This window comes from Rhodococcoides sp. S146-33, assembly GCF_059489205.1.
This window is the reverse complement of sequence record NZ_JCAJWY010000001.1, coordinates 57,672-114,785: the sequence shown is the minus strand read 5'-3', so window position 1 is coordinate 114,785 and position 57,114 is coordinate 57,672. Positions and strand designations below refer to the sequence as shown.

Here is a 57,114-nt window from a genome sequence, read left to right as displayed (position 1 = left end):
CCACGACTCTATGTAAATGTGGCACCCCATCGCCAGTTCCCGATGCCTTAGGCTGCAGCAAATGACCGATTCTGTACCGCTTCGCCATGCTCGAACGGTGGTGGAGGGCCCTCCTCCGGCCACCGGCTCCGCGATTCTGCGCCGCACCGTACGGCGGCATCGCGCACGCTTGATCGGCTCGTCGATGCTGTTCGGGGTACATCAACTGTGCGAAACGATGGTCCCGGTCGCCATCGGGCTTATCGTCTCGCGGGCCATCGACACCGGCGACGTCACGGCGATGATCGTCTCGCTGATCGGGCTGGCGGCCCTGTTCGTCACGCTGTCGTACGCGTGGCGCATCGGTGCTCGCATCATCGTCGTCGCGATCGAGCGGGAGGCGTACCTGGTGCGTATCGAGGTTGCCGGACGCGTTCTCGATCCCCGCGGATTGCGGACCGAGCTGTCGTCGGGGGAGCTGCTGACGGTATCGACCTCGGATGCCGAGAAGGAGTCGTGGATCCTCGATCTGATTGCCCGGGTCTTCGCATCGGCCGTGGCGGTGGTGGCGTCGGCGGTGGCCCTGCTGATCATCGACATTCCCCTGGGCCTGGCCGTCGTGATCGGTACTCCGGTGATTCTGATTGCGCTCCAGCGTCTCGCCCCGCTACTCACTCGTGCGGCTACCGCGCAGCAAGCCGAGATCGCCGGGGTATCGGGAATGGCCACCGACCTGGTCAGTGGCGTGCGGCCGCTGCGCGGTATCGGTGCCGAGGACGCGGCAACGCAGCGGTTCGTGACGTCGAGCCGAACAGCATTGGCTGCGACGCTAAAACTGGCCCGCGCCAACAACGTCTATCAAGGCCTCGCGGCGGCGGTCAACGCGCTGCTCGCCGTCGGAATTGCTGGGACTGCAGGCTGGTTCGCGTTGCAGGGCCGGATTTCGGTCGGTGAGTTGATCACCGTCATCGGCTTGTCGCAATTCGTCATCGAACCTCTCACCGGGTTGTCGAGGATTCCCGGTGTGGTGGCCATGGTGCGTGGATCGGCCGATCGGCTCGCCCTCGTACTCGGCGCGGAACACGTTCTACCGCAGTCGGAGTCCGCGATTCCGGTAGGGACCGAACTGACCGTCGACGACGTCCGGTTCCGATCGCTCGACGGCCTCGCCTTCCGGGCCGCGCCGGGTGAATTGCTCGGTGTGGTGGCCTATCGGCCACAGGATGGCGAAGCGATCGCCGCACTACTGTCCGGCCAAGTCTCCGAGTCCGACTACACCGGAACGGTCCGCATCGGCGGCATAACGGCCGGGCAGATAGATCTCCGACGCGCCCGCGAGACCGTTCTCGTCGAGCCGCACCTGACCGACCTCTTCGCCGGTACCGTCCGAAGCAACGTCACCGCCGGGCGTGAGCGGCCCGAGGCCGAACTCGCCCGAGTGCTGCAGGCATCCGCAGCCACCGACGTCGTGGAACTGCACGAAGCCGGACTCGACCACGCCGTCACCGACCGTGGCGCGAGCCTGTCCGGCGGGCAACGTCAACGGGTCGCCCTGGCTCGGGCGCTGTCGGTCGATGCGCCGGTGCTGGTGCTGCACGACCCGACGACGGCCGTCGACGCCGTCACCGAACATGCCATCGCTCGCGGTATCGCCGAACTCCGGCACACCGAAAGTGCCTCGCAGACAACCATCCTCATCACCACCAGCCCTGCGCTGCTGTCGGTGACCCATCGCGTTCTCGTCGTCGACGGCGGACGCGTCGTCGCCGAGGGAACGCACCACGATCTCGCGTCAACGGACACGCAGTACAAGAACACGGTGCTTCGATGACCACCCCCGAACTACTTCCGATCGCCACCGGAGCACGGTCCGGGAAGTGGCTGCTGGAACAGCTGCGGTTGCGAAAAGCACGAACAGCGGTGACGCTGCTCCTCGGCGCGATTGCTGCGGGAATGTCGCTGGTGCCGGTCTACGTGCTCGGTGTGCTGGTCGACCGTGTCCGGGACGGAGCCGACACGTCGACGATCGTCGGTGTCGTCGTGGTGATAGCGGTGGCTGCGGTGATCGGCGGAATCGTCACCGGATTCAGCGGCTATCTCATCAGCACCCTCGGCGAGGGAATCCTGGCCTCGCTGCGCGAAGCCGTCGTTCGTCGCGCCCTGCATCTGCCGGTGGCCACGTTGGAGCGAGTAGGCAAGGGAGACTTGCTCTCCCGAGTGGGCGACGACGTCGCCGTGATGGCGAAGTCGATCGGTGAAGTGATCCCGCAGCTCGTCGGGGCATTCCTGCTCGTATGCCTGAGCATGATCACGATGCTCGGAATCGACTGGCGTCTCGGCCTCGCCGGACTGGTGGCGTTGCCGATGTACGTGCTGGCGCTACGGTGGTATCTGCCGCGGTCGGCTCCGCTGTATGCGGCCGAACGCGTCGCGATGGGCGAGCGTGCGCAGTCGTTCGTCAGCAGTATGCAGGGCGCAAAAACGGTGCGCGCGTACGGACTCGAGTCTGCTCATCTGAGCGACATCGACCGGTCGTCGGCCAAGGCCCGAGACATCGGCCTCGATGTCTTCCGACTCTTCACCCGGTTCGGCTCGCGCAGCAACCGTGCCGAATGCGTAGGACTGTCGGTGATCCTGCTGGCCGGGTTCCTGCTCGTACGAGGCGATTACGTCACCGTCGGTGAGACGACGGCCGCGGCCTTGCTGTTCCATCGCCTGTTCAATCCGATCGGCACGTTGCTGTTCACGTTCGACGACATCCAGTCTGCCGGTGCATCGTTGGCCCGCCTGGTCGGTGTCGTCGATATTCCTGACGAACGGCCGGTGGGCGACGGTTCCAAGCCCGCCGATTCCACGCTGGAAGTCGTCGATCTACGGCACGCGTACGAGGAGGGCCACGAGGTGTTGCACGGAGTGAACCTGCGCGTCGATGCGGGCGAGACCGTCGCGCTCGTCGGGTCCACCGGTGCCGGCAAATCGACCATCGCGGCCATCGCGGCCGGTTCGATCGCGTCGACGTCCGGCACGGTCCGCGTCGGCGGCGCAACCCTGGACGCACTGGGCAGTGAGGGCTTGCGCCGACACGTTGCAATCGTCAGTCAGGAAGTGCACGTCTTCGCCGGCCGGTTGATCGACGACGTGCGGTTGGCCGCGCCGGACGCCGGACGCGCCGACGTCGAAGCAGCGTTGCGGACCGTCGGAGCATGGGGGTGGGTCGAGGCACTCGACGACGGACTCGATACCGCCGTCGGCGAGGGTGGGCACCAGTTGACCGCGGCACAATCGCAGCAATTGGCCTTGGCGCGTGTGGTTCTCGCCGACCCGGCCGTCGCGGTGTTGGACGAGGCGACCGCGGAGGCCGGCAGTTCCGGTGCGCGCGAACTCGAAGCTGCTGCCGACGCCGCGACGAAGGGACGCAGCACGTTGATCGTCGCGCATCGTCTGACGCAGGCCGCTGCGGCCGACCGCGTGGTGGTGTTGGAGCACGGAAAAATCCTGGAGCAGGGTCCGCACGAGGAGCTCGTCGCGGCCGGTGGACGCTACGCACAGTTGTGGGAGGCGTGGCAGGGCCGCTGAATGGTTTAGCAATTTGCCTATAGCTATTAGTTTTGGATACGGTGTCCTCGACAGATCGAGGAGGCCGGCATGGCACGCGCAGGATTGACCACGCAACGCATCGTGGCGGCAGGAGCGGATCTGGCCGACGAGGTCGGCTTCGATCGCGTGACTGCCAGCGAGTTGGCGCGACGTTTCGGCGTCAAGGTGGCGAGCCTGTATTCGCATCTGAAGAACTCGCACGAGTTGAACGTCGGCATCGCGCTGCTGGCGTTGGAGGAACTGGCCGACAGGGTGTCGGAGGCTCTCGCGGGCCGAGCGGGCAAGGACGCGTTGGTGGCAGTAGCGAACGCGTATCTCGACTACTCGCGGGAGTATCCGGGACGCTATGCCGCGACGCAGTTTCCGCTCGATCACGAGACCGCTCTTGCGAGTGCGGGAGTGCGTCACTCGGCGATGATGAAGGCGATCCTGCGAGGGTACAACCTGAGCGAGGCAGACCAAGTTCACGCTGTTCGATTGTTGGGCAGTGTCTTTCACGGTTACGCAACCCTCGACGCATCCGGCTCGTTCAGTCACAGCGCGCCGGATTCGCAGGAGTCCTGGGTTCGCATTCTCGACGGAATCGATGCTCTCTTGGAGCAGTGGAGGCAGTGACGATGAAACCGATCTCCGAACGCGACATCAGGTCGTCGTTCGTCAATTCGTCCAAGGGCGATGCCAAGCGGGTCACCCTTCCCGAGACTTTCGACGCGGTGCCGTGGGACGATCTCGACTTCTTCGGTTGGGTGGACCCGAAACTCGCAGGCAGAAGCTACATCGTCGTTCCTTCTGGCGACGATCTGCGCGGAATCGCGTTGCGCTTCAAGCCCGGAGGGCCGCGCACGGCGCAGATGTGCAGCATCTGTCTCACCACACACGCCAACGGCGGGGTCTCGTTGATGGCTGCTGCGAAAGCCGGAGAATCCGGCAGGCGTGGAAATACCGTGGGTACCTACATCTGCTCGGACCTTGCGTGCTCGCTCTATGCGCGTAAGAAGAAGACCCCTGCGCTGGGCCGGCAGTTCAAGGAGGACTTCGATGTCGAGACACGTACCGCAGCAGTGGAAGACAACATCGGTGCGTTTCTCGCTCGCATTCTCGGTTGATCAACTGTCGGTGTGAATCCGCATTCCGGTGTCCTCGGCATCGAGGTCGTCCCGCAGCACGAACTGTCGGTCGTAGTCGCCGCCGTTCTGGGTGCGGTAGGGGATAGGATCCTCGGTGTGCAGACCCTTCACTCGCTGGAGTAGTTCTGATTCTGCTGCAGCGTAATCGGTTTCGGTCATCCGGTCGGCGCTCGCCACGAGCACCGGTGGCAATACGGACATGCCGGTATAGAACAAGATTCCGTGTTGAATCGGGTACAGCATCTCGTCCAGGTCGCCGTTGATGCCGCGTGGGGAGACGGTGTGTTCGCTGCCGCCCATGCTGACGACGACCATCGCGCGCTTTTCGGCGAGCATGCCATCGCCGTAGCGCCGGGTGCTGCTGCCGTCGGCTGTCCTGATGCCGTACCCGAAACCCTCCACGAATACTCGATCCACCCAGCCCTTCATGATCGCGGGCATCGAGAACCACCACAGCGGAAACTGCAGAACGACGGCGTCGGCGCGCAGTAGCTTCTGTTGCTCCGCGGCGATCTCTGGGGCGAGGGTGCCGGTTGCGAGGGCTGTGCTCGACGCTGCTGCTACATGGAATCGTCTGTGCGAGTCGTGGGCATAATCCTCAGCGGTGACCACCGGATTCCACTGCATTGCATACAGATCCGACTGCTCAACGGTATGGCTATCGGCGCGTAGTTGCTTCAGTGCTGCGTCTCGCAAAGAGCCGTTCAGTGAGCGGGCGTCTGGATGGGCATAGACCCACAGGATGTTCATGCACTCGATCCTGGGCTACGTCGCTCTTCGGAACCAGTGGCATGAAAGACAACATGTGAAAGAATTCGGCCATGCCCGTCGCTGCGCTCCCTCGTGCGCGTTTTGCGTAGCTGGAGATACGCAAAACACGCACGACCCGTGTCTAACTACGTCGCCTCGACCGTTGCGGCCGTAGCGCCATGAAAAGCCAAGCCGCTGCAGCGACAATGGCGATTCCCCAGCCCGCGATGCCGGCGCAGGGCAATTTCAGCCGTGGAACGGCAAGAACGCCGAAGATCACCAGGGTCGTGAATATCGGCGAAAGTACGCGCTGGTTCTGCATCGGTCGAGGGTATTTGCTGCGCTCCCTCGTGCGCGTTTTGCATAGCTGGAGATACGCAAAACGCGCACGACGAAATCGCACGTGACAGGATTCGGCCATGACGCATCGCATTGCCGTCTACGTGCGCGACGGCCTCCTCGCCATGGAGTTGGGCATCGTGCATCGCCTGTTCGGGCAGGCGGTCTCCGACGCGGGCGAGGCGCTGTACGAGGTGATCACCTGCACCGACGTGCCCGGCCATGTTCGCACCGACTCCGACGTTCGCATACTCGTCGAACGCGGACTCGACGCCGTGGCCGAGGCCGATACCGTAATCGTTCCTGCCTCCGACTCCGATTACGAGACCGACTTTGCTGCCGTCTCGCCCCTATTCCGCGTGGTGAAGAATCAGCGACTGGCGTCGATCTGCACAGGTGCGTTCGTTCTCGCCGCGGCGGGAGTTCTCGACGGCAAACGCGCTACCACGCACTGGAAGTCGGCATCCCGGTTCGCAGAGCTCTATCCCCAAGTATTACTCGATCCCAACGTGCTCTATACCGAGGACGGCAACATTCTGACGGCGGCCGGGGAAGCGTCGGGAATCGATCTGTGTCTGCACATGATTCGTCAGGACTTCGGTTCGGCGGTGGCCAATCGGGTGGCTCGAGGAACCGTCGTGCCACCCCACCGCCGCGGTGGTCAGGCGCAGTACATCGACACCCCGGTACCGCGGACGCACGGCACATCGACGGCGGACGCGCAGGAGTGGGCGCTGAGCAATTTGGGTGCGCCACTCTCGGTGGAGGACCTGGCGCGACGGCAGTCGATGAGTGTTCGGACTTTCTCGCGCCGCTTCATGGCCGAAGTCGGAATCCCCCCGGCTCGGTGGATTGTTGCGCAGCGGGTGCAGCGAGCGCGAGAGTTGCTCGAGAACACAGACCTGACCATCGAACGCATCGCGCACGACACTGGATTCGGCACCGCCACATCTTTGAGAAACCAGCTTGCTGCGGAGCTAGGTGTTTCACCCAGTGCATACCGGGCGACGTTCAGAGTGGGCGGTTGACCCGCCTACCATAAGCCACCGACAGATTTCGGTTGGCGAATGCTTATGCAGGGCAATAGTTTTCGATTCGACTATCGTTGCATATCGAACGCATGTTCGATACGCTTGATCCCATGACCACGGAGATCTGGCAACTGAGCGAAAGCGAACTCCTCGCCGACGCCGCCGCGGTCTCCCACCAGATCCAGTTGTTCGAAGCTCGGCGGATCGCCCTCGTCGCCGAGATCGACACCCGAGTATCCCGTGAGAAACTCGGTTTCCCAGGACCCGCCGGCTGGCTCACCTCCACCACCCTGCTGTCCCCCAGCAAAGCGAACAAGATTCTCGCCCTCGCCCGCGGACTGAAGAACTTCCCCGACATCGCCGACGCCGTCAACGCAGGCGTCATGACCGTCGACCATGCCGCGCTGATCCTCACCTTCGCGGAAACCCCACCGAAGGACCTCCCGGAAGAGGGTCGCGACATGGCCCGCACCGCGATGATCACGGCGGCGACCGGGCCCGGCGCACGCACCGGCCGCATCCGCGAAGCGATCACCAAGCTCGAGGACGAGTTCGGCGGGAAGACGCCACCACCCGAGGACACCGACCGCAACGAACTGTTCGCTTCGAAGACCTTGAACGGACGTCTGGTGGCGAAGATGGATTTCGACGCTGTCACCGGAGAAAAACTGCTCACCGCACTCTCACCGTTGACCGAACCCCAACCCGCCGCCGACGGCACCCCAGACGATCGCAGCCCCGCCAGGCGACGCGCCGACGCCTTCGGGCACATCCTCGACCAATACCTCGCCTCCAGGGATCGCCCCATCGAAGGCGGCGAACGACCGCACCTGAACCTGCACATCCGGTTGCAGGACCTCACCGACCTCGAGAGCCGCGGCGACGAAGACGACATCACCGACGACGAAACCCCCGGCGCAGCAACCGAATCCGACACAGTCGATCCGGTCGACATCAACACCGGACACGCGATCGACCCCGATGCAGCAGACGGGTCGGATGCACCCCCGGCCGCTGATCGTGGCGCATACAGGGACCTGTTCGGCAACGGTACGTCTGTCGGGTGGCTGCCGTGGATGGGACCACTGTCCCGCAACACGTCCCGCCAGCTCGCCTGCGACTGCGTCCTTACCGCCATCGTCATGGACGAGAACGGCTCACCGATCAACCTCGCGCGCACCGCCCGCACGATCACCGCCAAACAACGCAAAGCCCTCACCGCCCGCGATCACGGCTGCGCGTTCCCCGGCTGCGGGAAACCCGCCGCCTGGACAGAGGGGCATCATATTTGGCATTGGACCGAGGCGGCCCGACCGACATGAACAATCTGGTTCTGCTGTGCGGATTCCACCACCGCCTCATCCACCACAGCGACTGGGAAGTCTTCATCGGTACCGACAACCACCCGTGGTTCATCCCACCGGCCACCGTCGACCCCTGCCGAAAACCGAGACAATCCCACGCCCGAGCCGGCCCCCACATCGCCTGAGCACACATAAGACAATCCAGCCCCGCACCGAAAACACGGTGCGGGGCTGGAAGAGGTTGTCCACCAGAATGGTCAGCGCTACCAAAGGATGGACTGCGCTGCCAGCGCGTCATCCGGACTGGATCTCGCAGCAGCCCGAGCCGACGTGCGGTCTACGGCCGCCAATTCGCCAGACCGTAGTTGACGAGATCGACCATGGGGCTTCCGGCGGCGTACACGAGGCGCGTCGGGTCGAGACCGTCCTTCTCCGTTCCGCTCAGCACACCGACGGCATAGGGGTTGGCAGTGTGCTGCCACAGCGGGCCGCCGGACCAACCCGGGCCGAGGTCTGCGCGCAACGCGAATTCGAGCTCGCGGCCAGGACTGTCGTCGTCGATGTCGCGAATGCCCATGTCCAACTCGACTGCCGGTCGCTCACCGTAGCTGCCCGGATACCCCGACGAGACGTAACGCTTGTTGTAGTACTGATCTTCGCTGCCGAACGACGCCGTACCCATCCACCCGAGCGCGGAGCCCAAGGGCTTGAACAACTTGCAGATCGCGTAATCGTGACCGGTCACATTGCCGTTCGTGTTGTAGCCGCGGTACGTCTGGACGTACGAACTTCCGTAGGGACGGTTGCCGTTTCGAAAGGCGGGGACGAACTCCATGGTCCACGAGCTCGCGCCCCACGGTGCGACGTGGCCCGCCGTCAGGAGCAGGTTGGGCCCCACCAGGACGCCGCTACCTCGCTTGCCTGCGCTGGTGAACACGATCCCAACCGTGCACATCGGGTAGAGGAGTGGATTCGGTTCCTCGTGCACCAGTGGTTCGAGGAACGTGTCGCCCCCTACGGAGAATGTCTGCACAACAGTGGGATCGGAGTGAGTTGCCCACGTCGGGCAGTACGGCTCGGTAGACGACGGCTGGGCCGCTGCCGGTGCATCAGCGGGGTCGAGTTCGACCTGGTGTTGTCCGGGAAGTACGTGTAGTAGATCCAGGACATCGTCGGGAATGCCGCTGCGATCGAGCAGGTATCCAGTGGAGCGGATGGTACTGGTCATGGTGATCCTCCGAAAGATGTGACACGGGCATGGGTGTGAGAGTGCCTATCGAAAGAAGTCAGGACTGCGGTGCCTGCACCAGACCCGCACCGACATCGAGGGGGTCGAAACCCGACGCGAGCGGGTCGCAGGTGGCGTCGCCGATGATCTTGGCCTGGAGTACGAGAGGACTCAGTTGCCCTTGTGCCGCGAGCTTTTCTGCCCACAGAGCTGCCACGCCCGCGACGTGCGGGGTGGCCATACTGGTTCCGCTCATGGTGGTGGTGCCGCCGCCGAGACCGGCGCTCTCGATTCCGACACCCGGAGCGGAAACCGTTGCCCGAGTGTTCGAGAACGGCGCGACGACGAATCCGTCCACGCTGCTGTCGAGTGCACCGACGGCGATGATGCCGGCGGCGGCGGCCGGTGGTGAGACATTGATTTCGTACGGTGGGTTGGCATGCCGACCGCTTTCGTTGCCTGTGGCGGCCACGACGAGTGGTTGTCCGAGACCGGCGTTGAGGAACTCGGAGAGCTTCTCGAAAAGTCTGACGTTGGCTGTGTAAGCCTGCAGGCCTACCGATGTGGCGACTTCGGTGCGGTAGCCGCGCTGTTGAACAAGATATTTCACGTAGCCAGGGAAGTCGATGCCCAGGGACATGGAGATGATGTGTGCTCCGTTGTCGCGAGCCCAGATCATGGCTTGGGTGAGGATATCGCTACCACCGCCGTCGGCTCCGAGAACCTTGCCGATCAACGCGCGGTTCACACCGCTGGCAACGCCGATTCGCTTCGAGTTCAGATTCCGTCCGAAGATCGTTCCAGCGCAATGTGTTCCGTGGCCGTGCTTGTCGATGACGCTACCGTCGCCGGTGAAGTCCCGGGTGATGAGCTCCACGCCGGAAAAGGCCGGATGAGTCGAGTCGATACCGGTGTCGAGCACGGCCACGGTGATCCCGGACCCTGTGTACGGCGAAGTCGTTGCGCCGACAGCATCGACTCCCCACGTCGTGACGCCGACACCCTCTCGGTCGAGCGATGGCGTCGGCACGGGCTCTATCAGTTTCATCGGCAGTGACGGGCAGAAACCGACGACGGTGGGGTCGTTCGCGATCGTGCGCATCGTCGACTTGCTGACCTTGCTGTCGATGTCGATCGTGATGCCTGCGGTTGCTCCTGCCGACATCGCCACCGGTCCGGCGTCGAGATCTCGCATGGCCGGCCGCGCTGGAGCGCGGAGGATTATCATCCGCTCCTCCGTGAACGGGTCTGTCAGTGTGGTGGACATATCCACTCCTCGGTGATGGGCCTTCGGGTGTGTACGACCATCAGGAGCGTTCGGCCACATCGTTGATACATCACTCGATGATGTTGCTCACCAGGCATTTCCGTAACACAGTGCGGCGAGACTCAGGTCCGACGAATCCGGAGTACAACCGCGTAGCGTCGCCAGTGCATCGCCTGGGGCCTCGCCGCCCGCCATTCTTCGGTGTAGGGCAGGGAAGAATTCAGCGGCACGCTCGTCGTTGATGTTCGCCGGGGCAGCGACAACGCAGCGTGCACCGGCATGCAACCAGGCACGCGCCATTCCGAGCGCATCGAATTCACCGGCTGCGCGTCCCATTTCGCAGGCGGAGACGACCACGAGCGACGGTACGGACGCGAGCTGAGTGACATCGTGGCCGAACCACGGGCCGTCGCTCAGGGCAATCGACGAGAACAGAGGATGTTCGCGCGAATAGCCCCCATGTGCGCTGACGTGGAGGATGTTCGACGCTTCGGCGAGATCGGCTGCATTGACAGTGGTGGCGTCGTCGCCGGTGACGATCCGTGACCGGCCGGCCCAGGCCTGCGCAACGTCTTCGGCCTCCCGTTCACCGTGTGCTGTGCCCGGCCCGCACACCACCCCTACAGGTGCCCGAGCACCGGGCTCCGAGGAACTTCCGATCCACCACTGCACCGAGACCGCAACCGACAGAGAACGAGAGGCAAGGCTGGGGAGTAGGCCCCACGGAATACCGCCGAGAACACCGGGCACCGTCAACAGAATTCGACGAGGCATGGAGTCGGCCAGGACAGGTGCGACCAACAGTCGATCCAGAGCAGCCAAGCGCCTCGTCAACGACCTCTCGACGGAGGTGCGGAGCCGGGAGCCACGACGCGCAGCGACCACATCGAGATCTGCTGGGAGACCGGACAGTTCCCGCGCGATGTCGGTCCACGATCCGAGATCGAACGTGGCCGGGTTGCCTGAGCAGATCACCATGGCGACTATCCTGTCGCCGAGCCACGAATACGTGATCAGCGCGGCACCCGACTCCGTCAGTGAATGCTGGGCATCGGCGATACCGGGCCGTGACGAGTGGGTCGCCGAGGAGGACGATCCACGCCAGGCGAGATCTCGGACCTGTTCCCGGAGTTCGACACGACGCCGGTGGGCCTCGGCGTCGTCGGAGTCACGGAGCGAACGGATTTCGGCAAGCGCTCGCACCACCTCGTTGTCGCGGGGCGCGCGCACCGGGTTCCAGGCGGCTGCTGCTCCGCGAGCTCGTTCGGACCAGTCGAATATCAGTTCCGGATCCTGCGTCTCCCACGCCGCGTTCAGCCCTTGCAGGACCACGTCGGTGGCCACTCTCTGCGTTGCCACCTGCATTCCGAGATTGCCGAAGTGCGTTTGCCATTCGACGAATTCGTCCATGGCTCGTGCCGCATGGGTCAGGGCGTCGTTGGGTCGTCCGTGTCCACGCTCGAGTGCCGACCGAACACGGGCAGCGAGGAGGCGGGTCGATACCGGTGCATCGGTGTGGACTTCTATGTCGGCGGCGTACCGTTCGGCCCTGTCGATGTCGGAGTTCAGAAAGCACAGTGCCACATGCAATTTCAGTTCGGTCGAGTGTGCCGTCAAGTGGAGCGCGTCGAGGCGATCCAGCAAGTCGAAGATATTGTCGGGAACGCCGTTCGGGAGGCCGCCGTGCAGCCGAATTCGAGCGGCAACGGCATCTGCTCGCACGGCCGAGCCGTCACTTCCGTGTTCGCGAAAGTGTTGTGCTGCGGCGGCTGCGAGAGTCGCAGCGCGGTCGGTGTCCTCGTCGACGAGAATGCGAGCGAGCAGAAGTTCCGCCTCGGCGCGGGTGTGCCACTCCGTGGATTCTTCGACGAGTGTCAGTACTTGTTCCAGAGTGTCGACGGCGTCGCCGATCATTCCTGCGGCTTCGAGAACCTCGGCGCGATCCAGGTCGCAGATTGCTCTGTGCGCGGACGAGAGATGGCGCAACGTCTCGCGGGCCGTGTTCATTCGATCGAGCGCGCCCGCGAGGTCGCCGGCCAGTAGATCGACGTAGCCACGATTGTGTGCCACCTTGGCCTGTTCGACGACATCGCCGACACGAGCGAACGACTGCGTCGCTGCATCGAGGTCGAGGGCGGCCTCAGGCAGCTGTCGACGTCGTAGGTACAGGTAGCCGCGATTGATCAGCACTCTGCCGCAGGCCGCAGGGTGATCACCCAATGCGCTGACGGCAGTGCCGAACAGCGGCAGCGCGGCGTCGTCGTTGCCTGCCCGAACCTCGAGTGCCCCCAGGCGACCGACCAGGATCGCCCGTCCGATCGGGCCGAGCCGCACTGCCCCTGATTCATCGTCACGCAGGGCGGAACGGCAGACGTCGAAACCTCCTGTCAGATCGCCCGTTTCGCTCATCACCCACGCGGTTGCCGACATGACCTCGGCACGCATCCGACCGTTGGGAAGTTGCTCGCGCGCCTGTGCCAGCAGCTGCCGGGCCTCGTCGTGGCGTCCGGCGCTGATGAGCGACTGCGCTCGCCCCACCAAGTCTTGTGGAGAGTTCACCGTGGGGTGCTTGGTCTCGATCGGATCGATCTGGCGTGGAGCGCGTCGTTCTCGGCGGTGATCGCTGCTCGGACGCGGTCGGTCGCCTCTCGGGCGGCGGCGATGCGGTCGTCACCGTTTCGAGCGGAGACGGAACCGATGAGTGCTGCCGCGATTCGGCCGGCGACGATCGGAGCGGCGAACGACGTGCCACTCCACACGCCGAACCCGCCGAGGAAGTCGTCGGGATCCAGCGTTTCGCGTGCCTGTGCGGATCCGTCTGCCCGTCGTCGTGCCAACGGTGTGGCTCCGGCGTCGAATTCCGGCATCGTGCTGACCACTGCTGCGCCGCACACCCAGGTGTTCACCCAGTGACCCGTGTTGCTGAACAAGGCTTGGGTGCCGTTGGGATTGTGCGCGCCCACCGAGACCACGGGCGCCCACGATTGTTCGTCCGGATCGAGGGAGAACGCTGCGGGGTAGCAGGGCCTGTTCGTTGCGTCGTTTCCGGCCGAGGCCACCACGACGACACCCGTTCGGCGAAGTGCGGCAAGGACATCGCGAATGGAAGACGTGAAGCCGGGTTTTTCCTCGTGATAGAAGCCGAGTGACAGATTGAGCACGTCGACGTGGTTCGCATCGTCTGCTCGAACGTACTCGAGCAGTGCGCTCAGAGCCGCGAGAACGTCTGCCTCGTAGACGATTCCGTCAGCGTGGAGCACCCTGGCGGTGAGGATGTCCGCGTCGGGTGCCTCCTGATGGACGAGTCCGGTGATGAACGTGCCGTGACCGACGACCGGATCCATCTGTCCGTCCAGCGGACCCAACAGATCCGGGTGGACCTCCGGGTCGGTGGCGGGATCGTCGATTCCGATGATCGGGTTCTGATCCACACCTTTGGCGACGAAACCGAGCCAATCGTGTGTACCGCAGCCGGTGTCGAGGATCGCGACGCGCACTCGCCGACCGTCGATTCGATCGTCCGGATGTCGCACCGGTGCCGGGCCGACATAGGCGACGGGCATCCGGCCGCCGGCTCCAGGGACCGCATAGATTCCGGCGGGTGATCCGCCGGACATGAAGGGAGACATGAACGGAGACATGAACGGGCTCATGAACGGTGACATGAACGGCGACATGAATGGGGCCAGCGAAGTTCCGATCGCCAGAACGTGTTCGAGCTGCACGTCGACAGGGGTGTCGTCGGATCGGGTGGCTCGGAACGTACGAACGAACGCCGCAGCGTCGACGATCGGTGCCACCGAATCCCCGGTTGCCACGAGAAACACGCGTTCGACGATCCGCTCGGACTCGGCGTCCTCGTCGTAGACATCCGGGTATCGAACCGAGATCGGCAGTCGGTCGTCGCGCGAGCGTCTGTCGAGCAGCCAGCCGAAATGTCCGGCCACTTCCGCGAGAGCATCTGCGGGATCGCGGTTTTCGGTAGCGCGGTAGGACACCAGAACGGTATCGCGCACATACAGCGTCGGACTCTGTGAACCGATGTCTTCCGGATTGCCCGGCATGCCGACCGCCACCCGAGGAATCCGCTTCCAGCTCTCCACCGGTTCGTCATTCGCCATTGTCGTCGGCCTTTCTACCACTGTCGATGAGGTGTCTGTATCAGCTGTGTTCTGTCGGAAAACGAAAACCGCAGCCGCCAGGGGCTTTCGCGGATGCCGGAGAACTCGAATCGGCCATCGTCGTCGACCTGCGTCGTGCGGTCACCGGCGTCGGCGACGAGGGTGACGAACGTCCCCTCCGGGATAGCGGCGTCGTCGATCGTCAGCCAGCCGTCGATTCGTCCGGTCGTCGACGAGTCCGGGGCCACGCGCACCAGCAGTGCGATGGTGCCCAGCTCGAACTCGAGGGTCTTGGTGTCCAAGGATGCTCGGACACCGACCAGGTCGTCGGACATCACCAGGTGCATTTCTGCCCATTCGGACTCCAGCCGAGCCGCGGCGACAAACGCAACCAGATCGTCGGCGAGCCCCAGCGGCGGGGGATCGGCGTCCTGCCACATTCGGCCGAGCCGTTCGAGAAGCGCGGAATCGGCCGACGGAGAGCTGCTGTCTTCAGGCACCGGTCACTCCCTGCTGTTCGAGGTCGGCTCGCAAGGTGTCGAGGCACCGGCGGCGGATCACACCGACACTGCCCACCGCGAGTCCCAGGTCTGCGGCGAGCGACTTGTAGTCGGTCAGCTCGAGGCTTGCCGCAACACGGGCCAGCCGTTGGCATCTGGCCGACAATCTGCTCACCGCGAGCCACAGCACCTGGGTATCGGAGGCCTGTAGGGCTTCGATTTCGGCAGAGGAACCTGCTTCGGGCTCGGGTACTCGGGCTGGGTCGAGCGTTACGGAACGTCGGTCGCGGCCCACCACGCGCCACGATTCACGACGCGCGGAGACCACAAGCCAGTGGCCGACGGCTCGGCTGTCACGCACCGAATCGGGACAACGGACGAGGGTGAGCCAGACCGTCTGCAGGACGTCTCGTGCTTGTTCTTCGTCGGTTCCCGCTGCGCGGACAACCTGCCAGAGGACCGGCGTGAGGAGTCGAACCAATTGCTCGAACTGCGCGCCATCGCCTCGATCGCGCCAGTTCCCGAACAAATTGCCTGCGGTGGCCCACAGCATGCGATCAGCGGAACTGTCGACCGGCAACGAGGAATCGATCGACTCGTCCGTCAGGTCGTTGTGTTCGGCGCTCGGTTCGGTCAGGGCAGCGCTGCAGTCCATGGGACCCCCGACCCTGGCTTCGATTACGGTCACACTGCACAGGAGTGCGTTGGTGCTCTATTGATACACCTGTCCGCGGACGAGCGCTTGCTTTCGGTCATCTCGAGAAGTGTTGTGAGAGAGGCAAATTAGAGACGCTAACTGCGGACGTGTCGAACGACGAAAGGCGCCCCACCGAATTATCGATGGGGCGACCTTCGTATGGATCCTGGCGCTGCGTGTCAGTCCTTGTTCTTCTCCGCGATGAACAGCTTCTCGATGCGCTCTGCTTCGTCTTTCTTGGCGTCGGCTTCCTCGGAACGCTCTGCTGCTTCGGCCAATTCGGCCTCGGACGGCGCTGCGGCCAGCTTCTCCTGCTTGTCGACCTGAGCCTGCTGGGCCTTCTTGCGATCCTCGGCTGACTTTGCCGCTGCGGCGGCCTGCTCGTCGGCCTTCTTCTTCTTGGCGGCGGCTTCGCGCTCAGCTTCCTGAGCCGCCTCACGCTTGCGCTGCTCCGCTTCCTGGCGTGCGTCACGGGCTGCTTCCTGGGCAGCGGCGTCCGCGGCTCGGCGGTCCTTCTCGGCCGTCTCGCGGGCAACCTTCAACTCGTCGTCCGCAGCGGCCTTCTTGGCACGGGCTTCGGCGTCCAGTCGAGCTGCTTCGGCGCGGTTCTCGGTGCTGTCGACCAATGTCTCGCCGCGATCGGCAAGGCTTTTGTCGCCCAACAGGTTTCCGACCGCTCGGTCCAATGATCCGAGTGTGTGCTCGTACACCAGACGGGCCGGCGATTCCGCGTTCATCTTCTCCACGACGTTGGTCTCGATGAGCTGCAACGGAATTCGAGCGATCTTGTACTGGATGCGAAGAATGGTCATCGGTATGGCTAGGACACTCATAAAGCGAAACTCCTGTTTTGCAGTAGTGGTTCAGGCTTGATTGCGGAGCTCTTCGGCCTTCCTGCGATCGGCCTCGGCCTGACGAAGTGCCTCCTGGTGCTTCTGCGCAGCCACCATCTCGTCGGAGTCCGCCGCAGCCTGTTCGATGCGTCGGTCCTCGTCGGCTTCGATCTGCTCGGCAGTGGCATCGACCTCCGCTGCTGCGCGCTCCTGTGCCACGGTCTCGCGCTTGTTCTGCTCGGCTGCAGTCACCTGTGTCTCGCGTACGCGATCAGCGTTGGCCTCGGTCACCGCCGCGTTCTTCTCTGCGGCTTCACGCCGGCTCTCGGCGGCGGTACGCACGTCGGCCAACTCCTCGCCGGCTTCGGAGGCCTGAGCCTCCGCTACCCGCTCGGTGGCCTGCGCTTCCTTGCGTTCGCGGGCTTGCGCGGCCTGCAACTGACCTTCTGCAGTCAACGAATCGTTGCCGGTCACCGCGCCCACGACCTCTTTGGCTTTGCCCTTGATTCCGTCGAGCAATCCCTTGCGTGCTTCGCCCGCTACGTTCTCGTCAGTCATGTCACTGCAGGTACCCACTGGCTGTACGAGTAACCCCGTGTCGACCACGAACGATACGATCGCCGACGGACGTATCAGCAGTGAGGAGACCTATGCCTATCGCCAAGATCAACGGCATCGACATCAATTACCAGGTCAAAGGCAGTGGCGACCTGGTGGTTCTCGTTATGGGTACCGGTAGCCCGGGCCGCGTGTGGGAGCTGCATCAGGTGCCCGCTCTCACAGCAGCGGGGTACCGGGTGTGCACGTTCGACAATCGCGGCATCGCGCCGTCGTCGGAGAGCGCTCACGGCATCACTATCGAGGCGATGGTCGCCGACACCGCCGGCTTGATCGAACTCGTCCGCAACGGGGACGAGAAGGCCTTCGTCGTCGGAACGTCCATGGGTTCACGCGTCGCGCAGGAATTGGCCTTGGCCCGGCCTGACCTGGTGCGCAAGGCCGTGTTCCTCGCCGGCCACGCCCGAGTCGACGAGTTCCAGAAGACCCTCGCGCAGGGCGAGCGAGCGTTGTACGACAAGCGCGTCGAGCTCCCCGGCACGTATTCGGCTGCGGTCACGGCAGTGATGAATCTGTCGCCCGCGACGTTGCGCGACGGGCGCAGTGCGCGCGATTGGCTCGATCTGTTCGAGTTCTCGGCGTCGTCACCTTCGGCCGGAGTGCGCGCCCAGCTGGGGATGGAGGACGATTTCGATCGCACCTCGGCCTACCGCGGTGTCTCCGTGCCGTGCCTGTCGGTCGGGTTCGCCGACGATCGGATGATTCCCGCCTACCTGGGCAAGGAGCTGGCGGACGCCATTCCAGGTGCCCGGTACGTCGAAATCGAAGATGCCGGCCACTACGGATATCTCGAGCGCCCCGAAGCAGTCAATGCGGAACTGCTCGGCTTTCTGAAGGCCTGACGGCACCGGGCAGACACCCGCGTTGCTAGGGTCGTGGTGCACTTCACGGTGCATCACGTACCAATCAAACGTTTGCGACGAGTGAGGCGAGATGAGTACCAACCCGTTCGATGACGAAGACGGACGCTTCTTCGTGCTGGTCAACGACGAAGACCAGCATTCGCTGTGGCCGACGTTCTCCGAGGTCCCCCAGGGATGGCGTGTCGTCTTCGGTGAAGACACCCGCGCCGCTTGCCTGGAGTACGTCGAGAAGAACTGGACCGACATGCGTCCGCGTAGCCTGCGTGAGGCCATGGAAGCCGACGCTGCTGCACGCGCCTCTGCCGAGGGAACCCCCAGCGCCGAGGCCTGAGCTCCGCTCTACGAAGTACCCGTGCCGCGCCGCCGACGAACAGTCGGTCGGCGCGGTACTTCTATGCGACGAAGCGTCGGACGCAGCACTTCCTCGGTACGCGCCAGGATGCGCGGTCGGCGGAGCGTGCGGGCACCCCACTCACCGAGGGTGACGCCTGCCGCCAGGCCACAGCCGACGCCGAACGCTGCGAACAGAGAGCTGATTCCCAGCAGTAGTTGGTCGTTCAGGATCGCGTACAGACCGCGATACAGAGACAGGCCCGGCAGCAACGGCGTGATGCCCGCAACGGCGACGATCAACGGCGGAATGAGCGCACGACGGGCCAGCAGACCACCGGCGAATCCGACGACGACAGCAGCGATGGCCGAGGCGATGATCGGACCCACGTTGAGCGTCTGCGACAGCAGGTAGACGAGGGATCCCGCGAAACCGCCCATGAAGGCAGCCGTCAGCGCACGTTGCTCGGCGTAGCAGGCAAGTGCATAGAACAGCGACGCTGCCGCGCCTGCGATCACCTTCGTGGGGACCTGCAGGATGTCCGGCGGTGCCAAGTTGCTGATCTGGGGTAGATCGCTGCCGATCAACGCTGCAATCCGCAGGGAGGTCGCGACGCCGGCAATGATGCCGCCGGTCATCATCAACACCTCGAAGAACCTCGCCGACGCGGTGATCGGGGCACCGGTGATCGCGTCTTGCACCGAGCCGACGAGCGAGAGACCCGACAGCAGCACGACCACACCGGCCGCGATGACCTGTGACGGCGAAATATCGATGTTGAGCTGGTCCTGGAAGTTGTACAGCGTGATCGCCGGTGTCGCCGCCACGAAGCCGCCGACCACCTGCTGAAAGAAGAAGGGCAGACCGGCGCGGTTGAGAACGCGTCCGATGCGGTCGATCACCATGGTCGTGAGGAAGCTGACCACAGCGACCAGAGCGCCACCGCCCAGCAACACACTGATGGCCGCAGCCATGCCGGCCCACGCCAGGGTCGCGATCCACCGGTTGTAGGGGTGCGGGGCCTTGGTGATCTCGTCGAGTCGCTCCAGCGCGGCACTCGGCGGCACCATCTTGACGCGCACAGCGCGGATCAGACGGTCGACTTCGGCCAGCCGCGTGAAGTCCATCGAGCGGTAGTGCACGATGCGCATCGTCGACGCCGGAGGCCGCGTCGGGCCACGATGGGCGCTCAGAGTGATCGAGTTGTACGTGACGTCGACATCGCAGCGCGCGAGGCCGTACGTCGCCGCGATGAACTGCACCTGCGTCGCCGTGTCCACCGCCGAAGTACCCGAGGCCAACAACACCTCGCCGACGCGAACCGCGAGGTCCAGCACCTCGGCGACCGACGCATCGTCGGTCAGATCGATAGGGCGTAGAGGTGACGGTGCTGCAGTCGGCGTATCGATGGTGGCCCGACGCTCACCGGTGAGACGGCTCAACGAAGCCGTCAGGTCTTGCAGGAAAGTCATGTCCGTCTTTACACGTTGCTGGGGTGATCCACCGACAAGGTACCTGTTGACACTGAGCGTCCGATGAACGGATATGATTGCGTCGCTTCACTGCCTCCTTAGCTCAGCGGTAGAGCACTCGCCTTGTAAGCGAGCGGTCAACGGTTCAATCCCGTTAGGAGGCTCCACTAAAAAGGAGTTTGAGCTGGCCTTTTGCGCTATCTCTAATGAGATTCATTTCCGATTAGGCAAGCTCGGTGTCACAGAATGTCACAAGTACTTCAAAACCCGCCGGAACAGCGCCTGGTGAGTCCGCCTGCTACTTGGTGGACGGTTGCGGACGAGCGCCGGTCAACGCGCATCGCCGGATGGCTCGTCGCGACGCCGGACGAGTGACTGCAAAGTGTCGGCCGCGCCCAGTAGCGCTTGGTTCTGGGAGTGGACATAGGTGCGCATCGTGAAGGCGTTGTCCGAATGCCCCAGCCATGCCGAGATCACGGCAATAGGCACACCTTGAAGGTGCAGCAGAGTCCCGCACGTGTGGCGCGCGTCGTGGAGGCGTATGTCGGACACTTTGCTGTTGGTGCATAGCCTGCGCCAATAGTCGCTGACCGTATCGGGATGAAAAGGTCGCCCTACAGCGTCGGACACAACGTAGGTGCCGGGGCCGACGTAGGTCGGACTCTTTCGTTCCACACCCTGCAAGCGGTGTGCAGTTTCGAGTGCGGTTTTGAGGGCTGGTGTGAGGGGAAGCGTGCGCTTGGACTTTTCTGTTTTCGGGGGGCCCTCTACGACGCGTCCATTGACCGAGACTCGCGTGTTGTTGATTGTCAGGCTGCCGGCGTGAAGATCGACATCGTTCCACCGAAGCCCGCACAACTCACCGCGTCTGAGGCCGCTCAGGGCAAGCAGCCAGGCGTGGCCGTTCCGATCGCACGTCGATGCCTCCAGGAGGCGTTGCACTTCGTCCTCCGTGAATGTCTGCATCTCGACGTGCACACGGGGCGCGCGGTCGACGAGCGCGGCAACGTCTCGTACCAATCGCCCTTCTCGCATCAGCCCGGAGAGGACCGCGCTTACAAGGTTGAGCATCGGATTGATCGAAGTGGCCTTCCACGGACGTCGCAGTTGGCCATCGGGTTTGACCGAGCTGCCGGCCAACAGGTCGTTCACTAGAGCGTCCAAGTGACCTTTGGTTAACTTCTGCACCGCTAGCCCGCCGTAAGTATCGCGCAGCGGTTGAAGGGCATGGGTGTACGCGGCTTTTGTGGACTCTCGTACGCGTCGTCCGGCAAGCCACTCACCGCAAGCCTCTTCGACCGTGGTGGTCGAGGAGGGAACGAATGTCCCCTTCGAGACTTCCTCGAGAATCTTGGACAGGGCTGCGCGAGCGTCCTTCTCCGTAAGAAATCGACGACGCAACTGCGTTCGCTTCGATGCCCGGGTGCCGTTGGCGTCGGCAACACCAGCGTCGACAGTCATTTGATACCGCAACTCGGTACTGCCTGTTGACCGATTGGTGACGTAGATCTTCTTGATCTGTGGCGGCAGTTGCTGCCTAGCCATCCTCTTCGTCCTGTGTGTTCATGCCCAGTTCGGTCATCCGTCGAAACAGCTCTTCCGAGCGCCGTCGTGCATCTTCGTATAGGTACTGCATCGACTCGATATGTTCGGCGGATTCGTTCTTGGACAATCCGTTTCGCAGTTGTACCCGGGCGCGACGCATGGCCTTGAGTGCGTCAAGCCATTCGCGAGTGATTCCGACACGATCGTTTCTCGGGTCGAAGGTGTCTCGGACCCACATGTCGAGAGGAGCTTCTGATTCCTCTTCAGTCCATTCTGAGCTCGGTCGCATGAGTCCGGCCTCGCCGCTGAACCAGCGGAGGGCGTCGTGAGATTCTTGCGGCAGCCCAGGGAGTACTTCGACCTTCCCTTTGGGAAGGTCAGGGAAGACCAACTGTGCAGGTGAGACTCCCAGTGCCGCAGCTAATACAAGCAGTTCCGAGACGTCAAGGCTCTTCTTTCGGCCGGTCTCCAAGTCTGCAACCACCGACCGGGAAATTCCCCACCCGAAGTCGACAGTTCTGTCGGCGAGCTTTGCAGCGGACAGTGCGGAGTGGTCTTTACCCCGGAGTCGGCGAACTTCCGAGGCGACCCGGGCAACGATTGCTTCCGCCCAAGGCTGCGTCATAAGTACGCAGTCTAACTGAAAATCCGTCCGTCTTGTGGGTGGGGTACGTAGTTGCTACTCTGTGGTGGAACCACATGGACTGATCCAACAAGTCCCCAAAGGTGTGGCTCTACTACACAATCAGTGGAGGTGCTGAAGATGCCCAGACGGTTGCTGTCTGTCCCGGAGGCTATGGCTTGCACGGGACTTGGACGATCCAACTTCTTCAACAAGATCGCGTCCGGAGAAATCCGGAGCGTGAAGGTCGGCAAGCGCCGGCTGATCCCGGATACGGCCATCGATGAGTACATCGAAGGTCTCGAGGCTCAATCCGACGCCAGTTCAGGCGTCGCGTGAGGCCCAGAGCCAATTATCCCTCAGGAAACTGAAACGCCCCCGGAAAATCTCAGTGTTACCAGCACTGAGGCCGAGGGCGTCGAAACCACCACCCGTGAGGAAGGAGCTTCGCCACCGATCATAGAGCGTCTTGCTAAGTCTTTCAAGACATTTCGCTGAGTCACCGTTCCCCGTCCTCGATTCCGGTCAGGAGCAGAACGGGCGATGACGCATGCTTCGACCGGCGACATCGCGGTTGAGTTCTTCTGCTCGCGCCTTACGAGCCTTGGCTACGGAAGTTTCTAGCAAGGCCTGATGTGTCGCAGCAGCGTCGTTTTCTGGCAGAGCCCGACGTAATACCAGCCTGCCGCCGGCCTGTGCACCCTTTGTAACTCCTCGGAGACCGGCCTCGAGGCACCACCAGCTCGACTGATCATCGAACCGGTGGCGATACCGATTAGCCGCGCGCCCACCGAGGCGCGGGGCTATCGGGCGTGGAGCGGACAACGTGGGTGCGGAAATTGGCTCAGGGGCCATGGGGGGTCCGGAGGGAATGAACGAAGTCCCTTGTCTTTCATCCGTCACCACTATGGAGAGGTACCAGTTGAGCTCTCTACCCATCTGCAATGCTGACACCAACGAGTTGCCTTTCATGGCGAACCATCATTCGGACCTCGATCGTTCAGTCCGTGCTGCTCTCTTGCTCTTACCCGTTGTGCACGTCGATTCCCCGAAGATCAGACCAGAGCAACACATTTGGCTGCTCGGACGCCATCGCAGAAGTTCGCCGGTGCAGGCCGATCCCGCTAGCAGTGCGGCGGCGGAGTTCTCCGCGACTGCCGTACCTGAATTACCCGCAAAGAGTGCCTCGGATGACTTGCCGGCGACGGGCGTCATACATCCTGCGGTGGTTACACCTCAATTGCCCACAAAGGATACGAGTCGCGCTTGGGATGTGTTGGTAGTAAATGCTTCTCGTGCCCCTACGGCGCGCCTTTCGCCTATGGCAAGCGAATCACGCCTCGTGCCCCTTACCTGCAATACATCCAACACTTCTACAGGGTGCGACTCATCCGCCGGGTCCAAGGCGTGCATGACATCCCATTTCCGCTATACCCCCAGTTCGTCCCATTCATCCATGGAAAGTGAGACCCACGATGCCCGCTGACATCTTTGCGTTCTGCAACCAGAAGGGTGGGGTGGGCAAGACCACCACCGTCTTTCACCTCGCCTACGCCGTTGCCCAAGTGGGGAAGCGAGCACTCGTTATCGACGTGGATCCGCAAGGCAACGCCAGCACAGTCCTGACCAAGACCGAGCTCGAGAGCGACGATGTCGGTGTTGCCGACGTACTCGCCGAGTCGTCGAACGCAACCATCGCCGATGCTGTCGTCCCCACCATCTGGCCTGGCGTAGACCTGGTACCCACGTCGCCGGGAAACGAGTCCCTGGCCTACGTCCGCGATCAATTGGTCGTCGCCGGTGCCGGCCGAGAACGGCGGCTTCGCGACGCAATCGACGTCGTACGAGGCGTGTACGACGTGATCCTCATCGATTGCCCACCTAGCCTCGATCTGCTGACTATCAACGCCCTTGTTGCAGCGCGCGCCGCCGTCGTCGTGACTCAGTCCGCGCTGTTCTCAGCCAATGGACTCGCGCGATTGCTGCGCACCATCGATGCAGTCAAGCGCAGCTACAACCCGGACCTCGCCATGCTCGGTGCGGTCGTCAACCTCCACGAGATCGCGACGATCAGCGGCCGAGAACAATTGATCGAGATCGCCGCAAACATCAACGTTCTCGGCGATGCCGTTCCCAAGCGGGTTGTCATCAAAGACTCGATGGAGGCCCAAACCAGCCTGGTCGACTGGGGGACAACACAATCTCGCAGCCTGTCGACGATCTATCGCGACACTCTTGCGCTTCTCACGAAGGGGCACCTGTGATGGCCCGGCCCGAACGTATGAAGAGCGCACTCGCCGGATCGAGCCCGGTCGATCCGCCGGAAAACTCGCGGCAGCCCCACGACACTGTTTCGTCGGCCGAGACCGGTGCGCAACCGTCACCGGACAACGCAAAACAGAAGCGTTCGTACTACCTCTACCAGTCCACCGTCGACGATCTTCTCAACGCAGCCGAAGCGCTGTCCGCAACGCCCGGCGCGCCGCGGGGCCCGTCGGATCTCGTCAATGCGGCAATCGACGACTACTTGGAGTTGTTGCGCAACAGATTCAACGACGGTGCGCCGTTCCCGCAACGAACGGGCCCCCTCGCACGAGGACCGAGAATCCGATGAGCCGATCACACTCCACGGCAACCCCGTTGACAACGAAGCCGTCAGACGTCGTTGCGCTCCATCCAGCGATCTTGCAGTGGGCCCTCGCAACGGCCGTTGCGCTGACAGTAGGCATTGCCGGGGCGTCCTTCTGGCTCAGTTTCGCTGTGTTGCGTGATCTCGCGGTGATGGCTGGGATAGGTCCCGGCGAGGCGTGGGTGATTCCAGTCGTGTTGGACGGCGCAATTGTCTCGACAACAGTGACAGTCATTGCGCTGTCGAATCACACGGACAACCGCACGATCAAGGGCCGTCGCTTCGTCGTCACGATCTTGCGTGTTGCCGCATCGGCGTCGATTGCGGGTAACTCGTACCACGCAGTGTTGAGTGCGACCTTGCTTCCAGCCGTAGTCTCGGCGGGTATTGCCACCATTGCACCTATTGCGCTCCTTGCGATGACCGAAGTGCTGGCCGTCATACTTCGTGCGCCCCGCGGAGCCGTCAGAGTGGAATTCGCTCCAGGTGCTGCCACAGCGGAGCCGGACTGGACAGACACCGAGTTCAGCCACGAAGGCCCCAGCCCGAGCCGGGATGACTCAGAGGGCGAAGACGGCACGCGGGGAGAACACGTCGAGACGGCGGACTCGCCTCGACTGCAAGTCGACGACCTCACACCGGAAGTTGCGGAAACAGCGCGGCTCCGACACGCCCACCGCGAATGGTCGTGGGCACGAATCGGTAGAGAAACGGATGGCTCCGTTGCATCGACCGCGATGCGCCGATATCGGAAGTGGGAAGAAGTCACCGCAGGGATCGTCGATGGCCACCAGGACGGGCAATCCAGGTTTGATGAAAAGCCAGCCAGCGAGCGTGACCGCATGTCCGCAGGATAGAAGTGCTACCGCGACATCGAGCCTGGTTGCTTTCCGTCGCTCCCGCGCAATCACCCCAGGCTGTTGATGGCTCTGAGGTGGTCGCGCCCGGATGGCTCAGTCTTCGTCGAGGCGCGCGCTGCCCTGGGACCACCTCCGGCGGTCTCCGGATTGAGCTCCGCTGCGCTCCGCACAGCAGAAAGAACAATTTCCTTCGCACATCTGGCTCCGATCGAGCATGCAACACCCTGACCCGTCTTACCGAACCTGACTCCGCGTTGCTCCGGCCCGATGGGCTCCGAAAACTTTTCAAAGCGCCTGCGGCTGAAAACTTTGCGGATCAGGGCCAGGACGCCGGTCCAGTGCGCCGCCTTCTCTCCTTCGAGCCAGATGACGGCGAAAGAAATTGGCAGAGCGAAAGGGCCGGGGGAGCCGGTTCCGCAACAGAAAGAGAGCCTGACATGCCGCAGAATACTTCCAGCACAGGACGACGGACCACCGCCGCACACAACGCCCGGACCACCGGAATTGTCACCCACACAACCGTCCTGGTCTCCGGACCCCAACAGGCCACTATCACCGCTACCTCCGCAGCCACCGACGAAGCGCAGATGATCGTCGCACTAGGTCACGTCATGATGACCTTCCGCAGCGCCGAAACAGTATCCGCAATCATCACCGGATTTGCCACCGTCCGGGCCGCACTCGCCGGAGCCGATGGACAAGCCCCCCACCCCGCGCAACCAGGCGCAGAATTCGGGGCCGCCGCAATCTCTGTCCTGTGGCTCGATAGCCCCGAACACACCGCAGTGCCGCACCACCGCTACAGCTCCGAACAACGTCGCACCATCCACTGGGTAGACCTGCACATGGGACCTGTGACTTGGCGGATCACCGACCGCATCGGGTACGACACATTGATGGCCGAACTCCGACGCGTTCACCGTGCTGCCGTCGGAGTATTTCTCGACGGCAGCCGCTACCGCCGCGACCCCGCCAAACTCCTCGATGTCTTCGACGACGTCTAGTACCACACGTTCGGCCCCAACCCCGGGGCCGAACGTCGTTTATCCACAGGCTAACTCGACACGACAGTTGTCCACACCCTCGCTCGATTGGTCTCTGCAGCGAACGCTTTGTTACGGACCTCGTGTGACGCTTGATTAGAAGCAGCTGGCCGGCACGAGCGACAAGGAACCAACGATGATCACATGGACAGTCACCACACACCCTGAGGACAACCCGGAAATTCTGACCGCAACAGGAGCAGAACCCAATCTCCAGGTTGCGAAACGCGCCGCAGCCGATGCCGTCCGTATCGCCCTCCTCGACGCGCGCGAGCACGCATCGTCCGACAACGGCAGCCCGCCGTCCTACCTCGTCACACTCGACGGAACCTGTGCCCTCATCGTCGGACTCGGAAGCTGCAGGCCCGAGAACTACAACGCCGTCCTCGACAGCCTTGAGCAATTCGACGGCTCTGCGCCACCGAACCTTCTGTACATCTGATCCACATTTCTGCCATGACGATCACCTCGGCAGGACCGAGCAAAGCGCCACCGGAATGCCGAATCCAGTTCTCCCGCAGCTGACCCCGCAAAAAGAAACCGAGGCGAACAGATGACCCCGTTGAGATCAGTCGAACCCGCCGACGACGATCACGCTGATCTGACGGACCATCCGGAGATGGCGCCGGAAGCACTGGCGATCTGCGCAATGATGTGGTCGCAGGACACCGACGAGGCCACCCGCATCGCAGCGACATTGCAGGCTAACGATTTCCATGATCCCGTCTATCGCGAGCTGTACGACATCGTGCAGGAGCTGATCATCGACAACCTCCCACACGACCCCGCGAGTGTTCTGGGCGTCCTCGTCCGGTCGGGTGCCAGCGGACACCGCGGTGCACGGCTGCGTCGAACACTGACCGACGTCACCGCAGCGAACGCATGCGGAGCATCGGCAACCGACTACGCCGGCATGGTCCTGTCGGAAAGTTACCGACGTAGTTTTTTCGACGCTGGGATCAGAATTCAGCAGCTCGCCGAGGAAGCGCCCGAAGAACTTCTGTTCGACCAGCTCGTCGAAATTGGAAGGGCGCAACGTGAAGCGACGAACCGCCTGAACGCCTTCCGCAGCGGCAGCACATTATGACGTCGCGGGAAGAGACAGAGTCGGGCGATGAGCGGCGTCGAGCTGCCCTCGCTTCTGCCCGGTTCGCCGTCACCGATGTCGCGCATCTCGATACAGACGAAGTCGAGGGCCTCGCTGTCGGGCGTGAGATAGATGAAGCGCTGGCCGCCGGCAACACACTGACCGAAGTTGCGCGGTCCATCGGTTACACCGAGGCCGTCGCCTCAGACCTTCTGGGCAAGTTCCGAGAGCTCCGCGAGAGTCTCGCGGCGCGCAACCAAATTCCTCTGTTCTGAGCAACATTCAACGCGCACCTCGCATTGCCGCCATGACCCGAAAAGGCCAACACCATGAACTTCATCCGCATCGATACCGACCGAGGGACCCTCTACGGGCCGTCCTTCGCCGGGACGCTGACGCACTTTTTCGGGCAGAATCAGCACGTCGAATGGGAATGCCACCAGCTGACCGCCGGATACTCCGGTGGGCGGTGCACCGTGTCGACCGCGATCCGTGTGCATCACCGCGGACAGTGGATTGTCGCAGCCAGGTCCTTCGGCTCCTGCACCGTCGATACGATCCCCGAGAACGCATTGCGCTTCGGATCGAGTTTCGCTACCGCACCGTTCGATGCACCCAAGTTGCCTTGCTGGGTGTACGAGTGGGCGTATGACCTGCTGGTCTGAATTCACGGTATTGATCGAGCGGTACAGATCGAACGCAAACTTGCTCCAGCGCTACGGCGTTGACGCGGAGCGCTTCCGTGCACTGAGCAACGTTCGGCCCACGCCACAAGCCCGCCACGTGACGAAACTTCGAAAATATTGTTAGAAAGTGCTGCGCAGCGCGCCGCACTCCGAACCCACCACCGAAAGGAACCCGGCCCGTGCCAACACAAGCCTGGATCACCCTCATAGTCGGCGTCTTCGCCGTCGTCGGAGTCGCCGGAACCGTCAACCAACGCACGCGAGCGGACAACCGCTCCCAATCCTGGCAATGAATCACCTGGTGCCTCGAGCGCACCGTCAGCGGCAACCCTGACGAAGTTGCGCTCGGCTGGACAGTGTTCGGCACCGTTGCCGCAACTCCCCTCATCGCCAAGACCGACCGTCGCACACCCGAGCAATTGCCGACCGAGATATTGCGCCCAGCAGCGACGACCTAGCGGAAACCGACGACAACAGCGACAGCGGACCTACAACACCCCGCGAGGAGCGCCCATGACCACCACCGAACCCCGCCGGGCCTGGACTCCCGAGCAACGCCGGAAGGTCCGCGCGGCAGCCGCAGGAGCCTCGATCAAGCTCCGCGAGTACTACAACGATCCAGTTCCGCAGTGGCTACGCGACGTTGCCGCAGGCACAGACCTTAATCCGCCGACTGACTGACCACCCCACCAACCCGACAAGGCCCGCCCCCAACCAAGGGACGGGCCTTTGTCATGTCGCGCACGTCGGGAATCGATGCCGTCGACTATGCAGAACGAGTTGCCGCCAGGCGGGCGGCAGGCAAATGGAACTCCACTGCGCTCCGTCCTGCCACAGCCCGGGCAGCAGAGAGAACATGAAGCCGCCGCTCGCGTGGACGCAAGCGGCTCGCCGCCTGTCAGTGTGCGGCGTCGTACGCCTCTTCGATGTCGGCCGGGATGCGGCCGCGTTCGCTGATCTCGTAGCCCTGATCGAACGCCCACTGCCGAATCGCCCGCGTCTGCTCCGGATCACGCTTGACCGATCCGCCGGCCGATGTCGCGGCCGACGCGGCAGCGGGGGAGGGCTTACGCTTGCGCCCACCGACCCGCGTCCCATGCTCGATGTAGTAGTCGAGCTTTCTGTGAAACTCGGTGGCGTTCTTCGCTTTCAAGTCGATCGAGTACTCGACGCCGTTGATCGCGAACTCGATCGTCTCGCCGGACTCGTCGTCGATGACAGACCCGTCGATATCGTCCACCAATTGGGTTGTCACTCGTTTGGCCACAGCCGCAGAACCTTTCATCGACACATTCGCAATGCGCAACCGCATTCGTCTCCACGAGGATAACCAGCGTCGGTATCCGAATTCTTCATCGACACGAAAACGCGCCCAGCAGGACACCCACGACTTCATCGTGGCCTCGCTCAACACCAGCCACCGCGAGGCGATCGACCGATACACGAGAACGGCCGCCGCTCGAGACCGAGCTGGCCGAGCGGCGCGCCGAAGCGAAAACTCTGCGCGCGGATCTCGCCGCCGAACGCGCTGCAGATCAGGACGACAACCGAGTAACACAGCGACACTCGCCCAGCAGCGCACCGACGCCACCAAACGCGAGGCCGAGCTGCGCCGCGACTACACCGAACGCATCGACGAGCAGAAGACGATCGCCGCCGACCTCCGCGAGGAGATCTCGCTGTAACACGCCGACCTCGATCGACTCCGCGGCCTCGAGGACGACCGCCGGCACAACTGTAAGGCCGAGCCAGGGGGCCGTTCATGTGGAGATGGACCGGTGTGGGGGAGGACGGAGGGGGGTGCCGGCAAGCAGTGGGGGAGGGAGAACAGTGTCGACAACGCAAGGTCAGGCGACTGTCTCCGACATCGGTCCGTTGCTCCGGTTGTGCCGGACTGTGACTACGAGGGCGGGAACGGACCATCCGGCGAGAACGAGAACTATGAGAAGGATGATGGACCACCCGGGCCTGTAGTCCCACGCGAGTGCTGCTGCACGCCATGCACCGAGTAGTACGAGAAGGAATCCGGCTCCGCGCCACGTGACCGCGGACTTGGATGGCTTGTTTACGAACTGTCCGTATAGAACCGGGAGACGATGGCCGACATTGAGCTTCGATATTTCTCCGGTGGCACGAAATATCAGAACAACTCCGGCGACCAGAAGTGCGGTAGTTACGACGATCGAGAACATTTCTCACTCCACCTTTCACTGACGATAGTGACATCGACGATAACGGGCAGAACCGCACAGGGGTGCAGTCCTGCCCGACTCGCCGACACGGCCTCTCCCAGGCCGACACTATTTTCGACCGTTACGCGTTGATAAACACGCAAGCGTACGGTGACCACTCATCGAAGGTGAGGTCACTCTTGGTCCTCGTGCAGGCGGTGCTGCCGTCCTTCAGCGTGAGGTTGACCTGGTGGGTGAGGGAATATGTGAGGCCAGGGGCCGCGATAGCACATCCGGGTTGATTGAACACTCGGGTGATCGGGGTGTTGAACCCCGGTCGGTAGTACTGGAATTCATACGCCCGCTCGCAGATGTTGTTCACAGGCAGAATATCGTTGGCACCGATCTCCATTCGTGCCCTTATGTAGTTGACGAACTGCCCCTCTCCCTTCACCTCAATGCAATTCAGTTGTGCGAACCCGCCCGGTGACAACGTGCACCCACTGGCATCCCGTGCCTGCGCATCGCCTCGCGGTGGTGTCGGATAGACCTCGTCCGGGATGTTGTCATAGACGACCGTTCCCGGTTGCGGATCCGTCTCGGCAGGTTGAGCGACCGCAGTTCCCAGGCTCACCGACCACACGCTTAGTACCGCAGCGGCACAGACCAATACCTTCTTCAGCCTCATCGGATCACGAACTCACCGATGACGTCGATGCCGTTGTCTGCGTAGACCGGCACAGTTCGCGACCCGGTCGTGTGTACCGACGATCCGTCATCTGTCGAGGTCGTGGGAAGTGCCGCCACCTCGCTTTGCGTCAACTCAGGGGAGGAGAGGTCGGACTTGGCGACGAAGCCGCGTTCGCCGTTCGTCGCGAATGCCGCAACGAGATCCGGCAGTTCCGCTTCGGTCTCGATACCTTCCGCGGACCCTGTGCTACGCCCGTCCGGCGTGGTACCGGCGGTTACTTCGGTGTCGGGTGCAGCAGATCGGGCGGCCGCGCCGATGTTCACCGGGCTGGTGGGAAAGGTGGCGACGGAGTTGTATCCGGTCCCGTTGAACAGCCTGACCAGGCCGTGGCTGTTGTACGAACCGGGACCGCAATCAGGGTCGCCCGTGGCCACCGAGTAGTTGACCGTGGTGTAGCCGTTGTAGAGGTAGTCGGTTGCATCGCAGAGAACACCCGACTTGAACAGGCGAGCATTGATGCCAACCGAGTTCACCGGGATCTGCTGCCCGAACGGGGTCCACACAGCAGATGAGGCGAAAAGATACGGGGTGGTGATAACGCTCGACTGATGTAGGTAGTTGATCGAGTTGGCGCTCGCTGGGCCGATCCATCCCGAGACGGTTTCCGCCGACGCGGGCGGAGCTGTCAACAGTCCTACTGCTACTGCGCCAGCGGCCACCACGCTTGCCTTCTTTACCAAACTGCGCATGCTTTACCTCTTGGGTTGTCCGACTTTCGCCGGTGTTGATTGTGGAGTTAAAGCGTCGCATAAGAGGCTCTAAATTTCTCGGTATACCGGGCGGTCGTTTTGCTTTTTCTCAGCTAGTGAATCGAGGAGCTCGCCGGTTTCGGCGGCGGTGTTCTAGTTGAAACCTTGCTTCCGGTCTTTCGACCTTGCTCGTCCAGTCGTCCAGTCGTCGAGTCGTTCACTCGAATGACTGTTGCCAGAACTGCATCGCTGGGTCGTGCGTCCAACTGGATATGGACGACGACGAGCGCGCAGCCATCCGAGCGGAAGGCCGCGACACCAATGATCCCGCCGTCAATATGCGCGCGAGCAGTTCAAACGCACCCTGCGCCTGTGCCGGCACCTCGCCTGGACCTTCGCCGCGACCGACCTCGACGGCCACGCCGTTTCCCGCTGACCGGCCTCACCAGCACATGCAACAACTCGAACGGGTGTTCGATGTATGGGCGGTAGTTCACACCGGCACGGCGAAAGGTCCATCCACATGGCCACCGTCGACGCGATCGAAGACCTCACCGGACTCGACAAAGCCACCCAGCTCGACGTCCTCCGCCGCCGGATGGCCACCGTCCCCGGGCCGCCGCGACCACGCACCCGCCGACCTGTCCAATATCGCCCCGCCCGATCGGGTCGAACCCCTCGATCGGGTCACGCCCGTCGACGACGACCCGGAACCGCTCGTCGCTGCTGTACGCGGCAAAACCCTTCTGACCATGCCTGTGTGCCGCCGCTCGCCGCTCTGCTCCCACGCCGAGCTCTGGCCCCCGGAACCGCCAACACCGTCGCCGGTGCCGGATCGGTACTCATCGCCCTCATCGCCGAAGCGTCCGCAGCCGGCCATCACGTCGCCCTCATCGGCCAACCGAGGTTGAGCCTCCTCGCCGTCCACGAACACGGCGTCGACCTCGCAAAGATTCACCTCGTGGATCCAGGATCGACAGACCCGCTCGACGCCGCCTCGATCTGCCTCGACGGCCTCGATCTGGTCGTGACCACCGTCCACGGCCGCGACGTACCACCCACGCGCGCATGAGCTTTGCTCGCGCGCAATCGTCGGCTTATCCGGACTAAGCGGGGTTAGCAAGTCGACGTGTCTGAGCTAGCCAGTCACATGCTCTCGACGGACCGTACCCTCAATCTATGTACCGGCCACTGCTCCGACGGACAGTCGAACTATCCGTTGTCTGCGTGACATTTCTGCTCGTGGTTACCGGATGCGGGTCCGCCTTCGGTGGCGGGGACGGCGTCGAGACATTCACACCCGACGAGGCCACCGTCGAAGACAAGGCCGACTGCCTGCTCCCCGAAATACAGACCCCGCTCGCGGCTGCGGTCCAATGGCCCCAGACGGACGAACCGTTGACAATCCCCCCTGGATACCCGCCGGATGACTTCGAGCCTGTCGCGGTAGTCCGTTGCGAACGCGGGGAAAACCTGAACGGGCAACTGACCATCGACGCAGTGCAGCTGCACGGTCAGGTTCGCGACGTCTACGACACATTCAGAATCCCCTCTCAGAGACACAGTGGCAGTGGGTCCGACTCCAGCTGCGCTATCGACTATCAACCCCCGATAGGGCTCTGGCTCGTAGACCAGGCAGGTAAAGCGATCCGGCCCCAATGGCCAACCATCCGATGTGGATACGAGCAAGCCCCCTTGGGCAAGCTCGATCTACTGCACGAAGTGGGGCGAGAACAGCACATCATCGACGGACTCGCCGCCGACGACCCCGGAACATGTCCACGAACAGCGCCAACCTTCTTCGTCACCAACGAAGTCGACCCACAGGACGAGCGCCGGCAGTATCGAGAAGCCTCAGAACTGGCGACCCCGATCGACGATGTCGGCAGATTGCAAGTCTGCAGCCTCGCCGATGGCGATGTGCCCATGGAGTCACGAGACCGCCTCACGCTCGAACAAAGTAGAACTCTGATGCGAACAGTCTTGCAACTGCCGCTGGCACCACCATGCCAACAAGCCGCCCAACGCTATGCAGTCATCCTGCTACTGCGCCCCGACGGCTCCGGGGGTTCGGAAATGAAGGTAGAACTCGACGGCTGCAAACGCCTCTACCTCGGCCAATACAGCGCCACCACAGACAGTCTCATCGCCGCCATCGAGCAGCACATCGAGTAGCGGGGAGGCCGCCCCGGATCTTCACTACACCGACGGACGAAGCGGTCAACCACCCCTTTCGCAGCATAGATACGGGTGCTCTCACAGGGTTGCTGTAGTAAATTCCTTCATGCACGTTCTCGCGCGAATTGCGGCCTCACTCAACGGATCCACGATGGCACCTTCGCGGGGCCAGGGGGTGAACGATTGCGCTTCTGCGTTGATCGAGATGATGGATTCCGCGAATCCGTCGGCCGGAACCTGCACGGACACCGCCCCACCTTCTGAATCGGGACTGTTCGTACCCACTTCCCAAACACCCTCGTGCGTCAACCCATCCGCAGTGGAGAACTGCATGGCGATCACGTAATAGCGCATATACGCCCTCGTCTCACCCTGGGGTGCCACCTCTTCTGCCAACGACATCAAATATTGAACTGGACCAACCGAGGGCCGACTGACAATTAGCTCGCTCAGACTCGGTGCAACCGAAGAGCATGCAACGCCCTCGTCTTTGCCCGGACTGACGACGAACGCGATGATCAGCGCCGGCACCGCAAGAGCGATAGCGATCACGATTGCTATCGGCCACAGCTGGGCAGTTCGCGTTCTACCCATAGGGCGTGACTTCCTCTCTCTGTCTCTTGACAACCCCGAACGCTGCAGCATCTCCCTCGAGCTGCCGCGCCCCTCACTCCGGCGCGCGACCACGAAGGCCCGCAAGGACTGATGTCTCGCGCTTTCCCTTCACTCGCCTAGGAGACGGCGGTGAGCCAGCGTGCGAGAGCGGTCACGATCTCGGCCGGGCGATCTTCGGGGAGGAAGTGGGTTCCGGCTCCGACGCTTGCGAACGTCATGCTTTGGCCGTGGGCGGAGCACCATGCGAGCTCGGTGGGGCCGATGATGGCACCAGGCGTTCCGTGTATGAGGAGCGTGGGCAGAGCGGGGTCGCGGAAGACTTGGAGGTTCTCGTGGATCACACGGGCGACGTCAGACGGGTTGCCCGCGATGGGGATCTCGCGCACCCACTGCAGAATCGGCGCACGAGATGCAGGGTCTGGGAAGGGTGTCCGGTAACGATCGTGATCCTCTCGGCTCAGGCTGCCGACGATGCCAGAGGGGAGAACGACTTCGACGAAAAAGTTCTCCTCCAGGACCGCCTGTTCTCCGAAACCCTCGGCTCTCAATCGCGAGAACATCTCCCGATCCGGCCCGGGGAGATCCGACCAGCTGTCAATCGGGTGGATGTGTGCTTCGAGGATTGCGACCCCGCGGACCCGATCGGGTCGTGATCGAGCAAGGGCAAGTGCCAGGACGCCTCCCCAGTCGTGACCGACGAGTGTGAGCTCCTTGACGGCGAGCACGTCGAGAAAAGTCTCGAGGTAGGCGAGGTGATCGACCAGACGATAGCCTCGATCGGACGCACCGGAGGCTCCCATGCCGATCAGGTCGACCGCGGTCGTTCGGTAGCCGTGTGCTGCGACGGCGGGCGCGATGTTGCGCCATAGGTAGGACGAGGTGGGATTGCCGTGCAGGAAGAGTACGAGTGGGCCGGAGCCCGTATCGGTGAAGCTGATCGTGCTGCCGAGAACGGGCAGAGTTCGTGGCTGCACCAGGGCGTTCCCTCGACCTGAACCGGCGAACTGCCGCGGACCGCTAGTGGGCGTGGGCTTGGAGTGCTTTGCGGGCTTTGCGTTCGACGAACAACGGGACGAAGTCGCGGATGGAGTTGCCCTCGAAACGGGCGTGCTCGGCGGCGATGGTGTCGTCGATGACCGAGCGAGGCACGTCGGGGAAGAGCGCTCCGAGGCGATCGCGGACGGCGTCGATGTGCTCGTGTTCGGTGGTGGTGGTCATCGTTTCAACAATCCGCTCTGCTCGGGGTGAGGTCAACTGGGGTACTGCGCTCGAGGTCGTGTCGTCGGTGCCTACCCCGGGATATCGGGAAACCGAGCGTGGAGGGCGTCGAGTTGGCGGTGCAGCTCGTAGAGGACCTTGCGCTGCGACCGGGCTTCTTCGTTGTGCCAGAGTCGGGCGGTGCCTTGGCCGATACGCCCGGCTGTGTGGGCGAGTTGTTCGGCTTCGTCGACGAGCGCCGAGACGGCGTCGATCTCGACGGTCAGCATCGCAGCGAAGACCTGCGCCTGCGCATGATCGGAGGTGTCGGGCTCTCTCCCTGAGGCGGTCGTCGACGTCGGCTTCCCGCCGTGTGCGTTCATCTTCCGGTCACCGGGCCGCGGTGAGTGCCCCGCCTCAGGTGAATGTGTGATGAACTGCGCCGATCCGGTGGCGGTGCCTGCTGCGCGTGTGCTGGTCATTGCCCGACCCGTGGGCGGCCGACGGATGTCGCGCTGTGTTCGAGGCGACGACGGCATACGTGCACTAGCGCGTCCATGGTTCGGGTGTCGAGGTCGACGGGGCGCGGGGGGTCGGCCAGCAGGTGCCGCAGCCTGCGGAAATACGTCTCCGGCGGTATCCCGAAGGCAATCATGATGTCCTCGGCGTCGCCGCCCCCGTACGGCATCCACTGGAGGGCGAATGTGAGCATCCGATCGCGCTCGTGGGGGGTGTCGGGTGTCGGCGGCATGACTGCAGTATCACCCGGCTGACGGACCCTCGCAGTATCTGCAAGCATCCATAGGGCGACGAGAAGGTGAACACTGAACAAACGCCCTGAATAACTCGAACATTGGCTTGGTGAGCTGGTGGAGTGTCTGGATGCGGCTCGAACCCTCGCTCCCCGGCGTGAATCCCTGGAGCGTGGGATCGAACCATGGTGGTTTCGATCGGTCCGCACTCGGGGCATCCATACCGATGACGACATCGACGAAATCTTCGACATCGGCGCGAAATGCGGGCGCAGCACCGGTCGCCGCGTACGTGCGCGAGCAGGTCAGTGCTATTCGAGAAGGAGATGCTGCGCTGCGGCGCGGCGAGGATCCGATCCATGCCATGCGCGTTGCGATCCGGCGACTCCGCAGCACCCTGCGGGTGTTCGCCGACGCCTTCGACCCGGGAGTCGCCACCGGTCTGGACGAGGAACTGTCCTGGTACGCCGGGATCCTCGGCCATGTCCGCGACCACGAAGTGCAGCGTGCCCGCTTCGCCAAGGCGGTGGCCGAACTACCCGACGAGTGGGTGCTCGGTCCCGTGGCGGCTGACATCGAGACCACCCTTGCTGCTGAACAGCGCAGCTACCGAGCCGACGTCGACACCGTTCTCATCGGTGATCGGTATGCCGCCTTGACCAGCGCCCTCGACACCCTCGACACCGCGGTGCGGTCACTCTCACGCAGGGACGTGACGTCACTGTCGAACAAGGCCGGCAAGAAGGCCCGCACGCGCTTGAGGTCCGCAATCGCGGGCGACGCTGGTGATGACGAGGCACTGCACCGAGCCCGAAAGGCGTTCAAGCGGGCCCGGTACGCTACGGAGCTGGCGACACCGGTGCTCGGTCAGAAGCACGCGAAAAAGACGGTCCGGCGCTTCAAGAACGTGCAGGAAGTGCTCGGCGAACATCAGGACAGCTTGGTCGCCGCGGGTTTTCTTCGCCGCCTCGGAGCTGCCGCGGGAACCCGACCCGCAGAGAACGGTTTCACGTACGGACTGCTGTTCGCCCACGAGCAGCAGGCGGCCGGAGCCGCGCGACGTCGAGCCCGCACACTGAAGCTTTGAGGTACTCGCCGAGCCATAGATTGTGGTTCGGGTCGTACGGTGTGCTGGTGGGTCTCGGTCTCGACGGTCGCGGGCTTGTCTCTGACTCGACGACGGCCGTGACTGCTGCCCTCGATGGTCGTAGCGAAACGTACTGCACCACAAGGGCTCGCACCGAGGAGAGCTGATGTGACCCGACGGAGATGGTTGATCGTGCTGCCTGTGGTGGCAGTTCTGGTTGCGGGTTTGTCTGTCTACTTCTGGCCTGAGCCCTCCCCGAAGGCGGCGATTGCGACGGTGCCGTCCTGTGTCGATGACCGTGAGGTGTCGAGCGGTGTGTTGTCGGGGGCAACGTTGAGCATTCCGCAGAGTCCCGAATTCGGTTCCAGACCAGCTGGCTTCACGGTCACGTCGGTGATGACATGCGCGAATCCTGGCGAACAGTTGGTGGAGGTGCCGTTCTACGCTGTGCGCCAGTTGACCTATTCCGGTGACGGCATCGATGAGGTGGCGGAAGCTTTCGCGGCCACGTCGTATCGGTGTCGGGTGTCGATCCTCTACTCGTGTTCGGGTGATTACCTCCCCCCACCGGTGGTGTGGCTGGTCGACGCGTCCGGAGCCGGATACCGGACACCATTTCCGAAGAATCATTGCGGTAGACCCGACACCGAAGCCTTCGACCTACTTCGCCGGATGGTGCCGCGAACAGATGACCTGGTCGCCGTGTCCTAAACGAATTGAAGCAGCGCACCAGTCTCCGGCCCGAGTAGAAACTGCTGGAGATCCGTCAAGGCATGGCAGGGATTCCGAGCGATATCGTGGCGTGGGGACCTGCCGTTCGGTCGAGGCTGCGAGCTTCGCCGCTGCCGCGGTCAGGCTGGTGTGGAGGCCTTCGGCCTCGCCGGTCCAGCCGTTGTTTCGTGCTTCGTCGAAACGATCTCGGAGATTGGCGATGATTGCGGTCAGCCTCGTTCGAGCGGTCGGGTCGACCTGCTCGCTGGGGTCCGTCGACGCGATCCCGAGTGCGCGATTCGCAGCGAAGCGAAATTTGCTGCCGCACCGTTCGATGCACCTGCGTTGCCGCGCTGGGTGTGCGAGTGGGCGCATGACCTGAGGACCTGACACGCACCCACAGCTCGACCGTTGCGCGGCAAGAGCGAATCAGGACGAGCGCTTTGATGCTGACGTGGTACGGACCCGTGAACACGCATGGAGCAACATCCGGACCACGCCACAAGCGCGCTACGTGACGAAACTTCGACGAGCTGTAAGAAAGTGCTGCGCAACGCGCCGCCGACGGCAGCAACGACGAGTGCAACCACGATCGACGAAATAATTACATAGATGCGAAGCGGGCCCCCGGCGATAACTCCCGTTGCCCGCATTGGAGCGAACCGCCAACCTGTCCCGCACATCCCAGCGCGCCGCAGCGCTTTCACGACGATCAAGTCGATGGCAACAAGCGCGATCACGAACGTTCACCTCCTACCGCAAGCCGAAATCAACACCAATCCAACGACATAACCACGTCGCCGTAACTATGTTTAGTGGGCGTGCGCTCTCGTTGCGTTCTCGAATCACAGTGTGTTGCAAGGAGCTAAGAACCTTCGATGTGTGCGGGCGTGAAGCTTGCGGAGCTAGCCCGCTCGTTTGTCAGGCGATCCTGCGCCCGCCCTCTCCATCCGCCGCCGCGTCTCCATCTATCGATGGCGCTACTGCCGCAGTTGATGATGAATCCTTACGGCTTTCGAAACTCTCCTCCGTGCTACCCGTGTCATCCTCTAAAGCTGGACCAACATCGGGCCTGGCGGTCGCATGTGACACCATCGCCGTTTTGACTAATCGCGTTGCTTCCGGCACTGAAAGATCAACCAAGGCAGCGATACTGGCGTATGTTTCGCCGCGCTTCTTGAGCTCGGCCAGTGCTCTTGCGCGTGTCTCATACGCCGCATCGAGTTTGGTTTTCGCGTCCCGCCGCAACCGCTCGATCCTTTTGGTCATGTCGTCGTTGATCTTTTGTTCGTCGCGGGTGGCATCGAAATATGAAATCAAATCCTGTTCCTGATTCTTCAAGTGCAACTGTGCGTCCGACAGTCGCTGCGCATTCGCCCGTCGAGCCCGTTCCCGAGCACTGACCGGTCCACCGTTTGAGGGAGTCATACCCGACAGGATACCGCCGACAGGCTGGCTCCGGAAGAGTCGTGAGCACGCGGAGTCGCATCGATTGAGTTGTCCTGCTTGTTCTTTCGTCCCTCCTAGTCCATGCAAGTTCTGATTCGTCCGAAATCTAGATACTGTTGACTTCAGATTTCCTGTATCCCTTTGTAAATCGCAAGACCGAACGCCACACACCTCTTGCACTATTAGTGTCCATGGGCGGAATCTGCGTACTATCGCGACTGTGCCGCGCGATTCAGAAGCAGAATGCGAGCGAGATCGGCCCGTGAGATCTCGTCTCTCACCGCCTCGTCAGCGGCGGTGCCCGCGATGATGACCGTACATGCGCTGCACGCAGGGGACGGCTACACCTACCTCACCCGCGAGGTCGCCAGCGCCGACATACGCCTCGAACGCGGCCAAGACCTCACCGACTACTACGCCGCTGAGGGCACCGAACCCGGCATCTGGGGAGGACGGGCCTCGGCCGAGCTCGGGGTGTCCGGATACGTCCGCGAGGACCAGATGAAGGCGCTGTTCGGTGAAGGCCTGCACCCCGAAGCCCAGGCGTTGATCGAGGCCGCTGTCCTCGACGGTACGAAGGCGAACGCGGCGATCGAGAGCATGCGGCTCGGCCGCAAGTTCGCGAGCTTCCGCAACGAGGTGCCGCTGCTGAAACGCATCCGCGCCGAGATCGACAACGACCGCGCCGCCGGCGGAAAACCGCTCACCGCCGACCAGTGCCAGCAGATCCGCTACCGCGTCGGCGCCGACGAATTCCACCGCGAAGTCGGCCGATCACCGGCCAGCGAAGCAGAGCTCGTCCGCTACATCGCCTCGCAGCAACGCCGCGAACGCCAACCCGTCGCCGGCTACGACTGTGTGTTCACTCCACAGAAATCAGTGTCCGTTCTCTGGGGCCTGGGCGACGACGACACCCGTGTCGCGATCGAGCGCGCACACAGGGCCGCGGTCAGCGATGCCATCGGCTGGGTCGAGGACAACGCCTCCTACACCCGCGTCGGCAAAGCCGGTGTCGCACAGATCGAATCGACCGGCCTGATGTACACCCGGTTCGATCACCGCGACAACCGCAACGGCGACCCGAACCTGCACACCCACGTCGCGATCTCCACCAAAGTGCAAGGCGTCGACGGCAAATGGCGCAGCCTCGACGGCCGCGTGCTGCACAAGCTCGCCGTCGCCGCATCCGAGCGCTACAACACCCTCATCGAGGAGTACGTCACCCGCGAACTCGGCACCGTGTTCGCCGACCGACCCGGCACCGGAATCAACAAACGCGCCGTCCGCGAAATCGAGGGCATCCCCACCGCACTGCTCAGCGAGTTTTCCCGCCGCGACGCCATCGAGTCACGGCTGGAAAGACTAGTCTCGAACTACCGCAAGACCCACGGCAAAGACCCCTCGACCGCGATGCAGATGCGCCTCGCCGACCAAGCGACCCTGGAAACCCGCAACAAGAAAGCACCCCCGAAATCGCTCGGTGCCCAACGCGCGGAATGGCGCGAGCGCGCGCTCGACGTCGTTGGCCGCCGCGCCCTGAACTCCGCCTTGAAGACGAGCACCGGGAACACGATCACCGTCACCGATGCCGCTGCGATCGACCACCGCGAGATCGCCCGCACCGCAGTCGCACGTATCGCACAGCAGCGCTCGAGTTGGAATCGCTGGCACATCCAAGCCGAAGTCCAACGACAACTGCGGCCGCTGGTGTTCGCGACCGCGGCCGAGCGTGACGCGGTCGCCGAGAAGGTCACCGAAGCCGCTCTCGGCGCGGAGTCGATCCGATTGACTCGCCAGGTCGACGCGGCCCCGGCAGCGTTGCAGCGCAGCGACGGTGCGTCGATCCTGACCGTGCACGGCAACGAGACCTACACCAGCGCAGCGATCCTCGCCGCCGAACACCGCCTTGTCGGTGCCGCCCACACCCCGACCGCGGTGATGGCACCTGCCCACGCCTACACCGCCGCCCTCGCCGCGCACACCCAACGGCTAGGCTGGCACCTCGGCGCGGACAAGAAAGCACTCGTCGAGCACTTCCTGTTCTCCGGTGCCCTCCTGGCTGCCGGTGTCGGTCCGGCTGGCACCGGCAAGACCACCGCCATGCGCGTCGTCGTCGACGCCTGGCGCAGCACCGGATACGACGTGATCGCCCTCGGACCGTCCGCGAAAGCCGCCGGCGTTCTCGGCGACGAACTCGGTGTCACCGGCCGCACGATCGCCGACGTTCTCACCCGCTACGAGAACGAACTCGACACCGGCATCACCCCGGGGTCGATGGTCCTCGTCGACGAAGCTGGCATGGCCTCGACGCACGCTCTGGACCGGCTGACATACATCGCCGCCGAGCGCGGCGCAGTGGTTCGGTTGCTCGGTGATCCGCAGCAGCTCGCCGCCGTCGATACCGGCGGTGCGCTGCGCTTGGTCGCCGGGTCGAGCGCGGCACCGGAACTGGTCGACGTCCATCGCTTCCGCGACAAGGAAGAAGCCCAGATCTCGCTGCGACTGCGCGACGGTGACACCTCCGTCGCGGCCTGGTACGCCGCGAAAGACCGCGTGCAGCACGGCATGGCGGATGACCTCGCCGAGAAAGTTTTCACCGCGTGGGCGAAGACCTCGGACACCGAGACGACGTCGCTGATGATCGCCAGCAGCAACCATGCCGTCCGCGACCTCAACGACCGTGCCCGCGCAGAGCGACTCGCCAAGGGACTGGTCAAGAAGGGCGGAAACGACCTCTCCGACGGACTGCGCGCCAGCGCGGGGGACCGCATCGTCACCCGCCGCAACGACACCAGCCTGCGGGTCACCGGCACGAGGGGGGAACGAGTGCGCAACGGCGACCTGTGGACGGTCAAGACCGCACACCGCGACGGCTCTCTGACTGTGCGCCACCTCGAACACGGCGGGCGCATCCGCCTGCCGGCCGAGTACGTCAAAGAGCATTGCGAGCTCGGCTACGCCGCCACCATCCACCGCTCCCAAGGCATGACCGTCGATCAGGTCCATGTCCTCGTCGACGACACCATGAACCGGCAAGCCCTCTACGTCGCCCTCACCCGAGGACGTGACGGACACCAGCTGTACGTGCCGATCGACCGCATCGTCGACCCGCACCTGATCCACGTGCATCCGGACAAGAAGATTGCCGATGAAGTCGTGCGGACCATCATCGGCCGAGACGGCTCGGACGTCTCGGCGACCGAGCAGCAACGCGACGCCGCCGTCGCGCACCGCAAGCTCGACTACAACGTCGGCGGATACGAGTACGCGGGCGAACTAATCGACGCGCACCGCATCGAAGCGATCGTCCGCGAGAACATGGGTCCGGAACTGGCGAACACGATGATCGCCGAAGCCGAATGGGACACCTTCGTCCACCTGTACCGCCGCGCCGAGCAGCTCGGCCTCGACGCCGCCCCCACACTCGCCGCCGCCCGCTCGCAGCGTGAACTCACCAGCGCCGACTCCGTCTCCGCCGTGATGCACTGGCGACTCGAAAAGCGCATCGAGAACGGCGCAGAAGAGATGCATGCCTGGGCGCAAAGCATCGAACCGACGCTGCGAACCCAGTTCGGTGAGCACGCCGAGACGATCCTCGGCGACGAAGGGGCCTGGCCCGACCTCGCCGCGCACCTGCGCAATGCCGAACGCGCCGGCAAAGACCCCCACGCGGCGATCGTGGAACTGCGCCGTGGTGTCACCGACCCCGACCCGAGTGCAGCGGATCTGCTCGACGACGCCGAACGACGCTGGCCCCTCGGCCGACAAGCACGCGACCACAGTGCCCCGAGTTGGGTCCTGCCGCCGATGCAGGACCGGGAGGGAATCGACCCCGAACTCGTCGCCTGGAGCCGCCGCCGATACACCGAGATCGCCGAACGCACCCGCGAGCTCGGACAGCACGCCGTCGACGAACAACCCGCCTGGACCCGCCACCTCGGCGAGGTTCCCGACTCCGGCGGTGCCCGACTGCGCTGGCAGATCACCGCCGGGCAAGTCGGGGCCTACCGAGAACAATTCGGCATCGACACCGACCGCACCCTAATAGGCGACCGACCCGAACACGGCGAAGCGGCCCGTGCGTGGGATCAGGTCAACGCCCGCATCAAGACAGTCACCGCACCCGCGTCGGTGCCCGCACACGCAGGCCCAGGACAGCAGTCGGCACCGGCTCCACAACCTGCGAAGCCCGATCCGATCATCGACACGGACAGGGCGCGACGAGAGGCCTCAGAGCAACGCTCGGCAGAGCAACGCCGCCTCGCCGAGCAACGCAAAGCCGAACGCCGTGAACAACTGCGCCAGCAACAGGCCCGCCGATCCGGGCCGACCCGTGGACCACGTCTCTGAGACCGACTACCCGCACCTTCCGCCGCCAGTAGTGCCACCGAGCCAGAAGCATCACCACGCCAGCAACACGTCCCCTTGCGTGGACCGGCCGTTGAGCGCCAAGAACGCAGCCCGACAGCGGCCATGGAAAACACGTCTAGTCGTGGTGGCGTTTGTCCAGGGCACATTTATGAGGTGGACTGTCCATCTAAGGTAATACCCGAATTGGGGGATGACGGCGGGCGGTGATTTCGTCGACACGCTTCAGTTGCCATTGTGGAAACCGCATACGTTTCGTGATGGGTGAGTTCGACTCACCACGGCAATGTAGCTCGCATCCCAACCTTTACCTTCAACCCCGATAGGATTTCTACGGAAGTAGAGGTGCGCTTAGCCCAAGGAGCGCACCGCCGAACTGAGGTCTCGATCGGAGTGTCGTTGTGGCGTTTTCGGTGTCGGATAGAACTCTCGACGACTTGTTACGTCATACATATAATGAGCTGGTTGCTTCTGGTGCCAAACTTTCGGCGACTCGCGGATCTACACTTGAGATTGTCGGGGCCTCGCTTGAGTTGGAGAACCCGCTTGCCCGACTGAGCCTGTCCGAGAGTAGACGCAGGTTAGTAAGCGGCCTTGCCGAGCTCAATTGGTATCTGACCGGTACCAGTGACACAGGCACTATTACGCATTATATACCAATATACGCGAACGAGATTGAATCCGATGGATCTATTCGGGGTGCCTACGGTCCGAGGATTTTTGGCAACGGCGACAACAATCAAATTCGGAACATTATCGAGCTGCTAAAAGAAAAACCACACACTAGGCGCGCTGTCGTTCAAATTTTTGACAAGTCGGATATAAGTAAAGGTAAACGGTTTAAGGATATCCCGTGCACTAGTACGATGCAGTTTTTACTTCGCGATGGGTGTCTCAGTCTAATAGTCACTATGCGCTCAAACGATGCATACTTGGGGCTACCGCACGATATCTTTGTTTTCACAATGATACAGGAGATCGTCGCCAGAAGTTTGAATTGCGAGTTGGGACGCTATATTCACAATGTGGGTAGCCTTCATTTATATGAAGAAAGGTTGGATGACGTGGAAGCATTTCTGAAAGAGGGATGGCAAAGCACTGATTCGTCAATGAAGCCAATGCCAAGCGGGGCTCAATGGACCTACCTTGAGCAGCTGTCTGCCGCAGAGGGGGAGCTAAGATCGTCGGGAAGTTTCGATGAGATCAACCTACCTTCGCACGCTTACTGGGCAGATTTGGTGCGAGTGCTTGCCCATTGGGAAGCTGCCAAACGGGGGAATACGGCCTACGCGGGCAGGATGCAAGATGCAATTACTGACGGGACGCTACGGGAATTTGTCCGCGTCAAATCGTCGTAATTATTTCAACTACGTAAGCGAGATGGTTGTCCAAGATGAAAAATATTCTCGGTAGTTTAATCGAAGAATTGTCCCAATTTGAGAACGATGATGTCATTCGGTGGGCTTGCCCGGTGCCGTTTTTCGGCGACTTGCCGAATGCGCGTATTGCAACGGTAGGGATAAATCCCAGTAACCGCGAGTTTGCGGACTCAAGCGGCAAAGAACTGCGTGTTGAAGACCGGAGGTTGGCGACTTTAAACTCGCTCGGTCTTTTTAGCTGGGACCAGGCATCGGAAGCTGAGGTGACCGCTGTGAGCTCGGCATGTCGCCAATACTTCGATCACAACCCCTATGCGCAGTGGTTCAACGTACTCGACCGGTTGTTAGGGTGTGCGGGCTACTCGTACTACGGTGGAGAAGCTTGTCATCTCGATTTGGTGGCTTACGCAACTCGTACTAAGTGGGGGTTGCTCTCTGCCGCTACTCGAGAGCGAATGCTTGCTGATGGGAGGGCGAGCTTGGCTAGCTTATTAAGGGACAGTCGCCTGGAAACGCTAGTCTTGAATGGCCGCTCGGTAGTCAGAGAATTCGAGCAGATGGCGAGAACCGAATTCTTCCGTGTGAAAGTGGATGGCTGGGAGCTGCCGCGAGCGACCGGCCGAGCTGTTGACGGCTACAGGTACGAGCAGAAAATTTCATCCATCGACGACTTTGATCTCGGTCGAGAAATCTCTGTTATTGGTTACAATCACAATCTACAGAGTAGTTTCGGAGTGACAAAGGTAGTGATGGAAGGCATCGGACGAGAGCTGGGAGAGGGAATTCGTGGTTTTGCGACCTGTAGTTAGACCGATTGACGCTTTGGAGGCGGACAGGCTGGAGGATGCCATACATCGGTACACCGCCAAGACGCGTCCACTTCCAGGTATTAGTGACCCGGACAGTGCGCTTGCATTTTTGGGCCAGCTCATCGAGAGTGGTCACAGGAGACGATATGCTGAGCGCCAAAGTGCTCGGCTTGCGTCGGCGCGCGTACTTGACGCTTCCTCGGGGGCTTTCGATCCAATAATGGCGGCGGTAAGAGAAAGCAAGCTAGGCAATTTTGACAACGCGTGTTGGTTAGTTTTTCTGTCTGTGCATTTCGGGCGACCCAGGCAGACTCAATGGTCCCTTGTTTCGGAATTCTATTCTAAGCTCGGCCAAAGTGGTGTGTGGGATTGGCGGGCCGTGCAGTCAGATGTGGGGGCTGTTCGCACATGGCTGGTCAGCAATAATGCTGAGCTGCATACACGAGGTGGAAAATTTGGCAATCATCGAAAATATGAGAGTCTGAATGGTGTTTCGGCGGGTGGTACGGGAGAAGTGATCGAGTCATACGTCGATTGGATCGGTGGTACGCACCAACATCGTTTCGCATCCATTGTCGGACCGACTAGTGCGCGTAAGGCTGCTTTCGGGTTGCTTTATGAGTCTATGCAGGCGGTGGCGCGATTCGGTAGAACCGCACGTTTTGACTACTTGACAATGCTCGGGAAGTTGGCTTTGCTCGACATTGAACCGGACAAGGCATATTTTGAATCTAAAGCCGGGCCAACGAAGGGCGCGAAACTCCTCTTTAGCGGGTCGGCAGACGCATCTATTTCAAATAAAGACTTGGAAGTCTGGACTGCTCAGCTGTGCGCAGAATTGCGTCTAACGTTCGATGTTCTGGAAGACGCGCTTTGTAATTGGCAAAAAAGTCCGAGCAAGTTCACTTCATTTCGAGGTTAGAGTCGTTCCATCTGTACCGGCGTTTTAGCCGGTTGAGGCTGTTTTGGCTGACCGCGCCAAGATGTTGTAAATGCCCAACAATAATTCCTGGAGATACTTGATTCTCAACTGCGATTCGCACCGCATCACGAGTGGTTAGTTTCTTTGGAAGCGGGGGGATTGGGTTTGGGATCAGTGTCGAATTCGCAAAAAGATCGGCAGCGATCTCTGTAGGGCTTCCTGTATCGTCATCCTCCAGATCCAGAAATACCTCATCTAGATTGTGCTGTAAAACGTGTGCAGCTTCATGGAAAAAACTGAACCAGAAGTGGTCGTCTGTCAAGTGCCGTGCAGTCAACTGAATCAATGGGTTATCGCGGTAGATTCTGGCCGCGCCGCTGGCTGGGCAGCCGCTCGGTGCACGAACTACAACCACGGCGACGCCTGCTCCGGCGCAGATCTCGCTGAGTCTAGGAGCGAAAATCTTAGGGTCCTTTTGACGTGTCAGTCGTCTTATTTCTGAAAGGGACTCTTCAAAGCGATTCGCGTTGTAGCGTTCTACGTTGCCAATCTCGTCTGCCCTCTTTTCGCAAGCCCGGAACCAGGCAGTGGTTGCTGCGCCGTTTATGGAAAATGTGGGGGAGCGTCTGTAATGCGCTGATTGGAATTTGTCTTCGTAGCGCTCTTTCCATTCGTCAGGGGAGTCGACACCGAAAAAGTCCAGGCACTGGTCGATCTGTGCATGCCAGTCAGAAGTACTCTCGATCCAGCCCAGTTCTGCCATTTGGCGAAGCGGGAATTCCTGCGTCCAGCGGTCCGCAGCCACGCGGACAAGGTCTTCACGGTACTGATTTTCCCGAGCCAGCCAAAACTGTTGTGACGCGCCGATTGCGGCAGAAAGACTTGCTGCAAGCTGCGGTGTTATTGCTGTGCGGCCGTGTAGAAGGTCTTCCATGCCTCGCGACGTGAGGTTGAGACGCGCCGAGGTCCGCTCAAAATCAAGCTGCTTTTCGCTCATGACTGCGGTGATGGTCTCTCCCGGTGCCGACGCCCATCTTGGTGCTAACCCGTTTTGGCTCACCGTTGACTCCTCTTGATTGCTACGAGTCGGACACGACCTACACGGATCCAGTCCGCGTTGCCATCTTCGTCGACTCTATCGTCTCGATGATTGGGCACCCAGGTCATCGTCCAATCGGGCCCGAGGTCGACTGCCAGAATGTCCTTGGCCGAGCCCAGAAGTCGCGGATGTCCGGCTAGGAGGTCGTCTATATGTTGCGCGGCGCGAAGGTCTGCGAGACGGTCTCTGAGCAGTGCGGCAGTCTCCGGCCCGTACGCTTTCGCAGCCTCAGCAGGCGTCTCGCACACGGTGCGGAGTCTTGACGTCTCGAAGGCAACTATCATCGGCTGCCAGACTACATACAGTGTTGCTTGCACTCAGGCGGGTCTGTGCCTTTTCCTGTAGTTCATCCGTCCGAATCCGGAGCTCGCTGGCCCTGTGCCCGGCTGTTCAGCGCGTTGGTGCCAGTCAAGAGGACGATGCTTCGTCAGGATCCCAATTTTCTCAGCCAGCGGGGACCCACCGCCGTCTGAGAGGGTCGAAAAACCAGGTCGACTCGTCGAAATAGACGGACGTGATCGGATCTGATGGGCCGCCTGGCGTTGCTATTCCGGACGAAATGGCCGCGTTCATATCGTCTGCCGAAAGAGTCTGCAGTTCGGTCTCCGCGTCGGGTTCCGGCCGTTCTGGACCAAACCGGTTATCGATGTCGGCGGCGACGAACTCCTCGATGCCGGCAAGGGTGGCCGGCGGCAACGGGCGGTGCGCACACCGATCGTGGGTGCAACTGTCGAAGTCCGAGATGTCGCGGATGCGCGCCATGAGCGGCCGGAACCACTGGGTGTGCCAGGCGGTGAGGTCGTCCCGGTACTCGTCACCGCGGTAGTAGGCATCGGTCCATGCCGCCATCAGGGCGCTCAGTTCCTCGACGACGGGATCATGGCGATACCAGCACGGCGGGATCTTGGTGCCGAGCTCGTAGCGCTCCCGCAGCCACGTGGTCCAGTCGATCAGCTCCGACCACAGGGCCCGAGCCTGCTCGGCATCGAGATATCGCCAGGTGAACCGCGACGGCACCAACTCTTCCTGCTCGCCGCCCGGTACGGTCACGACAGTGTCGTCCCGTCACTGACCTTGTCGAGCACCACCGCGCCGGACCGAAGCTCGGCACGAGGCGCGGTGCCCGACGCCACGATCTCGTCGAACACCTTTTGCGATTGCAACACCGCGGCGCGTGATTCCTTCACGTCCCACACCGTCGGCAGATGCACCAGGATCGGCGGGGCAGTGCGGTAGATCAGCAGCCCTTGATCGGGGTCCATCTGACGGATCTGCGCCGGCGACATCACCGGCACCTCTCGCAGCGTCGGGCCGGACTGGGCGTTTCCGGAGGGCTGCCACTCGTACCGGTCGCCGAGCATCTTCGAGATCGCCTGCAGCTCGTCGCCTTTGAGGCCGGGCAGGATCAAGCGGGCTGGGGAGTTGTCGGCGAACATCTTGCCGGCGACCGCGCCCCAGCGGAGCTTGTTCTGCTCCTCGTTATGGGCGTAGGCATGGATGGTGATGCCTCGGCCGCCCGAGTCCGACATCAGATCCGGCAGTCCCGGGATCGGGGCGACGTTGTTGACTTCGTCGAGCTCGAACCGGATCGGGGGATCGAATCGGCCACCGGGCAGGCTCTGTGAGTGGCGATCGGCGAGGTAGTGCACTTCGCTGGCCAGGGCCGCGATGAACGGGGCCGCAGAATTGTCCTTGCCTTTCGACACCAGATACAGCGTGTCCGTGCCGGATCGAATGAACTCGTCGATGTCGAACGACTCGCGCATCGGCACATCGACGGCCTTGAGTAGTGCGGGGGAGGCGAGCGGGGCGAGGAGTCGGCTGGCCGCGCCGATCATGTCGTCGGAGGAGTCCGATCCGGAGTCGAGGATCTGGCCGAGTTCGGCTTCCCAGCCGGGCATCGTCCGCATCAGGATCTCGCGTGGTTCGCGGCCTTTGCGCGAGTTCACCCACACGCGCAGCGTGGCCAGATCCGCACCGCTGATCGCGGCCGCGTGCAGGTAGCAGCGCAGCAGCACCACTGCCTTGTCCTCCCAGTAGCCGCCGTTCTTGGTGTCTCCCATCGGCATTGCCGATACCAAGCTCTGCGCGCGGCGGATCGCCACGTCCGGATCCTGGCAACCGGAGAGGATCGACCAGCGGATCGGGTCGGGCCATCCGGTGATGTTGTCCGGATCGAAGATCGACACCCGCCCGAGCGCCGCGCGGTGCTCGTACGTCGCCGAGATCAGATCCACTTTCGTCGACGTCACCAGCAGTGCACCGGGTGCGTCCATGCAGCGCCGATACGCCACACGCCAGGTCTTACCCGACCCGGTGACGCCCTCGACGAGCATGCAGTCGTTCTGCTTGATGTAGACGACCCTGTCGGGATCGACCATGTTGCGGCCCAACGCGATCGCGACCTCGCTCGCGTCCAGTCTCGAGGCCCGCGTGCCCTTCAACGACGAACGGGTGGCGACGGCAGCGGTGCGGACACTCTTCTCGTCGATACCCGCCCGGGCGAGCTCACGTCGGCCGGCGAAACCACGTTGCGCCTGACCGCGGTGGTGCTGCCAGTCGTCGATCTCGGAGCTGATCCACAGCGCGACAGCGGTATACAGCGCACCGAGCACCAGAATGCACACCCAGGTCACCCACGCCGGACCCGGCTGCGCGGTCGCCGGCCACGCAACCGCGGGGTCCGACGGGTTCGTGGCCAACCCGCGGAAGATCGAGAACAGCTCACCGAAACTGGTGGGCATCGCGATCACCTTGCCCGACACCAGCGAGGAGACCATGCCGCCGCCGGCGACAGCGAACACCAGCCCCACGATCAGAGCGGCACCGACCCAGACCTCGGACGGAACGAACGGATCGCTGGGCCTACGGGGAGGGGATTGCATCGCACTCATCGAACTGTCCTGTCGTCGGTGGAAGGGACACGGCGGGAATAGCTTTCGAGCACGTGCAGCTCGGCGGCGAGACCGACAGCGCAGTCCGCGTCGCCCACCGGGTCGAGGGCGGCGAGGTTGGCTCGTAGTCGGGTGATCCGGATGTAGCGGGCCACCGCGGCGGCGTCGGTCTCGGAAATCGGGTCGGGATGGGTGATCTCGTACCGCCCCTGGTCGGGGAGGTATGTCACGGTGGCCGGGCTCCGTTGGCCACTGCGCTCGGTGATCGAGCGGGCGAGGTCGTGCGCGAGGCGGTGCGCGAGGTCCGGTGCCCATTGTCCGAGCAGCAGCGTCGAGTACGGCAGCGGGTCGGGCCGGGTCGAGAGCACGCGCACATCGACGCCGGCCTCCACTCCCACGCTGCCCTGCCACTGGATCGGCAGGGTGACCTCATCGACGGCGGCACGGAGGTACTCCGGTGCCGGTATCCGCGCTGTGCGGACTCCGGCGCTGTAGATCGGGATGGTGGCGAGTGCGCAGGCGATCTCACCGGGGGTGCCGGACACACAGACGTCGTCGTCACCGTGGCCGGTGGGGGTGCGGGTGATGGTGAGGGTGGTGTCGGGGTGACCGGCGTCGAGGGCTGCGGCGTGGGTGACGGCGAATCGTGCTGCGGCGGAGGGGGATGCGAACCGGCCTTCGCTGCTCGAGCAGGTGTCGTCGGCGTACCCGATCGAGGCCGCGGAGCTCACGCGCACGTCGATGGTGCGGGAACGTCGGGCCGCTGACGATGAGGGCGATGAGGTGCTCATGCTGGCTTGACTCCTTTCACGGCGGCATCGGTGTCGGTGAGGGCGATCTCCTGCGGGGAGCGGACGTGTTCCATCAGGATCGGATCGGACGAGCCGATCTTGACCAGGCATTCGCCCTGGCCCAGGCCCATGATGATGTCGATGGACCCGGGCGGGAGGTGATACATCTCGGCTGTCTCGCGGGCGTCGTCGAAGCGTTCCTGCGCGAACAGGAACACGATTCCCGCTTCCTGCATCAGGGCACGGGCGGGGGAGTCGTGGGACATATCCGAGGGGTGATGGAAGGCCGAGACGGTCGACAGGCCCAGTCCGCGGGAGAGTTTCATGTTCGACCGGAACACCGCGCCGGTCGATCCTTCGGCGACGTGCCAGCCTTCCTCGACGATGAGGATGGTCTGCTTGGACACCGACGAGCGTGCCGCGAGCAGGTTCGCCAGCCAGGTGTTGATCACGGTCATCACCACCCGCAGCGCAGGCCCTTCGGTCGGCAGCGCGGAGACGTCGAAGTGCGCGAAGGGGTGCTCGAGCGCGGCGCGGACCTCCGGGGAGGTTTCTGCGTCGACGAGGCCCTTGAGGTCCCGGTCGACCAGACGCAGCAGGGCCAGGCCCGGCTCGTAGCCCCATTCGAGGGAGCGCTCGGACCAGCGGTCACCGAAGTACGTGCCGTCGTCGGTGGACGGCTCGACGAGGCGGCGGGCGAGATCCTTGAGCACCGGTGCGCGACCGGTCGCGGCGGCGTCGGCGTTGACCAGCTCCAACGCTCGGCCGACGGCGCTCTTCTCCGGGGTGGTCAGCGGGCGTTCCATCGTGTCGGCGAGGACGGCGAGCACGAGGGCTTCCTGACCGGCTGGGGTGACACCGTCGAGGCCGCCGGCATGTTCACCGCCGGTGGTGATCGCCGGGTCGAGCAGGTTCAGTCTGGCGCCGCCGCCACCGGTTTTGAACCGGACCGATTCCACCTCGAGGGTGCGGGCGAAGATGGAGTACTCGCCTTCGCTGCCCTGGCGTTTCTTGTCGATGACCACCACCTGTCGGCCGAAGATGATCTGCCGCCACAGAAATGCGGTCTTGATCATCGAGGACTTGCCCTTGCCGATGTCCCCGACGACGCAGACGTTGATGTTGGAGATGTCGGTGCCGTAGAGCTCGAACGGATCGGTGATCACCAGATCCTGGGAGATCCGGTTCAGGCCGGTCACCGCTCCCTGGTGGCGGGCACTGCGGCGGCTGATGGCCAGGTTCAGCGCTTCGGACTGCCTGGTGGTGCTCCACGCGCCTTCGGAGCGGGGTTCGTACCAGCCGTAGCGGTCGAGGAGCGCGAACCGCCGAGGTGGCTTACGGCGGGCAATCCGCTTCGGGACCGCCTGCGCGGCCTCGAGGACGGCGTCGACGTCGCCGAGTCGTTCGCGATCGCCGCCGAGCAACCGCGGGCGTACCGGTTGCTCGGTCGCGGCCGGTCGGGTGGACGGACGACGGGTGGTGTGTTGCGGCATCGAAATCTCCTGGGCTACTTGGTGTAGCGCGTCACGGCGAGACCGCGAGCGAAGGGCAGGGTGGTGAACAGGGCGACGTCGTGCGTGTCGTCCTGCCAGGTGATGGTTTTGATCGCTGATTCGTCGGCGGCTTCCTCCACGCGCATGCAGGCCCGCTCGAGGTCGTCTTCGTCGCGGCCGGTGACCGCGACCGCGAGGGAGTAGATGGTGCCGTGATGGCCCGAGCCCGGCATCAGATCGGTGCGTCGACGCCCGGACGCGGTGGCCATCACTTCGGCCGAGCCGTCGCCGGTGATGCCTTTGCGTGCGGCACTTTCCTGCGAGGCCCGGTCCTGGGTGAAGTCCTGACTGGCCGCTTCCCGGGCGACGGCGTCGGGCACGAAATCGACTCGGACACTGACTGTTCGGATCGTCGGTGAGGGCGGGTTCTCGTCGTCGCCGATGTCGGGGGCGACCCCGGTCAGCAGTGGCGCGAGCCACAGCGGGCCCAGCGGAATGGGTTCGATGCTCGCCGGCGGGAGGAACCCGACACGGGTGTGCCAGCGGCCGGATACCACCACCGAGTCGTGGCCACCGACGTAGGAGGGCCAGCAGTTCGACCACCGAGCCCCTTGGTGGCGATCGAGTGGGTTCGACGGGTCGATGAACGCGCGGATCAGCGCGCAGGTGCGCTGCTCACCGAGGACCTGGACGCGGCCCATGCCGGCGGCGACGAGTTTGCTCACCGCGCGCATCGTCTCGTCGCGGATCACTTGGGCGACACCGCCTTCGAATCGGGCACCTTTCCCGCCCGCAGCCCGCGCGGCTTCGGCCTCGAAGTGGTCGGTCTGGGGGAATTTGAGCACCACGTACGCCCGGTGCTCTTCCGAGTGCGGCCGGATGGTGTCGATGAGGTCGCCGTAGGACTCCACCGGTGCCCGCAGACGCATGTCGCCGAGCTTTTCGACCTCCCGCTCGACCCAGTCCTCGTGCATGGTCAGATCCGCGGGAATGGAGCGGTGGATCAGCTGCACTCCGCGGATGAGCGAGGTCTTGCGGGCCATCGAGGCGCTGAACAGACCGAACTTCTCCGATGTCGTCGCCCAGGCCGCGTCGGTGCGCAGCCCCCCTGCCAGGCCCTGCACGGACAGTACCACCGTGTAGTAGGCCCGCTCGCCGGGGTTGGCGGTGCGGACGATGAACATCTCGTCCAGGCCGGTGCCGGCGACGTCGAGCGGGGCGGTCCGCCCGAGCGGCACCGGGTACTCCCAGCCGGGGTCGAGATCGGTGATCCCGTAGGCAGGGTCGTCGGCGTTGCGGTAGACGTGCTCCCCGCGCCGCATCCGCGACCAGTTCCGCAACCGGTGCAACTGCCGCGCCGCCAGGGAAGCGTCGCCGAATTCGTATGTCGAGGCGAACACCCCGACGTAGAACACGGCCACGAGCCCAACGGTCATCGCGCCCCCGCCCGCGGCGAAGTAGTAGACGACGCCGATGATCAGAGCGGCGGTCCAGGTGATGAGCACCGGTGCCGAGATCCCGGTCATGCCGCGGCGCGCGATCTCACCGCCCAGGATGGAGGTTCTCTGCTCGCTGTCGTGCTCGACGGTCTCGGTCGACATCGCTTACCTGCCTTCGGCTTCGGACGGTGCGGACTCGGCACTGGATTTGGCTTTGTTCATCGCCGCCGCTGCGGACTGCGCGGCGATCGGCACCGCTGCTGCCCCGGCCGAGGCGACCGTCGCGGCCGATCCCGTCGCGAGCTTTCCGCCGAGTCGGCCGGCCATTCCCATGGTCGAGCGCTTCGGTGTCGACGCCCCGCCCTTGTCGGCGCCGCCGCTGTGGGCGGCCCCGGTGGTGTGGCCAGAGATGGAATTGCTCGACGGGGCCGAGTGCGCGGATCGGGTGGCCTTGTCGACGCCGTCGCCGGAGCGGGTCGAGCGCGGTGTGACGGTCGACCCGCCTCCGCCACCACCTCCGCCGCTGCGGCTGCGGAACAGGGCCGAGCTGCCCACGCCTCCGATCACACCACCGGCGACGGAGCCACCGCCGCCGAACCCTTCGGAGTCGGCCTTGGTCGGCAGGATCGGTGCCCACTTGAGCATCGCCCACGGTGCCAGGCCGACGACGACCATCGAGGCCCCGACGAGCACGAGAGCGCCGAGCGAGGTCAGGTCTCCCGAGCCGCCGCCGCCCGAGAGCAGAGCGTTGTTGGCCCCGGCGAGCACGATCGCAATGAGCAGGAACAGCATCGGCTTGCTGAGCACGATGCCGACGAACGTGAAGAGTGGCCGCAGCGCTTTGGTCCGCCACGTCGGGTGCACCCACATGCCGTAGCCGATTCCGGCGACGCACGCGGTCAGCGGAAGCCCGATCTGGTGCATGAGCAGACCCAGGTAGACCGACATCGCACCGAGCAGCAGGATGCCGAAGAAGACCAGGCCGACGATCGAGCCGCCGACGACGGTGTCCTTGTTCAGCGTGCCCATCGTGGCGTAGATGTCCTGCACCATCTCGGTGATCGTGGATCCGCTGAAACTGGCGATGCCCTCGGTGAGCACTGATGCGAACTCGATCACCAGTTGAGCCAGGGCCAGGGAGAACAGCATCATCACCACCCCGGCGGGCATGTAGCCGAAGACGTTGGCCACCAGCTCCGACGGTGAGCCCTTGTGCCGTGATCGCATGATCGCCAGCAGGACCGCCAGCGACATGACCATGATTCCCAGACCCGTCGATCCGGCGTAATAGGTCACGAACCATTGCTGGGTGGGATCGAAGTCGCCGGTCGAGGTCAACCCACGCAGTACGGCGTCGGTGAGCGAGAGGGCCCCGCTCTTGGTGGCGTTGACCCAGTCGTCGATGACGGTGGTCGGATCGGTGACGAAGTCGACGACGTCGTTCGCTGCTCCCGAGATCCAGGAGAATGCCCGCAGGTAGGCCTTGCCGAGCTTGTACTGCGGGGTGGCGGCGATGACCTTGCCGAGGGTGTCCTCGAGGCGTTCGGTGAACGAGGTGTTCTTGTCGATCCAGTTCGCGGTGCCGGCGAATAATCGTCCGATCGACAGATTCCAGTCCTGGCAGCGGCTGGCATCTGCCCGTTCGGCTTTCGAGCAGTCGACGAAGAACGCGTGCATGCAGTACTGGTCGCCCGAACCCTGCGAGCACGGGTCCGACCAGGCGGCGTCGGGCACCTTGTCGGCACCGGGCAGCGCTTTGATCGCGGTCAGCGAGTCCGCGTCCGGGCTCTG

55 protein-coding genes, 1 tRNA gene and 1 pseudogene (1 of these 57 cut by a window edge) are annotated in these 57,114 nt (G+C 63.1%); 28 read left to right on the top strand and 29 right to left on the bottom strand.

Annotated elements, in window-relative coordinates:
• Nucleotides 1–61 precede the first annotated feature (61 nt).
• From AC5WEY_RS00545 to AC5WEY_RS00530, 4 genes are all read left to right on the top strand, one after another.
• On the top strand, nt 62–1,810 hold the full coding sequence (locus AC5WEY_RS00545; RefSeq protein ID WP_495644248.1) for an ABC transporter ATP-binding protein: 1,749 nt from the start codon (nt 62–64) through the stop codon (nt 1,808–1,810).
• Nucleotides 1,807–3,555 (top strand): ABC transporter ATP-binding protein, encoded by a 1,749-nt coding sequence (locus tag AC5WEY_RS00540; RefSeq protein WP_495644247.1) that lies wholly within the window; start codon nt 1,807–1,809, stop codon nt 3,553–3,555. The genes AC5WEY_RS00545 and AC5WEY_RS00540 overlap by 4 nt, the downstream gene beginning before the upstream one ends.
• 69 nt (nt 3,556–3,624) lie before the next feature.
• Complete coding sequence (locus AC5WEY_RS00535) at nt 3,625–4,191, top strand: TetR/AcrR family transcriptional regulator (RefSeq protein ID WP_057478896.1); 567 nt, start codon at nt 3,625–3,627, stop codon at nt 4,189–4,191.
• 2 nt (nt 4,192–4,193) lie between these two features.
• Nucleotides 4,194–4,682, top strand: a complete 489-nt coding sequence (locus AC5WEY_RS00530) for an FBP domain-containing protein (RefSeq protein WP_495644246.1) — start codon at nt 4,194–4,196, stop codon at nt 4,680–4,682.
• On the opposite strand, the gene AC5WEY_RS00525 is transcribed toward AC5WEY_RS00530, so the two are convergent.
• Nucleotides 4,683–5,453, bottom strand: coding sequence for an NAD(P)H-dependent oxidoreductase (locus AC5WEY_RS00525; RefSeq protein WP_495644245.1), 771 nt, complete (start codon nt 5,451–5,453; stop codon nt 4,683–4,685).
• A 419-nt stretch (nt 5,454–5,872) separates the two neighbouring features.
• Here AC5WEY_RS00525 and AC5WEY_RS00520 point away from each other — a divergent pair, with 419 nt between their 5' ends.
• Together AC5WEY_RS00520 and AC5WEY_RS00515 are read left to right on the top strand one after the other, a co-directional pair.
• Entirely contained in the window at nt 5,873–6,820 is a 948-nt protein-coding gene (locus tag AC5WEY_RS00520) for a GlxA family transcriptional regulator (RefSeq protein WP_495644244.1), read from the top strand.
• Nucleotides 6,821–6,933: 113 nt separating this feature from the next.
• Nucleotides 6,934–8,312, top strand: a pseudogene (locus tag AC5WEY_RS00515) (HNH endonuclease signature motif containing protein).
• 152 nt (nt 8,313–8,464) lie between these two features.
• On the opposite strand, the gene AC5WEY_RS00510 reads toward AC5WEY_RS00515, so the two are convergent.
• The 8 genes from AC5WEY_RS00510 to AC5WEY_RS00475 form a co-directional block, all read right to left on the bottom strand.
• A complete protein-coding gene (locus AC5WEY_RS00510; RefSeq protein ID WP_495644243.1) occupies nt 8,465–9,355 on the bottom strand; it encodes a trypsin-like serine peptidase in 891 nt (296 codons plus the stop codon).
• A gap of 58 nt (nt 9,356–9,413) precedes the next feature.
• Nucleotides 9,414–10,622: a S8 family peptidase gene (locus AC5WEY_RS00505; protein ID WP_495644242.1), complete on the bottom strand. Its 1,209-nt coding sequence runs from the start codon at nt 10,620–10,622 to the stop codon at nt 9,414–9,416.
• A gap of 87 nt (nt 10,623–10,709) precedes the next feature.
• Nucleotides 10,710–13,181, bottom strand: a complete 2,472-nt coding sequence (locus AC5WEY_RS00500) for a CHAT domain-containing protein (protein WP_495644241.1) — start codon at nt 13,179–13,181, stop codon at nt 10,710–10,712.
• Nucleotides 13,178–14,743 carry a S8 family peptidase gene (locus AC5WEY_RS00495; RefSeq protein ID WP_495644240.1) on the bottom strand — a complete coding sequence of 522 codons (1,566 nt, stop codon included), beginning with the start codon at nt 14,741–14,743 and terminating at the stop codon, nt 13,178–13,180. The genes AC5WEY_RS00500 and AC5WEY_RS00495 overlap by 4 nt, the downstream gene beginning before the upstream one ends.
• A gap of 14 nt (nt 14,744–14,757) precedes the next feature.
• Nucleotides 14,758–15,243, bottom strand: coding sequence for a hypothetical protein (locus tag AC5WEY_RS00490; RefSeq protein ID WP_495644239.1), 486 nt, complete (start codon nt 15,241–15,243; stop codon nt 14,758–14,760).
• Complete coding sequence (locus AC5WEY_RS00485) at nt 15,236–15,931, bottom strand: RNA polymerase sigma factor (RefSeq protein WP_495644238.1); 696 nt, start codon at nt 15,929–15,931, stop codon at nt 15,236–15,238. The genes AC5WEY_RS00490 and AC5WEY_RS00485 overlap by 8 nt, the downstream gene beginning before the upstream one ends.
• A gap of 188 nt (nt 15,932–16,119) precedes the next feature.
• Nucleotides 16,120–16,773 (bottom strand): hypothetical protein, encoded by a 654-nt coding sequence (locus AC5WEY_RS00480; RefSeq protein WP_495644237.1) that lies wholly within the window; start codon nt 16,771–16,773, stop codon nt 16,120–16,122.
• Between the two features lie 30 nt (nt 16,774–16,803).
• A complete protein-coding gene (locus tag AC5WEY_RS00475) occupies nt 16,804–17,331 on the bottom strand; it encodes a general stress protein CsbD (RefSeq protein WP_495644236.1) in 528 nt (175 codons plus the stop codon).
• Between the two features lie 92 nt (nt 17,332–17,423).
• Between AC5WEY_RS00475 and AC5WEY_RS00470 the strand changes: the two genes are divergently transcribed.
• Together AC5WEY_RS00470 and AC5WEY_RS00465 are read left to right on the top strand one after the other, a co-directional pair.
• Entirely contained in the window at nt 17,424–18,233 is an 810-nt protein-coding gene (locus AC5WEY_RS00470) for an alpha/beta fold hydrolase (RefSeq protein WP_495644235.1), read from the top strand.
• Between the two features lie 91 nt (nt 18,234–18,324).
• Entirely contained in the window at nt 18,325–18,585 is a 261-nt protein-coding gene (locus AC5WEY_RS00465) for an MbtH family protein (protein ID WP_032376226.1), read from the top strand.
• A gap of 8 nt (nt 18,586–18,593) precedes the next feature.
• Here the strand turns inward: AC5WEY_RS00465 and AC5WEY_RS00460 are convergent, their stop codons facing one another.
• Nucleotides 18,594–20,057 (bottom strand): threonine/serine exporter family protein, encoded by a 1,464-nt coding sequence (locus tag AC5WEY_RS00460; protein ID WP_121870988.1) that lies wholly within the window; start codon nt 20,055–20,057, stop codon nt 18,594–18,596.
• A gap of 92 nt (nt 20,058–20,149) precedes the next feature.
• Here AC5WEY_RS00460 and AC5WEY_RS00455 point away from each other — a divergent pair.
• Nucleotides 20,150–20,224 (top strand) — tRNA-Thr (locus tag AC5WEY_RS00455).
• 163 nt (nt 20,225–20,387) lie between these two features.
• Here the strand turns inward: AC5WEY_RS00455 and AC5WEY_RS00450 are convergent.
• Both AC5WEY_RS00450 and AC5WEY_RS00445 read right to left on the bottom strand, forming a co-directional pair.
• Complete coding sequence (locus tag AC5WEY_RS00450; RefSeq protein ID WP_495644234.1) at nt 20,388–21,602, bottom strand: tyrosine-type recombinase/integrase; 1,215 nt, start codon at nt 21,600–21,602, stop codon at nt 20,388–20,390.
• Nucleotides 21,595–22,227, bottom strand: coding sequence for a helix-turn-helix domain-containing protein (locus AC5WEY_RS00445; RefSeq protein WP_495644233.1), 633 nt, complete (start codon nt 22,225–22,227; stop codon nt 21,595–21,597). Before AC5WEY_RS00445 ends, AC5WEY_RS00450 begins: the two co-directional genes overlap by 8 nt.
• A 123-nt stretch (nt 22,228–22,350) precedes the next feature.
• On the opposite strand from AC5WEY_RS00445, the gene AC5WEY_RS00440 reads away from it, so the two are divergent.
• The 10 genes from AC5WEY_RS00440 to AC5WEY_RS00395 all read left to right on the top strand — a co-directional run bounded on the left by AC5WEY_RS00440 (nt 22,351) and on the right by AC5WEY_RS00395 (nt 29,210).
• A complete protein-coding gene (locus AC5WEY_RS00440; RefSeq protein ID WP_230074464.1) occupies nt 22,351–22,563 on the top strand; it encodes a helix-turn-helix transcriptional regulator in 213 nt (70 codons plus the stop codon).
• Nucleotides 22,564–23,699: 1,136 nt separating this feature from the next.
• Entirely contained in the window at nt 23,700–24,488 is a 789-nt protein-coding gene (locus tag AC5WEY_RS00435) for a ParA family protein (protein ID WP_495644232.1), read from the top strand.
• Nucleotides 24,488–24,838, top strand: a complete 351-nt coding sequence (locus AC5WEY_RS00430; RefSeq protein ID WP_495644231.1) for a hypothetical protein — start codon at nt 24,488–24,490, stop codon at nt 24,836–24,838. The genes AC5WEY_RS00435 and AC5WEY_RS00430 overlap by 1 nt, the downstream gene beginning before the upstream one ends.
• A complete protein-coding gene (locus tag AC5WEY_RS00425) occupies nt 24,835–25,710 on the top strand; it encodes a DUF2637 domain-containing protein (protein WP_495644230.1) in 876 nt (291 codons plus the stop codon). The genes AC5WEY_RS00430 and AC5WEY_RS00425 overlap by 4 nt, the downstream gene beginning before the upstream one ends.
• Nucleotides 25,711–26,150: 440 nt before the next feature.
• Nucleotides 26,151–26,717 carry a hypothetical protein gene (locus tag AC5WEY_RS00420; protein WP_495644229.1) on the top strand — a complete coding sequence of 189 codons (567 nt, stop codon included), beginning with the start codon at nt 26,151–26,153 and terminating at the stop codon, nt 26,715–26,717.
• Nucleotides 26,718–26,892: 175 nt separating this feature from the next.
• On the top strand, nt 26,893–27,198 hold the full coding sequence (locus AC5WEY_RS00415) for a hypothetical protein (protein ID WP_167329177.1): 306 nt from the start codon (nt 26,893–26,895) through the stop codon (nt 27,196–27,198).
• A gap of 111 nt (nt 27,199–27,309) precedes the next feature.
• Nucleotides 27,310–27,843, top strand: a complete 534-nt coding sequence (locus AC5WEY_RS00410) for a DnaB-like helicase N-terminal domain-containing protein (RefSeq protein WP_495644228.1) — start codon at nt 27,310–27,312, stop codon at nt 27,841–27,843.
• Nucleotides 27,840–28,118: an urea amidohydrolase gene (locus AC5WEY_RS00405; RefSeq protein WP_495644227.1), complete on the top strand. Its 279-nt coding sequence runs from the start codon at nt 27,840–27,842 to the stop codon at nt 28,116–28,118. Before AC5WEY_RS00410 ends, AC5WEY_RS00405 begins: the two co-directional genes overlap by 4 nt.
• A 54-nt stretch (nt 28,119–28,172) precedes the next feature.
• Entirely contained in the window at nt 28,173–28,508 is a 336-nt protein-coding gene (locus AC5WEY_RS00400) for a hypothetical protein (RefSeq protein ID WP_495644226.1), read from the top strand.
• Between the two features lie 534 nt (nt 28,509–29,042).
• Complete coding sequence (locus AC5WEY_RS00395) at nt 29,043–29,210, top strand: hypothetical protein (protein ID WP_495644225.1); 168 nt, start codon at nt 29,043–29,045, stop codon at nt 29,208–29,210.
• A gap of 217 nt (nt 29,211–29,427) precedes the next feature.
• Here AC5WEY_RS00395 and AC5WEY_RS00390 read toward each other — a convergent pair whose 3' ends face one another.
• Nucleotides 29,428–29,796, bottom strand: a complete 369-nt coding sequence (locus tag AC5WEY_RS00390; protein WP_495644224.1) for a histone-like nucleoid-structuring protein Lsr2 — start codon at nt 29,794–29,796, stop codon at nt 29,428–29,430.
• Between the two features lie 130 nt (nt 29,797–29,926).
• On the opposite strand from AC5WEY_RS00390, the gene AC5WEY_RS00385 reads away from it, so the two are divergent.
• On the top strand, nt 29,927–30,214 hold the full coding sequence (locus AC5WEY_RS00385; protein WP_495644223.1) for a hypothetical protein: 288 nt from the start codon (nt 29,927–29,929) through the stop codon (nt 30,212–30,214).
• Nucleotides 30,215–30,376: 162 nt separating this feature from the next.
• Here AC5WEY_RS00385 and AC5WEY_RS00380 read toward each other — a convergent pair whose 3' ends face one another.
• The 3 genes from AC5WEY_RS00380 to AC5WEY_RS00370 all read right to left on the bottom strand — a co-directional run bounded on the left by AC5WEY_RS00380 (nt 30,377) and on the right by AC5WEY_RS00370 (nt 32,140).
• Nucleotides 30,377–30,721: a hypothetical protein gene (locus AC5WEY_RS00380; RefSeq protein ID WP_495644222.1), complete on the bottom strand. Its 345-nt coding sequence runs from the start codon at nt 30,719–30,721 to the stop codon at nt 30,377–30,379.
• A 121-nt stretch (nt 30,722–30,842) separates the two neighbouring features.
• Complete coding sequence (locus tag AC5WEY_RS00375; protein ID WP_495644221.1) at nt 30,843–31,334, bottom strand: hypothetical protein; 492 nt, start codon at nt 31,332–31,334, stop codon at nt 30,843–30,845.
• 50 nt (nt 31,335–31,384) lie between these two features.
• Nucleotides 31,385–32,140, bottom strand: a complete 756-nt coding sequence (locus AC5WEY_RS00370) for a hypothetical protein (RefSeq protein ID WP_495644220.1) — start codon at nt 32,138–32,140, stop codon at nt 31,385–31,387.
• Nucleotides 32,141–32,900: 760 nt separating this feature from the next.
• Between AC5WEY_RS00370 and imuA' the strand changes: the two genes are divergently transcribed.
• Nucleotides 32,901–33,212, top strand: coding sequence for a DnaE2-dependent mutagenesis accessory factor ImuA' (gene imuA', locus AC5WEY_RS00365; protein ID WP_495644219.1), 312 nt, complete (start codon nt 32,901–32,903; stop codon nt 33,210–33,212).
• A gap of 155 nt (nt 33,213–33,367) precedes the next feature.
• Nucleotides 33,368–34,315 (top strand): hypothetical protein, encoded by a 948-nt coding sequence (locus AC5WEY_RS00360; protein ID WP_495644218.1) that lies wholly within the window; start codon nt 33,368–33,370, stop codon nt 34,313–34,315.
• Nucleotides 34,316–34,396: 81 nt separating this feature from the next.
• On the opposite strand, the gene AC5WEY_RS00355 is transcribed toward AC5WEY_RS00360, so the two are convergent.
• The 5 genes from AC5WEY_RS00355 to AC5WEY_RS00335 all read right to left on the bottom strand — a co-directional run bounded on the left by AC5WEY_RS00355 (nt 34,397) and on the right by AC5WEY_RS00335 (nt 36,881).
• Complete coding sequence (locus AC5WEY_RS00355) at nt 34,397–34,912, bottom strand: hypothetical protein (RefSeq protein ID WP_495644217.1); 516 nt, start codon at nt 34,910–34,912, stop codon at nt 34,397–34,399.
• A 137-nt stretch (nt 34,913–35,049) separates the two neighbouring features.
• On the bottom strand, nt 35,050–35,907 hold the full coding sequence (locus tag AC5WEY_RS00350) for a haloalkane dehalogenase (protein ID WP_495644216.1): 858 nt from the start codon (nt 35,905–35,907) through the stop codon (nt 35,050–35,052).
• 43 nt (nt 35,908–35,950) lie between these two features.
• Nucleotides 35,951–36,151 carry a three-helix bundle dimerization domain-containing protein gene (locus tag AC5WEY_RS00345; RefSeq protein ID WP_495644215.1) on the bottom strand — a complete coding sequence of 67 codons (201 nt, stop codon included), beginning with the start codon at nt 36,149–36,151 and terminating at the stop codon, nt 35,951–35,953.
• 71 nt (nt 36,152–36,222) lie between these two features.
• Nucleotides 36,223–36,612, bottom strand: coding sequence for a hypothetical protein (locus AC5WEY_RS00340; protein WP_495644214.1), 390 nt, complete (start codon nt 36,610–36,612; stop codon nt 36,223–36,225).
• A complete protein-coding gene (locus AC5WEY_RS00335; protein ID WP_495644213.1) occupies nt 36,609–36,881 on the bottom strand; it encodes a DUF3263 domain-containing protein in 273 nt (90 codons plus the stop codon). Before AC5WEY_RS00335 ends, AC5WEY_RS00340 begins: the two co-directional genes overlap by 4 nt.
• 227 nt (nt 36,882–37,108) lie before the next feature.
• Between AC5WEY_RS00335 and AC5WEY_RS00330 the strand changes: the two genes are divergently transcribed.
• Both AC5WEY_RS00330 and AC5WEY_RS00325 read left to right on the top strand, forming a co-directional pair.
• Nucleotides 37,109–37,969, top strand: coding sequence for a CHAD domain-containing protein (locus AC5WEY_RS00330; RefSeq protein WP_495644212.1), 861 nt, complete (start codon nt 37,109–37,111; stop codon nt 37,967–37,969).
• A 168-nt stretch (nt 37,970–38,137) separates the two neighbouring features.
• Entirely contained in the window at nt 38,138–38,680 is a 543-nt protein-coding gene (locus AC5WEY_RS00325; protein WP_495644211.1) for a hypothetical protein, read from the top strand.
• Nucleotides 38,681–39,601: 921 nt separating this feature from the next.
• Here the strand turns inward: AC5WEY_RS00325 and AC5WEY_RS00320 are convergent.
• The gene (locus tag AC5WEY_RS00320) at nt 39,602–40,021 is read right to left on the bottom strand and encodes a hypothetical protein (protein WP_495644210.1); all 420 of its coding nucleotides are present in this window, start codon (nt 40,019–40,021) and stop codon (nt 39,602–39,604) included.
• A 351-nt stretch (nt 40,022–40,372) separates the two neighbouring features.
• On the opposite strand from AC5WEY_RS00320, the gene mobF reads away from it, so the two are divergent.
• From mobF to AC5WEY_RS00300, 4 genes are all read left to right on the top strand, one after another.
• Nucleotides 40,373–44,479: a MobF family relaxase gene (gene mobF, locus AC5WEY_RS00315; RefSeq protein ID WP_495644209.1), complete on the top strand. Its 4,107-nt coding sequence runs from the start codon at nt 40,373–40,375 to the stop codon at nt 44,477–44,479.
• A 419-nt stretch (nt 44,480–44,898) separates the two neighbouring features.
• Nucleotides 44,899–45,855 carry a thymidylate synthase gene (locus AC5WEY_RS00310; RefSeq protein ID WP_495644208.1) on the top strand — a complete coding sequence of 319 codons (957 nt, stop codon included), beginning with the start codon at nt 44,899–44,901 and terminating at the stop codon, nt 45,853–45,855.
• Between the two features lie 35 nt (nt 45,856–45,890).
• The gene (locus AC5WEY_RS00305) at nt 45,891–46,685 is read left to right on the top strand and encodes a hypothetical protein (protein WP_495644207.1); all 795 of its coding nucleotides are present in this window, start codon (nt 45,891–45,893) and stop codon (nt 46,683–46,685) included.
• On the top strand, nt 46,663–47,607 hold the full coding sequence (locus tag AC5WEY_RS00300) for an alpha-glutamyl/putrescinyl thymine pyrophosphorylase clade 3 protein (protein WP_495644206.1): 945 nt from the start codon (nt 46,663–46,665) through the stop codon (nt 47,605–47,607). The genes AC5WEY_RS00305 and AC5WEY_RS00300 overlap by 23 nt, the downstream gene beginning before the upstream one ends.
• On the opposite strand, the gene AC5WEY_RS00295 is transcribed toward AC5WEY_RS00300, so the two are convergent.
• The 7 genes from AC5WEY_RS00295 to AC5WEY_RS00265 form a co-directional block, all read right to left on the bottom strand.
• On the bottom strand, nt 47,588–48,667 hold the full coding sequence (locus AC5WEY_RS00295; protein WP_317566010.1) for an ImmA/IrrE family metallo-endopeptidase: 1,080 nt from the start codon (nt 48,665–48,667) through the stop codon (nt 47,588–47,590). The two genes, AC5WEY_RS00300 and AC5WEY_RS00295, sit on opposite strands and share 20 nt — an antisense overlap.
• 483 nt (nt 48,668–49,150) lie before the next feature.
• The gene (locus AC5WEY_RS00290) at nt 49,151–49,756 is read right to left on the bottom strand and encodes a DUF4913 domain-containing protein (RefSeq protein WP_495644205.1); all 606 of its coding nucleotides are present in this window, start codon (nt 49,754–49,756) and stop codon (nt 49,151–49,153) included.
• Nucleotides 49,753–51,600, bottom strand: coding sequence for a type IV secretory system conjugative DNA transfer family protein (locus tag AC5WEY_RS00285; protein ID WP_495644204.1), 1,848 nt, complete (start codon nt 51,598–51,600; stop codon nt 49,753–49,755). The genes AC5WEY_RS00290 and AC5WEY_RS00285 overlap by 4 nt, the downstream gene beginning before the upstream one ends.
• Nucleotides 51,597–52,391, bottom strand: a complete 795-nt coding sequence (locus AC5WEY_RS00280; protein WP_495644203.1) for a methyltransferase — start codon at nt 52,389–52,391, stop codon at nt 51,597–51,599. The genes AC5WEY_RS00285 and AC5WEY_RS00280 overlap by 4 nt, the downstream gene beginning before the upstream one ends.
• Nucleotides 52,388–53,884: a putative type IV secretion/conjugal transfer ATPase gene (locus AC5WEY_RS00275; RefSeq protein WP_495644202.1), complete on the bottom strand. Its 1,497-nt coding sequence runs from the start codon at nt 53,882–53,884 to the stop codon at nt 52,388–52,390. The genes AC5WEY_RS00280 and AC5WEY_RS00275 overlap by 4 nt, the downstream gene beginning before the upstream one ends.
• 14 nt (nt 53,885–53,898) lie before the next feature.
• Entirely contained in the window at nt 53,899–55,485 is a 1,587-nt protein-coding gene (locus AC5WEY_RS00270) for an SCO6880 family protein (protein WP_495644201.1), read from the bottom strand.
• 3 nt (nt 55,486–55,488) lie between these two features.
• On the bottom strand, nt 55,489–57,114 hold the 3' portion of the coding sequence (locus AC5WEY_RS00265) for a hypothetical protein (protein WP_495644200.1). It continues 549 nt past the right edge of the window; only the last 1,626 of its 2,175 coding nucleotides appear in the window; the start codon falls outside the window, past its right edge — the gene reads right to left on this strand; it ends in the stop codon at nt 55,489–55,491.

Bases quoted from the DNA above. Each gene is read 5' to 3' on its own strand.
- AC5WEY_RS00545 (WP_495644248.1), top strand. From the start codon at position 62: ATGACCGATTCTGTACCGCTTCGCCATGCTCGAACGGTGGTGGAGGGC.
- AC5WEY_RS00540 (WP_495644247.1), top strand. From the start codon at position 1,807: ATGACCACCCCCGAACTACTTCCGATCGCCACCGGAGCACGGTCCGGG.
- AC5WEY_RS00535 (WP_057478896.1), top strand. From the start codon at position 3,625: ATGGCACGCGCAGGATTGACCACGCAACGCATCGTGGCGGCAGGAGCG.
- AC5WEY_RS00530 (WP_495644246.1), top strand. From the start codon at position 4,194: ATGAAACCGATCTCCGAACGCGACATCAGGTCGTCGTTCGTCAATTCG.
- AC5WEY_RS00525 (WP_495644245.1), bottom strand. From the start codon at position 5,453: ATGAACATCCTGTGGGTCTATGCCCATCCAGACGCCCGCTCACTGAAC.
- AC5WEY_RS00520 (WP_495644244.1), top strand. From the start codon at position 5,873: ATGACGCATCGCATTGCCGTCTACGTGCGCGACGGCCTCCTCGCCATG.
- AC5WEY_RS00510 (WP_495644243.1), bottom strand. From the start codon at position 9,355: ATGACCAGTACCATCCGCTCCACTGGATACCTGCTCGATCGCAGCGGC.
- AC5WEY_RS00505 (WP_495644242.1), bottom strand. From the start codon at position 10,622: ATGTCCACCACACTGACAGACCCGTTCACGGAGGAGCGGATGATAATC.
- AC5WEY_RS00495 (WP_495644240.1), bottom strand. From the start codon at position 14,743: ATGGCGAATGACGAACCGGTGGAGAGCTGGAAGCGGATTCCTCGGGTG.
- AC5WEY_RS00480 (WP_495644237.1), bottom strand. From the start codon at position 16,773: ATGAGTGTCCTAGCCATACCGATGACCATTCTTCGCATCCAGTACAAG.
- AC5WEY_RS00475 (WP_495644236.1), bottom strand. From the start codon at position 17,331: ATGACTGACGAGAACGTAGCGGGCGAAGCACGCAAGGGATTGCTCGAC.
- AC5WEY_RS00470 (WP_495644235.1), top strand. From the start codon at position 17,424: ATGCCTATCGCCAAGATCAACGGCATCGACATCAATTACCAGGTCAAA.
- AC5WEY_RS00465 (WP_032376226.1), top strand. From the start codon at position 18,325: ATGAGTACCAACCCGTTCGATGACGAAGACGGACGCTTCTTCGTGCTG.
- AC5WEY_RS00460 (WP_121870988.1), bottom strand. From the start codon at position 20,057: ATGACTTTCCTGCAAGACCTGACGGCTTCGTTGAGCCGTCTCACCGGT.
- AC5WEY_RS00450 (WP_495644234.1), bottom strand. From the start codon at position 21,602: ATGGCTAGGCAGCAACTGCCGCCACAGATCAAGAAGATCTACGTCACC.
- AC5WEY_RS00445 (WP_495644233.1), bottom strand. From the start codon at position 22,227: ATGACGCAGCCTTGGGCGGAAGCAATCGTTGCCCGGGTCGCCTCGGAA.
- AC5WEY_RS00435 (WP_495644232.1), top strand. From the start codon at position 23,700: ATGCCCGCTGACATCTTTGCGTTCTGCAACCAGAAGGGTGGGGTGGGC.
- AC5WEY_RS00430 (WP_495644231.1), top strand. From the start codon at position 24,488: ATGGCCCGGCCCGAACGTATGAAGAGCGCACTCGCCGGATCGAGCCCG.
- AC5WEY_RS00425 (WP_495644230.1), top strand. From the start codon at position 24,835: ATGAGCCGATCACACTCCACGGCAACCCCGTTGACAACGAAGCCGTCA.
- AC5WEY_RS00420 (WP_495644229.1), top strand. From the start codon at position 26,151: ATGCCGCAGAATACTTCCAGCACAGGACGACGGACCACCGCCGCACAC.
- AC5WEY_RS00415 (WP_167329177.1), top strand. From the start codon at position 26,893: ATGATCACATGGACAGTCACCACACACCCTGAGGACAACCCGGAAATT.
- AC5WEY_RS00410 (WP_495644228.1), top strand. From the start codon at position 27,310: ATGACCCCGTTGAGATCAGTCGAACCCGCCGACGACGATCACGCTGAT.
- AC5WEY_RS00405 (WP_495644227.1), top strand. From the start codon at position 27,840: ATGACGTCGCGGGAAGAGACAGAGTCGGGCGATGAGCGGCGTCGAGCT.
- AC5WEY_RS00400 (WP_495644226.1), top strand. From the start codon at position 28,173: ATGAACTTCATCCGCATCGATACCGACCGAGGGACCCTCTACGGGCCG.
- AC5WEY_RS00395 (WP_495644225.1), top strand. From the start codon at position 29,043: ATGACCACCACCGAACCCCGCCGGGCCTGGACTCCCGAGCAACGCCGG.
- AC5WEY_RS00380 (WP_495644222.1), bottom strand. From the start codon at position 30,721: ATGTTCTCGATCGTCGTAACTACCGCACTTCTGGTCGCCGGAGTTGTT.
- AC5WEY_RS00370 (WP_495644220.1), bottom strand. From the start codon at position 32,140: ATGCGCAGTTTGGTAAAGAAGGCAAGCGTGGTGGCCGCTGGCGCAGTA.
- AC5WEY_RS00355 (WP_495644217.1), bottom strand. From the start codon at position 34,912: ATGGGTAGAACGCGAACTGCCCAGCTGTGGCCGATAGCAATCGTGATC.
- AC5WEY_RS00345 (WP_495644215.1), bottom strand. From the start codon at position 36,151: ATGACCACCACCACCGAACACGAGCACATCGACGCCGTCCGCGATCGC.
- AC5WEY_RS00340 (WP_495644214.1), bottom strand. From the start codon at position 36,612: ATGACCAGCACACGCGCAGCAGGCACCGCCACCGGATCGGCGCAGTTC.
- AC5WEY_RS00335 (WP_495644213.1), bottom strand. From the start codon at position 36,881: ATGCCGCCGACACCCGACACCCCCCACGAGCGCGATCGGATGCTCACA.
- AC5WEY_RS00330 (WP_495644212.1), top strand. From the start codon at position 37,109: ATGACGACATCGACGAAATCTTCGACATCGGCGCGAAATGCGGGCGCA.
- mobF (WP_495644209.1), top strand. From the start codon at position 40,373: ATGCGAGCGAGATCGGCCCGTGAGATCTCGTCTCTCACCGCCTCGTCA.
- AC5WEY_RS00305 (WP_495644207.1), top strand. From the start codon at position 45,891: ATGAAAAATATTCTCGGTAGTTTAATCGAAGAATTGTCCCAATTTGAG.
- AC5WEY_RS00285 (WP_495644204.1), bottom strand. From the start codon at position 51,600: ATGAGTGCGATGCAATCCCCTCCCCGTAGGCCCAGCGATCCGTTCGTT.
- AC5WEY_RS00280 (WP_495644203.1), bottom strand. From the start codon at position 52,391: ATGAGCACCTCATCGCCCTCATCGTCAGCGGCCCGACGTTCCCGCACC.
- AC5WEY_RS00275 (WP_495644202.1), bottom strand. From the start codon at position 53,884: ATGCCGCAACACACCACCCGTCGTCCGTCCACCCGACCGGCCGCGACC.
- AC5WEY_RS00270 (WP_495644201.1), bottom strand. From the start codon at position 55,485: ATGTCGACCGAGACCGTCGAGCACGACAGCGAGCAGAGAACCTCCATC.